General features: G+C 40.6%; 61 protein-coding genes (1 of these 61 only partly in view). 31 read left to right on the plus strand and 30 right to left on the minus strand.

The annotated features are described in order from the left end of the window. Nucleotides 1–19: 19 nt before the first annotated feature. From ABJF57_RS15070 to ABJF57_RS15100, 7 genes are all read right to left on the minus strand, one after another. The gene (locus tag ABJF57_RS15070) at nt 20–412 is read right to left on the minus strand and encodes a VOC family protein (protein WP_462232152.1); all 393 of its coding nucleotides are present in this window, start codon (nt 410–412) and stop codon (nt 20–22) included. 59 nt (nt 413–471) lie between these two features. Continuing rightward, nucleotides 472–1449, minus strand: a complete 978-nt coding sequence (locus ABJF57_RS15075) for an acyl-ACP desaturase (protein WP_462233164.1) — start codon at nt 1447–1449, stop codon at nt 472–474. Nucleotides 1450–1573: 124 nt separating this feature from the next. Then, nucleotides 1574–2029 carry a hypothetical protein gene (locus tag ABJF57_RS15080; protein WP_462236612.1) on the minus strand — a complete coding sequence of 152 codons (456 nt, stop codon included), beginning with the start codon at nt 2027–2029 and terminating at the stop codon, nt 1574–1576. 58 nt (nt 2030–2087) lie between these two features. Then, nucleotides 2088–3035, minus strand: a complete 948-nt coding sequence (locus ABJF57_RS15085) for an ion channel (RefSeq protein WP_462232154.1) — start codon at nt 3033–3035, stop codon at nt 2088–2090. An 8-nt stretch (nt 3036–3043) separates the two neighbouring features. Further along, nucleotides 3044–3868 carry a DUF3179 domain-containing (seleno)protein gene (locus tag ABJF57_RS15090; protein ID WP_462232155.1) on the minus strand — a complete coding sequence of 275 codons (825 nt, stop codon included), beginning with the start codon at nt 3866–3868 and terminating at the stop codon, nt 3044–3046. A gap of 158 nt (nt 3869–4026) precedes the next feature. After that, complete coding sequence (locus ABJF57_RS15095; protein ID WP_462232156.1) at nt 4027–4524, minus strand: nucleoside/nucleotide kinase family protein; 498 nt, start codon at nt 4522–4524, stop codon at nt 4027–4029. Nucleotides 4525–4526: 2 nt separating this feature from the next. Continuing rightward, nucleotides 4527–4910, minus strand: a complete 384-nt coding sequence (locus ABJF57_RS15100) for an endonuclease domain-containing protein (protein WP_462232157.1) — start codon at nt 4908–4910, stop codon at nt 4527–4529. Between the two features lie 570 nt (nt 4911–5480). On the opposite strand from ABJF57_RS15100, the gene ABJF57_RS15105 reads away from it, so the two are divergent. The 13 genes from ABJF57_RS15105 (at nt 5481) to ABJF57_RS15165 (ending at nt 22201) form a co-directional block, all read left to right on the plus strand. Continuing rightward, the gene (locus ABJF57_RS15105; RefSeq protein WP_462232158.1) at nt 5481–8840 is read left to right on the plus strand and encodes a methylmalonyl-CoA mutase family protein; all 3360 of its coding nucleotides are present in this window, start codon (nt 5481–5483) and stop codon (nt 8838–8840) included. Between the two features lie 289 nt (nt 8841–9129). Next, nucleotides 9130–11589, plus strand: a complete 2460-nt coding sequence (locus tag ABJF57_RS15110) for a DUF3857 domain-containing protein (RefSeq protein WP_462232159.1) — start codon at nt 9130–9132, stop codon at nt 11587–11589. Nucleotides 11590–11792: 203 nt separating this feature from the next. Then, nucleotides 11793–12278 (plus strand): hypothetical protein, encoded by a 486-nt coding sequence (locus ABJF57_RS15115; protein WP_462232160.1) that lies wholly within the window; start codon nt 11793–11795, stop codon nt 12276–12278. Between the two features lie 65 nt (nt 12279–12343). Beyond that, nucleotides 12344–12826 carry a Rab family GTPase gene (locus ABJF57_RS15120; protein ID WP_462232161.1) on the plus strand — a complete coding sequence of 161 codons (483 nt, stop codon included), beginning with the start codon at nt 12344–12346 and terminating at the stop codon, nt 12824–12826. An 11-nt stretch (nt 12827–12837) separates the two neighbouring features. Continuing rightward, nucleotides 12838–13608: a LytR/AlgR family response regulator transcription factor gene (locus tag ABJF57_RS15125; protein WP_462232162.1), complete on the plus strand. Its 771-nt coding sequence runs from the start codon at nt 12838–12840 to the stop codon at nt 13606–13608. A gap of 33 nt (nt 13609–13641) precedes the next feature. Further along, complete coding sequence (locus ABJF57_RS15130; protein WP_462232163.1) at nt 13642–14037, plus strand: hypothetical protein; 396 nt, start codon at nt 13642–13644, stop codon at nt 14035–14037. Nucleotides 14038–14043: 6 nt separating this feature from the next. Continuing rightward, nucleotides 14044–14853 (plus strand): hypothetical protein, encoded by an 810-nt coding sequence (locus tag ABJF57_RS15135; RefSeq protein ID WP_462232164.1) that lies wholly within the window; start codon nt 14044–14046, stop codon nt 14851–14853. A 5-nt stretch (nt 14854–14858) separates the two neighbouring features. Beyond that, nucleotides 14859–15491, plus strand: a complete 633-nt coding sequence (locus ABJF57_RS15140; RefSeq protein ID WP_462232165.1) for a peptidoglycan-binding protein — start codon at nt 14859–14861, stop codon at nt 15489–15491. A gap of 117 nt (nt 15492–15608) precedes the next feature. Beyond that, complete coding sequence (locus tag ABJF57_RS15145; protein ID WP_462232166.1) at nt 15609–15788, plus strand: hypothetical protein; 180 nt, start codon at nt 15609–15611, stop codon at nt 15786–15788. Nucleotides 15789–16137: 349 nt separating this feature from the next. Beyond that, nucleotides 16138–17025, plus strand: coding sequence for an ABC transporter ATP-binding protein (locus tag ABJF57_RS15150; RefSeq protein ID WP_462232167.1), 888 nt, complete (start codon nt 16138–16140; stop codon nt 17023–17025). A 10-nt stretch (nt 17026–17035) separates the two neighbouring features. Beyond that, nucleotides 17036–20707, plus strand: a complete 3672-nt coding sequence (locus ABJF57_RS15155) for a M1 family aminopeptidase (protein ID WP_462232168.1) — start codon at nt 17036–17038, stop codon at nt 20705–20707. 108 nt (nt 20708–20815) lie between these two features. Further along, nucleotides 20816–21607 (plus strand): hypothetical protein, encoded by a 792-nt coding sequence (locus ABJF57_RS15160; RefSeq protein ID WP_462232169.1) that lies wholly within the window; start codon nt 20816–20818, stop codon nt 21605–21607. 9 nt (nt 21608–21616) lie between these two features. Continuing rightward, the gene (locus ABJF57_RS15165; protein ID WP_462232170.1) at nt 21617–22201 is read left to right on the plus strand and encodes a hypothetical protein; all 585 of its coding nucleotides are present in this window, start codon (nt 21617–21619) and stop codon (nt 22199–22201) included. A 3-nt stretch (nt 22202–22204) separates the two neighbouring features. Here the strand turns inward: ABJF57_RS15165 and ABJF57_RS15170 are convergent, their stop codons facing one another. Continuing rightward, entirely contained in the window at nt 22205–22972 is a 768-nt protein-coding gene (locus ABJF57_RS15170; RefSeq protein ID WP_462232171.1) for a class I SAM-dependent methyltransferase, read from the minus strand. Nucleotides 22973–23057: 85 nt separating this feature from the next. On the opposite strand from ABJF57_RS15170, the gene ABJF57_RS15175 reads away from it, so the two are divergent. Then, nucleotides 23058–23468 (plus strand): hypothetical protein, encoded by a 411-nt coding sequence (locus tag ABJF57_RS15175; protein WP_462232172.1) that lies wholly within the window; start codon nt 23058–23060, stop codon nt 23466–23468. A gap of 68 nt (nt 23469–23536) precedes the next feature. Then, nucleotides 23537–24121 carry an acyl-CoA thioesterase gene (locus tag ABJF57_RS15180; RefSeq protein ID WP_462232173.1) on the plus strand — a complete coding sequence of 195 codons (585 nt, stop codon included), beginning with the start codon at nt 23537–23539 and terminating at the stop codon, nt 24119–24121. On the opposite strand, the gene ABJF57_RS15185 is transcribed toward ABJF57_RS15180, so the two are convergent. The 4 genes from ABJF57_RS15185 to ABJF57_RS15200 all read right to left on the minus strand — a co-directional run bounded on the left by ABJF57_RS15185 (nt 24096) and on the right by ABJF57_RS15200 (nt 26945). Further along, on the minus strand, nt 24096–24503 hold the full coding sequence (locus ABJF57_RS15185; protein WP_462232174.1) for a DUF3052 domain-containing protein: 408 nt from the start codon (nt 24501–24503) through the stop codon (nt 24096–24098). The genes ABJF57_RS15180 and ABJF57_RS15185 overlap by 26 nt on opposite strands. After that, a complete protein-coding gene (locus ABJF57_RS15190) occupies nt 24503–25687 on the minus strand; it encodes a J domain-containing protein (RefSeq protein ID WP_462232175.1) in 1185 nt (394 codons plus the stop codon). The genes ABJF57_RS15185 and ABJF57_RS15190 overlap by 1 nt, the downstream gene beginning before the upstream one ends. Before the next feature lie 311 nt (nt 25688–25998). Further along, nucleotides 25999–26370: a fluoride efflux transporter FluC gene (locus ABJF57_RS15195; RefSeq protein ID WP_462232176.1), complete on the minus strand. Its 372-nt coding sequence runs from the start codon at nt 26368–26370 to the stop codon at nt 25999–26001. Further along, on the minus strand, nt 26367–26945 hold the full coding sequence (locus ABJF57_RS15200; RefSeq protein ID WP_462232177.1) for an acyl carrier protein phosphodiesterase: 579 nt from the start codon (nt 26943–26945) through the stop codon (nt 26367–26369). Before ABJF57_RS15200 ends, ABJF57_RS15195 begins: the two co-directional genes overlap by 4 nt. A 150-nt stretch (nt 26946–27095) precedes the next feature. Here ABJF57_RS15200 and ABJF57_RS15205 point away from each other — a divergent pair, with 150 nt between their 5' ends. The 6 genes from ABJF57_RS15205 to ABJF57_RS15230 all read left to right on the plus strand — a co-directional run bounded on the left by ABJF57_RS15205 (nt 27096) and on the right by ABJF57_RS15230 (nt 32661). Then, nucleotides 27096–27470, plus strand: coding sequence for a tellurite resistance TerB family protein (locus ABJF57_RS15205; RefSeq protein WP_462232178.1), 375 nt, complete (start codon nt 27096–27098; stop codon nt 27468–27470). Then, on the plus strand, nt 27467–27895 hold the full coding sequence (locus ABJF57_RS15210; protein ID WP_462232179.1) for a YybH family protein: 429 nt from the start codon (nt 27467–27469) through the stop codon (nt 27893–27895). Before ABJF57_RS15205 ends, ABJF57_RS15210 begins: the two co-directional genes overlap by 4 nt. An 80-nt stretch (nt 27896–27975) precedes the next feature. Then, nucleotides 27976–28431, plus strand: a complete 456-nt coding sequence (locus ABJF57_RS15215; protein WP_462235959.1) for a CBS domain-containing protein — start codon at nt 27976–27978, stop codon at nt 28429–28431. Between the two features lie 96 nt (nt 28432–28527). After that, complete coding sequence (locus ABJF57_RS15220; protein WP_462232181.1) at nt 28528–30735, plus strand: PAS domain S-box protein; 2208 nt, start codon at nt 28528–28530, stop codon at nt 30733–30735. Between the two features lie 19 nt (nt 30736–30754). After that, nucleotides 30755–31135 carry a response regulator gene (locus ABJF57_RS15225; protein ID WP_462232182.1) on the plus strand — a complete coding sequence of 127 codons (381 nt, stop codon included), beginning with the start codon at nt 30755–30757 and terminating at the stop codon, nt 31133–31135. Nucleotides 31136–31137: 2 nt separating this feature from the next. Beyond that, nucleotides 31138–32661, plus strand: coding sequence for a serine hydrolase (locus ABJF57_RS15230; protein ID WP_462232183.1), 1524 nt, complete (start codon nt 31138–31140; stop codon nt 32659–32661). Here the strand turns inward: ABJF57_RS15230 and ABJF57_RS15235 are convergent, their stop codons facing one another. From ABJF57_RS15235 to ABJF57_RS15250, 4 genes are all read right to left on the minus strand, one after another. Next, nucleotides 32662–33237: a YdeI/OmpD-associated family protein gene (locus ABJF57_RS15235; protein WP_462232184.1), complete on the minus strand. Its 576-nt coding sequence runs from the start codon at nt 33235–33237 to the stop codon at nt 32662–32664. A 2-nt stretch (nt 33238–33239) separates the two neighbouring features. Then, a complete protein-coding gene (locus ABJF57_RS15240; protein WP_462232185.1) occupies nt 33240–33656 on the minus strand; it encodes a hypothetical protein in 417 nt (138 codons plus the stop codon). A gap of 70 nt (nt 33657–33726) precedes the next feature. Further along, the gene (locus tag ABJF57_RS15245) at nt 33727–34113 is read right to left on the minus strand and encodes a response regulator (protein WP_462232186.1); all 387 of its coding nucleotides are present in this window, start codon (nt 34111–34113) and stop codon (nt 33727–33729) included. Nucleotides 34114–34217: 104 nt separating this feature from the next. Next, on the minus strand, nt 34218–37370 hold the full coding sequence (locus ABJF57_RS15250) for a sensor histidine kinase (RefSeq protein WP_462232187.1): 3153 nt from the start codon (nt 37368–37370) through the stop codon (nt 34218–34220). A gap of 228 nt (nt 37371–37598) precedes the next feature. On the opposite strand from ABJF57_RS15250, the gene ABJF57_RS15255 reads away from it, so the two are divergent. After that, entirely contained in the window at nt 37599–37946 is a 348-nt protein-coding gene (locus ABJF57_RS15255) for a PadR family transcriptional regulator (protein ID WP_462232188.1), read from the plus strand. Further along, nucleotides 37943–38554 carry a hypothetical protein gene (locus ABJF57_RS15260; RefSeq protein ID WP_462232189.1) on the plus strand — a complete coding sequence of 204 codons (612 nt, stop codon included), beginning with the start codon at nt 37943–37945 and terminating at the stop codon, nt 38552–38554. Before ABJF57_RS15255 ends, ABJF57_RS15260 begins: the two co-directional genes overlap by 4 nt. Before the next feature lie 214 nt (nt 38555–38768). Here the strand turns inward: ABJF57_RS15260 and ABJF57_RS15265 are convergent, their stop codons facing one another. The 4 genes from ABJF57_RS15265 to ABJF57_RS15280 form a co-directional block, all read right to left on the minus strand. After that, a complete protein-coding gene (locus tag ABJF57_RS15265; RefSeq protein WP_462232190.1) occupies nt 38769–38960 on the minus strand; it encodes a hypothetical protein in 192 nt (63 codons plus the stop codon). A gap of 193 nt (nt 38961–39153) precedes the next feature. Continuing rightward, a complete protein-coding gene (locus ABJF57_RS15270; protein ID WP_462232191.1) occupies nt 39154–39789 on the minus strand; it encodes a flavin reductase family protein in 636 nt (211 codons plus the stop codon). 77 nt (nt 39790–39866) lie between these two features. Continuing rightward, nucleotides 39867–40028, minus strand: a complete 162-nt coding sequence (locus tag ABJF57_RS15275) for a Lacal_2735 family protein (protein WP_462232192.1) — start codon at nt 40026–40028, stop codon at nt 39867–39869. Between the two features lie 34 nt (nt 40029–40062). Next, entirely contained in the window at nt 40063–41073 is a 1011-nt protein-coding gene (locus ABJF57_RS15280; protein ID WP_462232193.1) for a helix-turn-helix domain-containing protein, read from the minus strand. Nucleotides 41074–41225: 152 nt separating this feature from the next. Here ABJF57_RS15280 and ABJF57_RS15285 point away from each other — a divergent pair, with 152 nt between their 5' ends. Next, a complete protein-coding gene (locus tag ABJF57_RS15285; RefSeq protein ID WP_462232194.1) occupies nt 41226–41732 on the plus strand; it encodes a hypothetical protein in 507 nt (168 codons plus the stop codon). A 40-nt stretch (nt 41733–41772) separates the two neighbouring features. Here ABJF57_RS15285 and ABJF57_RS15290 read toward each other — a convergent pair whose 3' ends face one another. Further along, nucleotides 41773–42408, minus strand: a complete 636-nt coding sequence (locus ABJF57_RS15290; protein WP_462232195.1) for a hypothetical protein — start codon at nt 42406–42408, stop codon at nt 41773–41775. 128 nt (nt 42409–42536) lie between these two features. Here ABJF57_RS15290 and ABJF57_RS15295 point away from each other — a divergent pair, with 128 nt between their 5' ends. Then, entirely contained in the window at nt 42537–43253 is a 717-nt protein-coding gene (locus ABJF57_RS15295) for a DUF6090 family protein (protein ID WP_462232196.1), read from the plus strand. Here the strand turns inward: ABJF57_RS15295 and ABJF57_RS15300 are convergent. After that, nucleotides 43198–44046, minus strand: coding sequence for a TolB family protein (locus ABJF57_RS15300; protein ID WP_462232197.1), 849 nt, complete (start codon nt 44044–44046; stop codon nt 43198–43200). The two genes, ABJF57_RS15295 and ABJF57_RS15300, sit on opposite strands and share 56 nt — an antisense overlap. A 100-nt stretch (nt 44047–44146) precedes the next feature. Between ABJF57_RS15300 and ABJF57_RS15305 the strand changes: the two genes are divergently transcribed. After that, nucleotides 44147–45769: an amidase gene (locus tag ABJF57_RS15305; RefSeq protein WP_462232198.1), complete on the plus strand. Its 1623-nt coding sequence runs from the start codon at nt 44147–44149 to the stop codon at nt 45767–45769. Further along, a complete protein-coding gene (locus ABJF57_RS15310; RefSeq protein WP_462232199.1) occupies nt 45766–46422 on the plus strand; it encodes a hypothetical protein in 657 nt (218 codons plus the stop codon). The genes ABJF57_RS15305 and ABJF57_RS15310 overlap by 4 nt, the downstream gene beginning before the upstream one ends. Here the strand turns inward: ABJF57_RS15310 and ABJF57_RS15315 are convergent. Together ABJF57_RS15315 and ABJF57_RS15320 are read right to left on the minus strand one after the other, a co-directional pair. Further along, on the minus strand, nt 46419–47060 hold the full coding sequence (locus ABJF57_RS15315; protein ID WP_462232200.1) for a hypothetical protein: 642 nt from the start codon (nt 47058–47060) through the stop codon (nt 46419–46421). The genes ABJF57_RS15310 and ABJF57_RS15315 overlap by 4 nt on opposite strands. Further along, on the minus strand, nt 47057–48283 hold the full coding sequence (locus ABJF57_RS15320; protein WP_462232201.1) for a 3-phosphoshikimate 1-carboxyvinyltransferase: 1227 nt from the start codon (nt 48281–48283) through the stop codon (nt 47057–47059). Before ABJF57_RS15320 ends, ABJF57_RS15315 begins: the two co-directional genes overlap by 4 nt. Nucleotides 48284–48352: 69 nt before the next feature. Here ABJF57_RS15320 and ABJF57_RS15325 point away from each other — a divergent pair, with 69 nt between their 5' ends. Then, entirely contained in the window at nt 48353–48508 is a 156-nt protein-coding gene (locus tag ABJF57_RS15325; protein WP_462232202.1) for a hypothetical protein, read from the plus strand. Here the strand turns inward: ABJF57_RS15325 and aroB are convergent. Continuing rightward, the gene (gene aroB / locus ABJF57_RS15330; RefSeq protein ID WP_462232203.1) at nt 48501–49523 is read right to left on the minus strand and encodes a 3-dehydroquinate synthase; all 1023 of its coding nucleotides are present in this window, start codon (nt 49521–49523) and stop codon (nt 48501–48503) included. The genes ABJF57_RS15325 and aroB overlap by 8 nt on opposite strands. A 61-nt stretch (nt 49524–49584) precedes the next feature. On the opposite strand from aroB, the gene ABJF57_RS15335 reads away from it, so the two are divergent. Together ABJF57_RS15335 and lysS are read left to right on the plus strand one after the other, a co-directional pair. Further along, nucleotides 49585–50763: a proline dehydrogenase family protein gene (locus tag ABJF57_RS15335; protein ID WP_462232204.1), complete on the plus strand. Its 1179-nt coding sequence runs from the start codon at nt 49585–49587 to the stop codon at nt 50761–50763. A 40-nt stretch (nt 50764–50803) separates the two neighbouring features. Beyond that, nucleotides 50804–52522: a lysine--tRNA ligase gene (gene lysS, locus ABJF57_RS15340; protein ID WP_462232205.1), complete on the plus strand. Its 1719-nt coding sequence runs from the start codon at nt 50804–50806 to the stop codon at nt 52520–52522. Between the two features lie 67 nt (nt 52523–52589). On the opposite strand, the gene ABJF57_RS15345 is transcribed toward lysS, so the two are convergent. From ABJF57_RS15345 to ABJF57_RS15360, 4 genes are all read right to left on the minus strand, one after another. Next, nucleotides 52590–52922: a hypothetical protein gene (locus tag ABJF57_RS15345; RefSeq protein WP_462232206.1), complete on the minus strand. Its 333-nt coding sequence runs from the start codon at nt 52920–52922 to the stop codon at nt 52590–52592. Between the two features lie 253 nt (nt 52923–53175). Beyond that, the gene (locus tag ABJF57_RS15350) at nt 53176–53682 is read right to left on the minus strand and encodes a ClbS/DfsB family four-helix bundle protein (protein ID WP_462232207.1); all 507 of its coding nucleotides are present in this window, start codon (nt 53680–53682) and stop codon (nt 53176–53178) included. Nucleotides 53683–53764: 82 nt separating this feature from the next. Next, the gene (locus ABJF57_RS15355) at nt 53765–54559 is read right to left on the minus strand and encodes an alpha/beta fold hydrolase (protein WP_462232208.1); all 795 of its coding nucleotides are present in this window, start codon (nt 54557–54559) and stop codon (nt 53765–53767) included. 189 nt (nt 54560–54748) lie between these two features. Further along, the gene (locus tag ABJF57_RS15360) at nt 54749–55651 is read right to left on the minus strand and encodes a LysR family transcriptional regulator (protein ID WP_462232209.1); all 903 of its coding nucleotides are present in this window, start codon (nt 55649–55651) and stop codon (nt 54749–54751) included. A 98-nt stretch (nt 55652–55749) separates the two neighbouring features. Here ABJF57_RS15360 and ABJF57_RS15365 point away from each other — a divergent pair, with 98 nt between their 5' ends. Next, nucleotides 55750–56475, plus strand: a complete 726-nt coding sequence (locus tag ABJF57_RS15365; RefSeq protein ID WP_462232210.1) for an SDR family oxidoreductase — start codon at nt 55750–55752, stop codon at nt 56473–56475. A 320-nt stretch (nt 56476–56795) separates the two neighbouring features. Here the strand turns inward: ABJF57_RS15365 and ABJF57_RS15370 are convergent, their stop codons facing one another. After that, on the minus strand, nt 56796–57671 hold the 3' portion of the coding sequence (locus ABJF57_RS15370) for a hypothetical protein (protein ID WP_462232211.1). It continues 144 nt past the right edge of the window; the window shows 876 of its 1020 coding nt (coding positions 145–1020); its start codon lies beyond the right edge, outside the window; the stop codon is at nt 56796–56798.

A 57671-nucleotide genomic window follows, 5' to 3' on the forward strand; every position in this document is an offset into this window, starting at 1 on the left:
TACTTTGAAAGTAGTTCGTTTACGTTTTAGGAGGTTCTATCAGGTCCCACAAGTTTCCATAGAGATCAGCGAAAACCAAAACTTTTCCAAAAGACTCCTCAGATGGTTCTCTCACGATTTCTACTCCACCCGCTTTGAGTTGGGCATAGTATCCATCCAGGTCATCCGTGTACATGAAAAGAAAAACACGGCCACCTGTCTGATTGCCTATGGACTTTTGTTGTTCTTCGCTGGCAGCTTTGCCAAAAAGTAAAGACATACGAGAGCCAGGAGGCGAGACCCTTACCCATCGCTTGCTTTCACTGAGTACGGTATCCTCCAGTAGCTCGAAACCCAGCTTTTCGGTATAAAAGCTGATGGCTTCATCATACTCTCGCACGACAAGTGTGAGTTGGAAGATTTCGTTTTTCATTGGTCCAAAAAAATCTCTTCAAGTAGTTTGGATAACGTCTTTGCAACTTTAGAAGAAAGCTAGCCAGCAATCCATTTGAATTGAAATTGCTTTTCAGGTATTTTCACTCGCTCAGATAGCCTTTCGAGTCTTTGAGGAAGAGCCATCAGGTAATCTCTGGCTTCTTCCGCTTTTTCATTAATACCACCGATATTCTCAATGTTCCACTCTTTGATCAGTGAATGCAGAATGTCAATGTAATCATGAGTAGTGTATACCATGGTGCGTTGAGCAGCATCAGAAAAGTGCTTAAAGAGATCGCCAATCTTTCCGCCCGATTCTCTTAGGAAATGAGCTGGCATCACAATCTTTTTCCGCATCATATCTTCGAAGGCAATCATCACCTCACTTGGATCAATTTCAAAAATGCTTTTGATAAAGCTTTTATATGCATTGGCATGTCTCGCCTCATCAGAGGCAATGATGCCACACATTTTGGCCAGCAGATTGTTTCCTGCTTTTTTGGCCAAACTGGCTACTCTTCTATGCGATATGTTAGTTGCCAACTCCTGAAAGCTTGTGTAAATAAAGCTGCGATATGGGTCTCTGGAAGTCTGAATATCAAATCCGTCATTGAGTAAATGATGAGTGGACACCTCCATTTCCCGCATGTTTACTCTGCCGGATAAGTATAGGTATTTACTCAATAAATCTCCGTGGCGGTTCTCTTCAGCCGTCCATGCCCTTACCCACTGAGTCCATCCATTTCGGTTTTCTTGATTCACACCGTCCATGTCCATTAACCAGGCTTCATAAGTTGGAAGGGCTTCTTCAGTAATGGTATCTCCAATAAGTACGGCAAAAAGATCATAGTCCATCTCCGCCGAATGACCTTGAAGGTCACGAATTTCTTCTGTGAAATCAGGTGAACTAGAATCCGGAAGTATGTCTGATGGCTGCCATATTTCTTCAATTGGTTTCAGGTATTTACCGAGTAACTCATCCATCGATTTTTCGAGGGTCTGCATCACTTCTTTGCGGATGTTGTTCAAGTTCATCATACGAAGGTATTTCTATGAACTCGATTGTAACCCTATTTTGAGAATTAATACGGTGTGAAAATTGAAAAATTATTTAAACCCAATTAGGAGGTGTTAAACGGCTAAAAAAATAGGCGTTATCTCAAAAAGCACATCCGGTAGGCAGTGGGTCAATGAGGTCCAGCCCTTCACCAAGGTTATCAGGAAATTCTGCGGAGATAAACCCACTTTTTACTGAGCCCTTCATGACTTTACCGCCATATCCAGAGTTGTTCATATGTGCGCGAACCCATACAACTTGTTCTTGAGCAATGGATACGGCCCCTCCACTTCGAGTGAACGGCTGTTCGTTGACATGGCTATGCAGTAGAATCCTTCTATAGATTAAGTCACCCGATTCAGAGAGAACCTCCCACCAGTCTGCATATTGTTCGCATCCCGTATCTGGACTCTCAAGCGTAACGAAAAAAGTATAACTGTTTTCTGAACCGGAAGTAGACACCTTGGTTACATCAGCCTGCCCTTTTTGGGCGATAGCATTGGTATCCGAACTTGAGCATGAGACGAATAGGATGAGTTGTAGTAGGACTATTTTCAATGGGATCATGTAGCAAAGGAAGTAAATTCAATTTGAAGTCTTACGCAACTTCACGACACTATGCCTTCTTTGTATCACTGATCTTGTCAAGTAGAACAGTTGTGGAGGTCTCATAGCTCGTATCAAACATAGGCTCAAAATCAGCATTGAATAGCACCTCATTTGCCCGGTAAGAGTTGATCTGATGTACGTATTGATTGAAGGTGTCATCATACCCTTTCAGGATGATGATAAACTCTGTTTGTTCTCGCTCAAGATCAGCTTGGCTTTTGCCTTTCAATGGACTGTTTTCGTCCAGTGGATGTACGATTGTCCAGGGCAGAGGAAACATGTCGATGAAGCTAATCTCCAAATCCAAGGGTGTGTACCTTCGTTTGGAGATTCCTTCGACAAATTCAAGATGTGAATAAAGCACACGCACTTTGAGTTCTATGATTTGGCTTTTTCTGGGATTAGCTATCCTAAATTTCAGTCCTCTGATGCCTTGATAGGGACTCACCACCATGTTTTTGCTGAACAAGATTCGTGATTTAGCTTTAGAAAAACGACCATAGAGTACACTGGTAGCCAACGCGAATCCAAGTAAACCTAACATTGCTTCGAAGGCAGCTATCATGCTGCTGGTACCTTTTACAGGACTGATGAATCCGTACCCGACGGTTGTCAACGTTTGAGTTGAAAAATAGAAGCAGTGCATGAATAAATCAGCTGCAGTCCGCTGTTCTAATCCACCAGTCAGTTGTTCCGGTCCAGCTATGTAGTAACAGCAGGCAAAGAGTAGGTTCACGATGAAATATCCAATAATTCCATAGAGTAAAAGACGTATCCAGTGGAGATTGAGCAGCCAATAGTAGAAGCTGAACCCCTTGAACCCTGCACCTTTTTTGGTCACATTGAACGAGCCATCTTCCAGAATCAGTCGGTCGATATCACTGAAGCTCTTGCTGCCAAACCCTGTTTCTTCCAATGCAGCTTTTATGTTTCTTTTGATGCGATTTTGGGCCATTCTCTACCTCACCTTGATTGTCCTTTGCCAGGAGCAGATTGATAAGTTTCAACAATCTCGCTTACATCCGTCAATGCAGGCCATGCATTAGGTCGTTCAAAATCTTGCCCTGATTGCATCACCTGTGCACTCGGATATTTTTCCTTCACTGTTGCCCAATCGGTATCCTTCCAATACTGTTTGTCCATTTCAAGAAGTTGGACACCCTTCAGCGGTCCTGAAACAGCTCTCCCGATCAATGGCCACCAAAGACTTTCAGTTTCACGATCCCAGAACACAAATCCGTCCAATCCATCCCATACGTTTTCATCAAAATAGGTATAGCCGCTCAAGGCAAAGGTCAGGGTCTTATCACCATATTGGCGATCATAAATAGCTCCTAAATCAGCTAGTATGCAGTAAGCAGCCATGATTGGCTTTCCATTCAGGCTATCATTGACCACTTCATGCCTGGTGAGATCAGGGACTGCATACGCTTTCACTTCATCACCAGCATAGGCAACCAGAAAACGTGTAGTATCATGCCATTGACTATCAGCTGCTGAAACAGTGATAAATTCAGGATCTAAAAGTGCGGGGAATACCTCACGACCGATACCGTAATGGAACTGCTCATCCTTTAACTCATTGTTGGTAATGTCAAAATGCTGGGCACTGTCTTGACCGCCATAAAGCATCTTTTGGCTACCTGCGGTAAATATTTTTCCATTGTCGACCGCTATTGGTCGTTGCTTTTTTTCAGGCTGTTGCTTTTCTTGCGAGGCTTCTTGCGAAACATTGCCCGAGCAACTTGCCAAGACGATTACAAATAAGATGAGTATTAGGTATTTCATTTTAAGAAGTTTAGCGCTTAAAGATAAGTATATCCGAAGGCGAAAAACTACAAGGGTGTTGAGGAAGGACAGGTTATCAAGTGCTATTTGATCAATTGAGTGAGGTTACAGGAACAAGGTCAATCATATGAATGAATAGCAGGCCACTCGCAATCCAGTCAACACCTTTCTAAAATTTCGGATATAACAGGCATTGAGGTTGGGGCTTTGCCTGAAAGGACAAAATCAGCTTCAGGAAACTGACCATGGCGTAGGTATGATTTCCACACATGCTCAAGGAACCACTCAGGCTCGTCTCCCCATCGAGTCTCCAGTCTTCTTCGGGCGAGAAAGGTGTCTTTCGAAATTTCTACATGAATAGTGGTATCAAATAGCTTTCTCAAGGTTTCATTGGCAAATATCAGAATTCCTTCCACCACAATCGTGTCATAGTCTTTGCTATCCTTAATGGCTTGGATCAACCGTTCAAAATCAACAGACTCGGGCCGTTCCCAGTCCGTTCGATCCCTGATCTTAGGAATCTCTGATGCTGGATGTACAAAAGCATCCATGTCTAGCAGTAAGACTCGCTTATCAGCTAGCTTTTCTTTGATGTGATGCGCAAGACTGGATTTTCCAGACCTGCTGCATCCACCGATTCCAATGATTTTAGGCATGGTTAACCATTCAAATTATTCTCTTCCCAATCTTCAATAAGATGATAAATCTCACCTAAGACAAAAGCCATATTTTTCTTTACATCAAGATCATCAAATCGTAAAAAAATAAGACCCATAGCTTCAAGAATTTTCTGACGTGCCTCATCTCGCAATCTAGCGTCTTCGTGATAGTGACTACTTCCATCTACCTCTATGACTAGTTTTAGTTTTTTGCAATAGAAGTCAACAATGTAATTATCCAGAGGCTTTTGTCTATTGAACTTATACCCTTTGATTGATCCTGCCCTAAGTTCTCTCCATAGGATGACTTCTCCAAGAGTGCTGTTGTTTCGGAGGTCACGCGAGAACTGCTTCAGGTTCTTATTATAGGGTAGATAGTACACGGGTCAAAACTATAGATAGTGTGTCGAATCCCCCGACTCAATTTTTAAATTGAGCCACCCCCTTGTAAAGAGGGATTGAATATCCTAATTAATCCCAACATGCTAAAGAAGGATTCCCCCTTTGAGAAAGGGGAAGTGAGTTTATGACGGGAATAGTAATTTGATTATCTCGTAGAATCTGTGCGATTCTATAAAATAGACCCTTCATAAAGAGGGTGAACATTCTAATTAATCCCAACATACCAAGAAGGATTCCCCCTTTGAGAAAGGGGGTAAGGGGGATTGGACGTAAATAATCTCACCAAAATACTTGACTGAATTTTCCAGACCTGCTACATCCGCCGATTCCAATGATTTAGGCATGGTTATCTATTCGAATTGTTCTCTCCCCAATCTTTAATAAGATGAAAAATCTTAGACCAATAGTTCTGTTGTTTGCCAAAAAATGCAAAGAAGTATTAGTTTTTTCATTTAAAACCCAATGAACCTTTTTCAAATGCGTGGGTTATCCAAAGACATTCGAATCATCTTCATTTTCAGTATCTTTACCCTCTCAAAAATTGAAGCGACATGACCCCAGAAGTTGAGATTTACAAGCCCAAGAATCACATTCGCATTGTTACAGCTGCATCCCTTTTCGATGGGCACGATGCAGCGATCAACATCATGCGACGGATCATCCAGTCTACAGGCTGTGAGGTAATCCACCTCGGGCACAACCGCTCCGTGCAGGAGATCGTGGACTGTGCGATACAAGAAGATGCACAAGCCATAGCCATCACATCTTATCAAGGTGGTCATGTGGAGTATTTCAAATATATGTACGACTTGCTCAAGGAGCGGGGAGCAGATATCAAACTCTTTGGAGGAGGAGGTGGTACCATCCTTCCAGAGGAAATCAAAGAATTGCACGACCATGGCATTACGCGTATTTATTCGCCAGATGATGGACGTGCCATGGGGCTTCAGGGAATGATTAATGACCTGGTGAAGCAAAGTGATTTTGCTGTTGGAGAAAATTTGAATGGTCAGGTCAAGAAAATCAATACAAAAGATCACGCAGCAATTGCGCGCGTCATATCAGCAGCGGAAAACTATCCGGATCAAAACCGAGAAGAGATGGAGGCGCTCCGTAAGGAAGCAGCAAATACCCCCGTTTTGGGAATAACAGGAACAGGGGGAGCTGGTAAATCGTCATTGGTAGACGAACTGGTGCGTCGTTTCTTAGTAGACTTCAAGGACAAAAACATTGCAGTAATCTCCGTTGACCCATCCAAGCGAAAAACAGGTGGGGCATTGCTCGGTGATCGTATTCGCATGAATGCGATATTCAATGAACGCGTATACATGCGTTCACTGGCTACACGTCAGTCCAATTTGGCGCTTTCTAAGTATGTACAGGATGCAATTGACATTGTGAAGTCTGCGGGCTTTGACCTGATCATCCTGGAAACTTCAGGTATTGGTCAGTCGGATACGGAAATTACCGACCACTCGGATGCTTCGCTGTACGTGATGACTCCAGAGTATGGGGCAGCCACGCAGCTGGAAAAAATAGATATGCTGGATTTTGCGGACATCATCGCGCTCAATAAATTTGACAAGCGCGGTGCATTGGATGCACTAAGAGATGTGAAAAAGCAATATCAGCGCAATCACCAGCTTTGGAATGCCAAGGCAGAAGATTTACCAGTTTTCGGAACCATTGCCTCGCAATTCAATGACCCAGGCATGAATCAGCTGTATTTATCACTGATGAACCTGATAGCTGAAAAGACCGATACAGACTTAAAGTCATCCTTTGCCAGTACAGAGGAGATGAGTGAAAAGGTATTCATCATCCCACCCAAAAGAACGCGATACCTTTCTGAAATTACAGAGACCATAAGAGCTTACAATGACAAGGCTATTGAGCAGCGTGAAGTAGCACAAAAGCTTTACAGCTTGGGTAAATCCGGTGAGATTCTAAAAGATCAGAAGGATGCTTTAGCCGCAATTGATAAGGCCAAAGAAGAATTGAAACTTGATCTCGATCCTCACAACTTAAAGATCATCGAAGGGTGGGAAGCTAAAAAAGCAAACTATGAAGGTGATGAGTACACCTATGAGGTACGGGGCAAAGAAATCAAAGTAGAGACAACGACAGCCACGCTTTCTCAGACTAAAGTGCCAAAAGTATCACTTCCAAAATACGAAGGCTGGGGGGATGTTTTACACTGGAGTTTGCAGGAAAACGTTCCAGGTGAATTCCCATTCACTGCAGGCGTTTTTCCATTTAAGCGTAAAGGAGAAGACCCAACGCGGATGTTTGCAGGAGAAGGCGGACCCGAGCGAACGAATAAACGTTTTCACTACGTATCTCAGGGGCTACCAGCAGCAAGACTTTCTACCGCTTTTGATTCAGTGACGCTCTACGGTGAAGATCCAGACCATCGTCCAGATATTTATGGAAAAATCGGAAATTCAGGTGTGAGCATTTGTTGCCTTGACGATGCAAAAAAGCTGTATTCTGGTTTCGATCTATGCGATCCCACGACTTCCGTGTCGATGACTATCAATGGTCCGGCAGCCACAATTTGTGCATTCTTTATGAATGCCGCCATTGATCAGCAATGCGAGAAGTACATCATGGAAAATGGCTTGCAGAAGGAAGTGGATGCTAAAATTGAGAAGATATATAAAGAAAAGGGAGTTGCACGACCCGTCTATCATGGTGATTTACCAGAAGGTAATGATGGGCTAGGTTTAATGCTTCTCGGAGTGACAGGAGACCAGGTGCTTCCAGCGGATGTCTATCAGGAGATGAAAGTGAAAGCGCTTTCATCGGTTCGTGGAACCGTGCAGGCAGACATTCTGAAAGAAGATCAGGCGCAGAATACTTGTATTTTCTCAACGGAGTTTTCATTGAGACTCATGGGGGATGTCCAGCAATATTTCATTGACAACATGGTGCGAAATTTCTACTCCGTTTCGATCTCAGGTTATCACATTGCAGAAGCCGGAGCAAATCCAATAACACAGCTGGCATTCACATTAGCAAATGGGTTCACCTTTGTTGAGTACTACCTATCCAGAGGAATGGACATCAACGCCTTTGCGCCGAATCTTTCATTCTTTTTCTCCAATGGAGTAGACGCAGAGTATGCAGTGATTGGGCGTGTAGCCAGGCGCATCTGGTCGAAGGCAATGAAGCTGAAGTATGGGGCGAACGAGCGTGCACAAAAGCTGAAATATCACATACAGACTTCCGGACGTTCCTTGCATGCCCAAGAGATTGATTTCAATGATATTCGAACTACGTTGCAGGCACTTTATGCGATTTATGACAACTGTAATTCATTACACACCAATGCATACGATGAAGCCATCACCACTCCTACAGAAGGATCCGTTAGACGTGCGATGGCCATCCAGCTGATCATCAATAAGGAGCTGGGCTTGGCTAAGAATGAGAATCCGATGCAGGGGTCATTCATTACAGAAGAACTTACCGATTTGGTAGAGGAGGCAGTCATGATTGAGTTTGACCGAATCACTGAAAGAGGAGGTGTGCTTGGAGCCATGGAAAGCATGTATCAGCGAGGTAAGATTCAGGAAGAGTCCCTCTATTATGAGATGAAGAAGCATACAGGAGAATTGCCAATCATAGGAGTGAACACCTTCCTTTCTTCTAAAGGGTCTCCAACGATTATCCCCGATGAGGTGATACGAGCTACTCAGGAAGAAAAAGAGCAGCAAATCACCAATCTGAATGCCTTGAAGGATGGCAATAAGAGTAAGACAGAGGAAATTTTAGGCCAGTTGCAAGAAACCGCACTTCACAATGAAAATACGTTTGCCACATTGATGGAGGCGAGCAAGTATTGCTCATTGGGACAAATCACGCATGCCATGTTTGAGGTTGGAGGACAATATAGGCGTAATATGTAGCTGAACCTATCCGCCACAATCCCTTGGAAATAAGGGATCTAGGACACTACAGTAGAATATGTAAACCATTGTTCTGAAACCCTGAACGAAATGAAGAATCTATTCCAATGTAGAAGGAACATGTAAGGCTGAAGGATAATATTCAGCTAAAATAGTTGCGGAAGTGGTAAGATGAATTCCGTTTTCTTCTGGTAGGATGATAGGCATAGATAAAAAATCGTATCTACATAACTTACGCAATTCTAGTGTTAGGCTATATTAGCTGATTTACGAAATGAAGCCACCATCTATGAGGTTAATTGTTTTCCTATTCATGCTGCCAATTGCGCTCTTGGCACAAGACGTTACTATCTCTCAGCCATCTTCCTGGATAAAAGAAAAAGATTTACGAAGTGTTACTCACGAAACAAGCGGAGCAATTCATTATTTACTCATTGAATATCAGGATAACATTGCTATCGAAGAATCATTTTCTCACATAGCTTATAAAGTCCTAAATGATGAAGGAGTTCAATCGTACTCCAATATCAGTATTGATTTTGATCCATCATTCCAAACTCTCACATTTCATCAGATAGTCATTAGGAGAAATGATGAGGTAATAGATAAACTGCATCTTCAAGACATCAATTCAATTCAGCGAGAAAGCGACATGAATAGACATCTGTATGATGGGAGTATTACATCATACATAAATTTAACGGATGTTCGGGCAGGGGATATCATAGAATACTCATATACTTTAAAAGGCTATAATCCCATATTTGAAGGAAACTATTCAGCATCTTATTATCAGGATTATACTATTGAAGTTGATCGACTTTTTGTAAGAATACTCTCCGATAAAGCACTTTATTCAAAGGGCATCAATGATGCTAAAGAGCTAAAAAAATTGGGAAATGAATACATATTAGATATTAACCCCGAACTCATCCAATACGAATCTAATACTCCGCAATGGTATAATGCAGGAAGATTCTTAAACGTTTCAACATATAGAGATTGGGAGCAGGTTGCAAATTGGGCAATTCCGCTATATCAATTAGGTGAGAGAGAGGTGGAGAATATATCGAATTCCGTAAGTGATAAATTTAATTCGGAGAATGATACTGAGGAAAATATCGTAGCTGCTATAAGATTCGTGCAAGATGAAATCAGGTATCTTGGATTTGAATCAGGTATTCAAGGGTATAAACCACATGATCCAAGCGTGGTGTTAGATAGGAGATTTGGAGATTGTAAGGATAAATCGACATTGTTGGTGGCAATCTTAAGGTCACTTGGAGTAGAAGCTTATCCTATGTTAGTGAATACCTATAAAAAAGAATCAATAGATCATGAGCAAGCATCTCCATATGCTTTCAACCATTGTGTTGTGAATTTTCAGTATTCAGATAAGGAATACTATGTCGATCCAACAATCAATAATCAAGGTGGCAATCTTAGCGAAATTCAATTTCCTAATTATGAAAGAGGCTTAATCGTCAGAACAAGTTCAAACGATTTAATACCGACTGGTATAACTCAGTTTAATAAGCAACTTGTAGAGGAAACATTGACTGTTCATGGGCTGGCATTAGATTCCAAGGTGTCAATGAATGTCAAAACCACTTATTACTCAACCAGCGCAGACTATATCCGAAGTTATTTCAAGAACAATAGTTTACCTTCAATTACTAGCGAGTACACCACTTTCTACTCAAACTTGTATCCGAATATTAAATCCGCAAAGGAGGTGAAAATTACTGATTTACTCAGAGAATCTACAAATGAGCTAATTGTAGAGGAAAACTATGAGATAGAAAATTTTTGGTCAGAGTATGGTGAAAGTGGAGTGATAGGTGAAGCATATGGTCTTCTGGTAGAATCCTATTTAAGCCCTAAAGTGCCGAGTGTTCGTACGATGCCTTATTTCCTGGGTGGGCCAAAAGAAATTGAAGAAAGGATCAGTTTTATTATGCCGGAAGAATGGAATGTCACGGAATCAGCAGTGGAGGTTGAAGGGAAGGGATTTCATTACAGGAGCGAAGCTAGCGGGTATGATAGAAGGGTAGACTTGTCATATTCTTTTAAACTAGATTCATCTTTTCTATCCCCGGAAGGTGCAAAAGACTTCCTTGAAAAGAGGGAAAAGATTCAGAATGATTTAAGCTTTAATGTAACGTATGGAGGTCAAGTTAGCGACTCATCAAAAATTAGTTGGTGGTCATTGATACTCACGATTTTGACTTTAATTGCGTCACTTTTTCTTGCTCGAAATGTTTATAATAACTACAGCCCCGTTGTAGCGTATGATGATGATAGACCGCTAGGTGGTTGGTTAATAGTACTTGCAATAGGACTAACCCTAAACCCGTTTGTGATGGCTTACGGATATGTTGACCTTTCTGAATACTGGTTGACATCCAACTGGCAGAATTTGAAACTTGCGTACCCGGATAATTATGTTACTCTATCAGCTTTAATAATAGGTGAGTTGGTTCTCAATACCGTTTTTCTTGTATTTGTGCTTTTGGTCGTGGTTGTATTCTATCAACGGCGTACTTCTGCCCCGATGTTGATATCGGTTTTTCTTATATCTCACACTGTATTTGTTATTTTAGATTCACTTGCATTAGGTGAAATCTTACAGGATGATTCATTCAAAGAATCAATTTCAGAAATAGTCCGGTCAGTTATTTACACGTCTATATGGGTAAGCTATTTGCACAACTCCAGCAGAGTGAAATTTACATTTACTAATCGTTAAGCGAAGGTAAATCCTCTTTATAGAGTGTAATGTTGTGTGCCTGATAAAGCAATCAACACTCTGGTGCTAACAATAGTTTTTAGAAATGTGAACCAAGTGGAGAACAAAAAATGCCTTCCATCAGGGTAATTTGTTCATTCAACGAGCAGATCATGCGTGTCACCAAAAATCGAATTTTTTAGAAGTTTTCTAATCAAACTTTATTGTCAAATAAACGAGCACATATGTTGAGTGAAGAGAGATATATAGAAACAGTAAATACTGGAAACAGGATGGGGAATTTCAAGATTATTGAAATTAAGAAAGGGAGTTCTCTATCACTTGATAGCGTCAATGCAATAGTGAAAATCGAATGGGAAGGACATGTAAATCTGGAAACGGCACAATTTCTTTTAACAAGAGCGGCGGATGAGATTGAGAAAGGCATAGCGACTAAGATTTTGCTAAACAGGAAGAGCCTTGAGCAATTCGCGAATGATGCTCGAAAATGGATCAAAGATGACTTTTTGCGTGGAAGAGCAAGGACGCTCGTTCATCTGGTTGAAAAAGTGGCGACCGTTAAATCTTCAACCAAGATTGGCGATCTCTTTGCAAGTGTAGTGTCCTCGTCTATCAAATTAGTATTCCCCAGATTGAGGATGAGCCGCTTTGATACCGAAGATGAAGCAACGAAGTGGCTTCTGGTCTGAAATTTTTAATTTATTCTCCTGATGTTTATGCTTATTTGTAGATAAATAGATTCATTAAGATAAATATGGAGATTGTAAAAAAGATCGTATTGGTGGGACACTTTGGTGTCGGTAAATCATCTTTAGTTAAGCGATTTGTCCATCAAAAATTTTCAGATCAGTACCTCACAACCATAGGAGTGAAAATAGATAAAAAGGTAGTAGATGTAAGTGGATCTCAGGTGAAACTGATGCTGTGGGATATAGCTGGAGAGTCTACTGCAATGAAAATCCCTAAAAAATATTTTGCTGGGGCACATGGCATTCTATATGTCTTCGATGTATCTCGAGAAGAAACGTATGCCAATATCCAGAGCGATTTATTTGAAATAAGTAAGGAACTAAATGAAGTCCCAGCAGTGGTACTCGGAAACAAATGCGATTTGGTAGAAGAAGAATTTCTTACGCAATTGAAAGGCGAATTATCATTGGATTTTAAGCCTACAAGCGCGAAGACAGGTGACTTTGTAGAGGAATCCTTTTTATACCTCGCTCAGGAGATTATCTAACAAAAAATATCATGGACTTAGCGGAAATTAGAAACAGAGAAGCACGTAAATCAATTCAGGTTATTCTTTTTGATGAGACGGGTGCTGTTCTTGAGTCTGATGATACCTTGATAAAAATCGATACCTCCAACTTCAATGTTTACAGAGATACCATGTTTTGCGGAATGGAAACAATGCTTGCTGACCTTCCCTATCAGGAATCCATTTCTTTTGACTGTGTAAATACAGACATAGCAGGCAAGACCTCTCATTATGATTTTTTGGTGACCAAGGTAGACGAAGAGACCAACAGGTTTAGTTGGGTAATTCACGACTATGGTAAGCAATACAACAAGATATTTGAGCTACAGCAGGAGCGTAATTTAGCTGAGATAAAAGCTCATAAAGCCGAGCGAGCGACTCTGAAGTTGAAGGAGGAAAAAGAAGCTATCGATAGGCTGTTTCAGGAACTTCAAGGAAATAGCAGCTCTTCACAATACATACTAGTGAAGTCGGACAATCTGCTTGTGAACATTGATCTGAATGAGATTTTGTATTTTGAAGCCTACGGAGATTACATCAAAGTACATACACCAAGTAAGATGTATGTCACCTACAACACGATGAAAAGCGTGGAGGTATCACTACCTGAAAAGCAGTTTTTCAGAATACACCGATCGTACATCATACGGCTAGATAAGATAAAAAACATTGAACAGCTGAGTGTGGAGATAAGTGATAAAACCTTACCAATTGGCAAAAGCTATAAAGCTGAGCTCGTCGAAAAAATTGGACAACTATAAAATAACGAGATATTTTTAGACCTGTTAAACTTAGTGATCAATCTAAGACTCACTACCAATCAATTGAATGAAATGAAAGAAAAGGATTCTGAGGAACAAATTTCAGAAAATAGCAGTGGAGCAAATGACAATCGCTTAGAAGCGGTTAGAGACTTATTGTTCGGACCAAATGATCAAGCATACCGTCAAGAGTTTAAAGAGATTAAAGATCAAGTAGCTAAGAATAAAAGCGATTTCGAAGAAAAGTCGGATGCTCTTAAGGAAGATATTATTGATCGACTCGAGAAACTTGAGAATAAAATCACTGAGAATGTTAATTCGGCTCAGGCTGATCTAAGTAAACAAATCGAGGGATTGAATGCGGGGAAGGTTGATCGAAAACAGCTAGCTCAGATGCTTCAAACATTGGCGAAAGAGTTAGAATCTTAAGTTCAAGTGAGTAATTCAGGTGGCATAACGGCATTGAAAGAAATCCTCTTCGAAGAGGAAAATGAACGCTATCATAAGCTCAGCAAGCAGATAAAAGATACGAGCAAAGAGATAGATGATAAGCTCGCTAATCGTGAAATTCCTGAATCAGAATTTTCCCAAATTCTTGACAGGATAGTTACGGTGATGCCTGAAAAACTAGGCCCAACGATCACCTCAACGTTAAAAACGCAGATAAAGGAATCTCGCGACGATGTAGTACAGGCATTGTTCCCGATCGTTGGTCAAATGATCAAAAAATACATTCAACAGGAAATGCAAGTGCTGACCGAACGTATTGATCGGCAATTTGAACAGGCATTTTCCTTTGATATTCTACTGCTCAGGCTAAAAGCATTAATGACAGGCGTGTCATATAGCGAACTGGCATTGAAAAATGCTAATCAGCCACAGGTTAGGGAAATATTTCTAATTGAAGAAAGCGGAATTCTCATGGCGAGCTACTCAAAATCAAAGTCTTTTGATCAAGACATGATGGCCGGGATGCTTACAGCCATAAAAAGCTTTGTGGAGGATGCGATGGAAACAGAGCAGCAAAACTTAGAAATGATCTCCTATGATCTACACAAAATATACGTTCAAAATTTTCACAAATTTTATATCGCAGTTGTCATCTCTGGAGCCATTGATGAAGCATTTAAGAGCAAACTGAATGATCAAGTACTGAAGTTTGTCAAAGACATAATGCTTAAATCTGAAAACAGGGAAGAAAAGGAACTGACCAAGAAAATCTCTCAATACTTTGAGAAAATATAGACACCATGAAGAAGCTATTACTTATCATACTAATTATTACACTTCCATTAATTGCTTTTTTTCAGTACAAAAACTATCGAAGGTTTCATCCACCGGTAAACTATGAATTCAGTATTTCGAATGAAATTGATCCCCAGTATCATGATCAGGGCTTGCTTGATGAGTACTACACCAAAGCGATTGAAATTGGATCTTTTGCAAGAATTCAGTGGAGAACCAATGGGTTTGATGTGAGGTTTCCCAATGAAAACATTGAAGCGGAAGTGAATGCCAGTCGGTATTATAATCAGCTCGTTGCGAGAGTTAACAATCTCCAAAATAAGTTAATCGCTTCAAGCGAGCTTAAGAATGAGGGCTTAAGCAATGGGGAAATAAGATTAATTGAATCCGGATATGCGAAAAATGAAATCCCGTTGCTAAATAATAAAGATGAAATCATACAGGTTTCATTCGGTGATCAAAGCAGATTTGTCTGGAAAGTCCAAAAGCAGTTGATAGCAAAAGGATACAATCATGCATTGGATGGGCTCTTTGGAATAGACACCCAAAATGCAATAACCACCTTTCAGCAAGACAATCAGCTATACCCTTCAGGTTCCCTCGATGAAGAAACATTCGAATACCTCTTCATGAACTAATGTGGCCAACGAGAAAATCGGTTAGTTGACCCTGTATTTTCTCCGTCCACCTAATATTCAAAAACGCGTTCTTTTTGATAGTCATCTTAGCATCAAATATTAACTGCTATGGATATCATGAAGAAATTATTCTGGAGCGATGATCAATCTTTTGAAATAAGATACGTGGAATCAGCAGGAGAATGGGAAGTTCTGGACAATTCAGGAGTCGTTTACATGGGTACCAAACAAAACTGTCGGACTTTTATTGAAACATGTAAATGGCTGAAAAACATGAGTAAAAATACGAATGAGTGAGTAGTTTCTTTTAAGCCGTCTTGTGGTGAGACGGCTTTCTTTACACTCACCCTCAAACGCACAGACCGAGTGATTACCACTGGTCAATTCCTTTAGCCTGATTGTTGAAGCATTTGGATGGTAAGCCTTATTCATTGGCACTTCTTTAAACTACCACAACTGCACCTAATCCCATTTTTAATCCCAATCCCGTTCGGCGAGTTTTATGACCATTCGGCAGTTCTGAACACTTCCTACCTATCAAGTGTAAGTTTTTAAATTTACCAAGTACTAAACTTACAGATTGGAACCTGCTAAAGCGGTCATATCCAACTGAGAATAAGAGAACCTAACTAAATAAACGAGACACATGAAGCTGACAATTTCTAACCTTTCAAAAACCTATAAAAATGGTGTGAAAGCCATTGATGACGTATCACTGGAGATATCATCAGGAATGTTTGGCCTACTAGGGCCAAATGGTGCCGGTAAATCATCCCTGATGCGAACAATAGCTACGCTTCAAACCCCCGATTCGGGCGAGATATACATGGATGATATGAATATCCATGAAAATCAAATGGAATTCAGGAAGCGACTGGGCTACCTTCCGCAAGAGTTTGGCGTGTATGGCAAGATGTCAGCAGAGGCTTTACTGCAATACTTTGCCACTTTGAAAGGCGTGGCATCAAAATCCGAAAGAGACGCCATCGTAAAAAGTGCGCTGGAAGTAACCAACCTTTATGAAGTTAGAAAGAAAGACGTAGCGAAGTACTCAGGGGGGATGAAGCAGCGATTTGGCATTGCACAACTGCTACTCAACGACCCTAAGTTAATTATCGTGGATGAACCTACCGCAGGTCTCGATCCGACAGAAAGGCAACGATTTTTGAACGTGCTAAGAGAAATAGGCACCAACAATATTGTGATATTCTCGACGCATATCGTGGATGATGTAAAAGAACTCTGTACAGATATGGCCATATTGAATGGCGGTAGAATATTATCACACCAAACACCTAAGGAAGCCGTAAAAACGCTGGAAGGGAAAATATGGAAGAAGGTCATTGAGCGAGATGATTTGGAAGCAGAAGAGGCCAAGTACAAGGTGATATCATCCAATTTTAATGATGACAACACAGTAAATATCCGGGTGGTAAGTGATAGTAACCCTGGAGAAGGATTTCAGTCCGTTGAGGCGAACCTTGAAGATGTTTATTTCACAACATTGAGTCAAGAACAATCCGTAGAAGCTTAAATCATCCAATATGTTTTTGAAAATATTTGCTTTCGAAATAAAATATTGGGTTAAGAATCCACTGTTTTATATCTATCTAGGTTCCCTATTTGCTATCGCTACTTTGGCGATGGCTTCTAGTGCAGGAATCTTCGATTCAGTCACAGTTACCAGAAGTTCAATTGCGTATATCAACTCTGCCAATGCGCTGAATAACTTCATTAATGGATTTTCCATTCTGGCCTTTTTTCTCGTTCCGTCCATTGTAGGAGGCACCATTAATAAGGACTATAGTAGTAATACGAGCAACGTACTTTACTCATATCCCTTCACAAAGACAGATTACCTTTTTGCCAAATTCCTGAGTGGCTTAGTTGTGTCCATCTTTGTCTTGCTTGCTATTGCATTGGGAGCCATAGTCGGTGGGTACTTGCCGGGAACTAATCCAGAACTTTTAGGTGATTTCAACCTGCTAAACTACCTCCAGCCGTACCTGATTTATGTCATTCCAAACTTGATATTCTTCAGTGCAATCATCTTTGGAGTCGTTACTTTTTCCAGAAATATTTCTGCGGGATTCGTTGCTGTAATTGCACTATTTCTGCTTCAGGGAGTAGCAGAGACGATTGTAGGCAACCTTGACAACAAAGAGTTGGGTGCGCTGCTTGATCCATTCGGAGCTTCAGCTAGCTCATATTATACTGAATACTGGACTGTAGCAGAGCAAAACGAAAACCTACTACCATTTGAGGGATACATCATTTACAATCGATTGATTTGGGGAGGGTTAAGTATCATGATTTTCATGAGTGTATTCTGGGTATTCCAATTCTCTCACAATCCGCTTTCATTCAGCTTTAAAAAGCAAAAAGGTGAGCGCGTGACTAAAAATAATTTTGGAAGTATGGTGCGAATAAGCCTACCCAAAGTCTCCTTTGACTATGGCTTCTTTCATAGATTAAAATCTGCATGGTCCCTTTCAAATAACGACTTTCTTTTTGTGGTAAAAAGCTGGCCGTTTATCATTATCTCTTTGATAGGTCTACTGATCTTAACAACTACGCTGGCTGTAGGTCAGCAGATATATGGAACTGCTACGTACCCAGTCACTTGGCAGATGCTTGATATTGCCGGGGCAGTCTTCACACGAATTGCCATTTTGCCAATTACCTACCTCTATGCGGGAATGTTGATTCACAGGCATAGAATTTCAAAAATCAATCAGCTGATAGATGTGGCTCCCATGCCCAATTGGGCCATGCTATTATCTAAGTTTATCGCATTGGTTAAAATTCAGGCAGTGTTGCTGATTTTAATTATGATAAGCGGCATCCTTATTCAATCCTATGCTGGATTTTATGATTATGATATTGGTCTTTATCTAAAAGACTTATATCTCCTAAGAATCTGGAATATTGTTGTTTGGAGCTTGTTGGCCATCCTTATCCATACGTTGATCCCAAATTATCTGATAGGATTTTTTGTCACTCTAGGATTGGGAATAGGCATTAGCTTTCTTGATTCAGCGGGGATAGAGCAGTCCATCTTCAAATACAATGAAGGACCCGGCACATTCTATTCACCAATGAACGGTTACGGGATTTCTATCGGAAGGTATTTTGTGTACAAAATCTATTGGCTGCTATTGGGATGTGCTTTTTACGTGTTTGCTATCGCATTTTGGAGAAGAGGCATGCCTACCACATTTAAGCTAAAATTCAAAGAAGGACTTCACGCCTTTAGTAAACCTTTAAAGATTGCATTTACTCTATTTCTTCTTTCCTTCCTGGGGCTTGGAAGTTATATCTGGTACGTAAACAACGTCGAGAATGTATACGTGTCCTCCAAAGAACGCGAAGAGCAACGGGTAGAGCAAGAGAAACTATATAGTCAGTATGCAAGCATGGCTCAGCCACGAATTACGGATGTTGTGGTTGATATGAATCTATTTCCAGAAACAAGAGATTTTAAGGCAAATGGAACGTTTGTTATCGTAAACAAAACAGACGAGCAGATAGATTCATTGCTTTTGAATCATAACAATTACCCGAGTGAATTTTCCTTTTCTGTTGCCAATGAGTTGATCATGGAGGATACCGTGTACAATTATGATTTGTACCGACTATCTGAACCTATGGATCCGGGTGATTCCATCACGTTTACATTTGCTATATGGAATAAGGAAAACACGGTTTTGCGAAACAACTCGCCAGTAAGGTCGAATGGAACCTTTATGAATAGCAGCATCTTCCCAACATTCGGTTATTCGGAGGGAGGTGAACTGGTAGACAATAAGGTGCGTGAGAAGTATGGCCTACCTGAGAAAGAACGCATGATGTCCCCATTTGACACGACCGCTCTCGGCAATACATACATTTCATCGAGTGCTGACTGGATTAATTTCGAAACAACCGTAAGTACCTCAGAAGATCAAATTGCGATTGCCCCAGGATACCTCCAGAAAGAGTGGGTCGAAAGCGGGCGAAGGTATTTCCATTACAAAATGGATAGTAAGATTCTGAATTTCTATGCTTATCAATCCGCTAATTACGAAGTGGTTAGGGACAAATGGAACGATATAAACATTGAAGTATACTATCATCAAGGACATGAGTATAATTTAGATCGGATGGTGAAAGGGGTGAAAAAATCGCTTGCGTATTACACTGAAAATTTCAGCCCGTATCAGCATAAGCAGGTAAGAATTATCGAGTTTCCTCGCACAAGTGGATCTTTTGCTCAATCATTCGCAAATACCATCCCATTCTCAGAAGCCATCGGTTTCATTGCCGAGGTAGATGATGAAGATCCTGAAGGAGTTGATTATCCCTTTAGTGTGACAGCCCATGAGGTAGCACATCAATGGTGGGCTCATCAGGTCATTGGTGCCAACGTGCAAGGAGCAACATTGATGTCTGAGAGCATGTCAGAATACAGTAGTCTTCGCGTATTGGAAAAAGAGTATGGATCTGAAAAAATGCGCGTCTTCCTCAAGGACGCACTTGATAATTACCTACAGGGTAGAACCTTTGAGCGTTTGAAAGAAAAGCCGTTGGTGTTCAATGAAAATCAGCAGTACATCCATTACAACAAAGGGTCATTGGTGCTGTATGCATTAAGTGATTATTTAGGAGAATCGGTCTTTAACAAAGCGATGAGTCAATACATTGATAGTGTTGCTTTTCAGGAGCCTCCATACACCACCTCCATTGAGTATCTGGGTTTTGTGAAAAGGGCAACACCTGATTCACTTGTCTACTTGGTGGAAGATATGTTGGAAACGATTACACTTTATAACAACAAGGTGACTGAGGCAACTTATAAAGAATTACCAGATGGAAAATACGAAGTGAGATTGGAAGCCTTGGTTTCAAAATATAGAGCTGATGAGAAAGGGGAGCGCATTTTTACAGATGCGAATGGCGATAGCCTCAGCTATCAGGTTGAAGGTAGGCGCAAGCCACTTATTTCATTGCCACTGAATGACTGGGTAGAAGTAGGAGTGTTTATAGAAAAAGAAGTGGACGGAAAAATGAAGGAAGTTCCTCTATACCTGAAAAAACAAAAGTTTAATCAAATCAACAATGAAATCAAGGTGATTGTAGATGAGAAGCCGACATCAGTGGGCATCGATCCATATTACAAATTGATAGATGTCGTCTCCAATGACAATCGATCATCACCCACAGAAGATTCTGAATGATAAATGAAAAGGGGCTTTGTAGCCCCTTTTTTTGTATACAATCTGAATTGCATTAGTTGAAAGTTGACGATTATTTGGTGGGGTAATTATGCTTCCTAATTTTGCGGAATGGATAGTAAGAAAATCTACCTGCCAGCACTCATGATACTTTGTGTTTTCTTATCGAAGGCACAAATTTTAAAAGTAGATAAGGGATCCTTGGCCTCAGATTCATCCAATTATTTCATAGGAGTTATAGACGCCACTTTTGCAATCAATAACCGAAGCTCTACAGTTGACAAACAGAATGTATACATCGGAGTAAACAACAATGTTGATGTTGTGTATATAGCCGAAAAGTCCGCGACTGTTTTTTTGAGTGGACTCAATTATTTCAAAATTGGAAATGGTCCCTTGATTTACAATGGAACAGCTCATTTACGTCAAATATTTAATCGTGCCGCCACCTTGACACCAGAAGTCTATGGACAGATTCAGTTTGATGAATCTAGAAACATGGAGCTGAGGTGGCTGCTAGGAGGAGGCTATCGATGGAATATCTTACAAAAGAAAAACGCGATATATGCAGGGTTTGGAATCTTTCGAGAATATGAAAGATGGAAGGGAGCTGAAATAGAGATCGAAAAAGAACTTTGGAAGATAAACACCTACCTGAGTGCAGATGTCAAACTCTCTTCAACTACTAATTTAAACGCAATCGTTTATTTCCAATCCGGTAGAGATGGGACGATTAACGACTTTCGAAATCGACTAAGTGGACAGCTGGAGTTTAAGAATGCACTCACTGATCAATTTAAAGTAAAGATGACTTCCAATTTCCTCCTGGACGATCGTCCAATCATCCCTCTAAATGAGTTTATATATGAAGTGTATTTTGGGGTTGAATACAGTTTTAATTGATATTTACCTATGAAACTGAAGAAAGTACTCGTTGATATTGTACCCGTTTTAGTGGGTATTCTGCTTGCCTTGTTTATCAATAACTGGCAGCAATCCAGATCAGAAAGAAACTACATCGAAAATTCTGTGGCTTCTATCATAAAAGAAAATGAGGAAAATATTAAAGAATTGAGATACGCCGTAGAGCGCCAGACAGTATTCATGGATACACTTTATAAGTATTTGGATAATGACGAATTTGCGTTAGTTGATGTACTTCGTAGAGCAAAGGGAGTGTATACGCCAGACTTAAAATCAACAACCTGGAAATTCCTCATTCAGGATTCCAAACACACATTAGTCTCCTACGAATTCATTAACCGACTAGCTGAAATAGAAAAATATGAAGTGCTGGTCAGTCGATATAACGTTAAGCTAAGTGACATCATTTTTCAGCCTGCATTCTTTGATGATCCACGTATGAAGGATGTATGTGCAATTCTGTTTGGTGATTTTGGATCCGTCCAAAATGACTTGATTAATGAACTTGAATCCTTTAATGCGTATGCCAGAAAAACATATGCCATCGCAGCGGACTCGACTACCTCTGAGTAAATCCTACTTCACTACTTTGTAAATCACTTCATTGTGCGGGAGAGCAAATCGTGTTTTTTCTTCTGCACTTAATTCGTCAATGAGTCTTTCTTCAATGACTGTGAATCCAGCGCTTGCCAATCGCTTGCCATAATCTTCGCCGTACATCCGTACATGGTCATCTTGTCCAAAAGCCTTTTCCCTTTCCTTAGGATCTGTAATGGCCTTGTCCTCATAAGTAGTTTCGGGAAGTGGGTAGAAGAAAGGCACTTGCAAAATTGCCCAGCCATCAGGCCTCAAAACTCTTTGCATTTCGCTTAATGCTTTCAGGTCATCTTCCACGTGTTCCAGTACGTGATTACAAAAAATGATGTCCACCGAATCATCTTCGAAAGGGATTTCATGAATATCCATCTTTACCTTGGCCAATGGAGACTCTATGTCAGCTGTGATGTATTCGAGGGAATCAAGTGCTTCGAAACGATCCATAAAGCATAGTTCGGGTGCTATGTGAAGCATTTTTGCCTCTTTGGTGAAGAAGTCAGTTTTCCGCTTAAGGTATAGCCAGATCAAACGATGACGTTCCAATGCAAGGCACTTAGGACATAATGCATTGCTTCTTGACGTAAGTCTTCCATAGGGTAAAAACTCTCTGAAACGGGATTCACAAACAGGGCATTCTACGTTGTTTCCACGGTAAAAAATGGCCATTATTCGCATAGCGATATGACTAAATAGCTGTAGATACTTACGGGGAATGTACCTTAGGAAGAAAGAGATAATAAACTTCACGACATGCTTATTTTGCGCCGCAAGTTAATTTATTAGTCTTCCGACCCACAATCATTGGTGAAAATTTCTCTATTTTGGTTATGCAATGAAGCAAGTACTCATTTTAATATCCCTAATAACCTTCAGCTTCAGCTGTCTTGGACAGAAAGAAAGAACAGTTGATGATGAATTGCCTACGGAAAACCTGGAAATGCGCAAAGATTCCAATAAGCGTACGAATCGTCCTAAGCGTAAGAACTATTCGCAGATATATGTACCCAATGCGAATAAAATACTCTATGGAAACCCTTGCGTGCTGGAAGAGACCCATAAGATGGGATTTGAGTATTTGATAGAGCCTCCCAATATATCAGGTAGTAAAACCTGGAAAGGTAAATTTTTGAATAACCTGTTGGTAAAGAGTAAATTAGTAGTGACCCGCTCGCCCTTTTGGAAGATGATCTTAAATAAGAAGATAAAGAAGTGTCGGCAGATGAGCGGCGACCTTGTCGGATGAAGAGCTACTTGATTTTTAGCAAGTCTTTTTCAAAATGACAGTTCAGAGTACGAATAATACCCTTAATCATGGAACCACGCACTGTACAATTTTCCAGAACTAAGCTTACCGAATTGATGATTCCATCTTTCGCCAATTTTGGCGGTAAGGTACATGGGGGTCTTATTTTGTCTCTCATGGATAAAGTGGCGTATGCAGTTGGCAGTAAGCATGCGGGCACATATTGTGTCACCGTCACAGTGGATGGAGTAGAATTTTTGCAACCTGTAGAGGTAGGTGAGTTGTTGACGTTAGATGCAGCGGTACATCATGTTGGCAATAGCTCATTGGTGGTGGGTATCAAGGTTACTTCAGAGAACGTGAAAACCAATCAGGTAAAGCATACCAATAATAGTTACTTCACCATGGTGGCAAAAGGCGATGATGGGAAGCCAACCAAAGTGCCAGAACTTATTCTAGAAGATATGATAGAAATGAGGAGGTTTGTGGATGCAATTAAGCGTACGAAAGTGAAGAAAGAAGCGAATGCAAAAATGAAGAAGGAAGAAGATGAGTTTATTATGGTAGATGATATGGAGTTGCTAAATAATCAACGGTGTAAGGTTATGTTCAATACGGATGACGATTTTAACGATCTTTTTTCCGATACATAAACTTTAATCCTGACCAGTCCTCATCAACCGCACATACTTTCACGTCTACCAACCCTCCATTCAGACCGAATTCGCGCACGACATTTCCATTTAAGTCGGTATCAATTTTAGAGCCTCCCTTTGGCCAGGAGACCCACATGGTTCCATCTTTCTTTAGCGCTTTTTTCCAGGCATTCCAATTTGACGTTAAATCAACCAATTGGGTAACGAAAACGTGTTGGAAATCATAAGGAGAAGCAGTCAATTCATCTGCCCACTCGGTCTCCTTAGGAGTCTCCTCTAAAAGCTCAAAATAGTTTTGAGGTGAGTGGTATAAAAAGCAATTATATCCCTCCTTAATCCCTAGTTTTTTCCAGAGCGGATTTTTAGAATACCCAGCCATTAGTTACAAAATTTTGGTGATTCACCTTTCCAGTTCCGTATTCTTGCGCCCGCAAATTCCAGGCAAGCCTGACTTTTTTGATTCATTGCAATGTACGAATTCGCACTTGTCACATATGAAATGGCACTGTCAGGCCATACGTATTTATTCCAATCAGCCGCTTTAATCGCCATCTCAGGGTCGTCAAGTTCGAGATAAAGTTCAGCAAGCGTTGTATAAAGATGATAATGCGACTCAGGAATGTATTTTTCGTTGATAACCAAGGCGTATCCTTCACCAAAGAAAGTTTTGTATCGCTTGATAGCAAGTCTGTGGGCGGTAAGCAAATTGTCCATTGCTTTTTGCGGATCCTTTAGTTCGTTTCTTTGAATTTTAGCCAGCTCTACGAGCGTTTGAATTACGTCATACTCAGTCAAAAGAAATTCATTCAAAATGGTTATTGCTTTGTCAGGTTGACCTGTAAGCTTGTAAGCTTCGGCCAATTTTTGACGTAACTCGTGAAAAGGGAGGTCTGGAGCAAATTCCTGCACGAGTTCATACAGTGCAATGGCAGCATGAAAATTATTTTGATCATAATGCTTATCGCCCTTTTCAATAATTTTATCCAACATAGAGCTTTTAAAGACTTTCATGTCTCGTTCTTCTGCTCTGAAAAAATCCAATGAAGTCATCATTTCAAAAGCGGTTTTGTAGTCACCGGAATTAAAATGTTTTCTAGCTTCAGCGTAAGTCGTTCTTCTTTCTGCAAGTCGCTCTTCCAGCCTGTGATCATCATAGCTTTGTTTGACCCAAACGCCAGCCATGACCATGAGCGCAATTATAAAAGTGATTCCAAAAGCGTAAGCTGTAGCTATGGCATTTTGCTTGTAGTCTACTTTTCCACTGGCATACTTCGTTCTATTTCTGTTTTTCCAGGCATTGGTTTGTGGAGGTCGATAAGTATAATGCCGAGGCTCATTTTCAGAAAATTGTCTGTACTTGAGTTTAAGATCAAATCTGGCTTTTTCGTATTCATCAGATAGGACTTGGTGAGCTCTGTTGACCTCCTTGAACTTTTCCTCCATCTCAGGTTTCCCTGGATGTTTGTCCGGGTGATACTTCACCGCCAACCGCTTAAAAGCTGCCTTGATTTCAGAAGGAGACGCATCTTCTGAGAGTCCTAGTACATGGTAGTAGTTCGTCATTAGATCAGTGGAGTGTCTTATTAACGATGAAAATCTAAGAAAAGATACTATATAAGTATATAAAAAAACATCCGACCAAAGGACGGATGCTTTAACTAGTTGTTAAGAGGAATTGCCTTAAGTTTCTTACTCAAACAATGCATAGAAGAATGCTATGTGTTTGATCTATTTTATTTTATGATTTGGTATTCTTTGTATGTAGTAGCAATGATATGCTCGACCTTCACGTGACAAAAAAAACACGCGTATACATCTGGTATACAAGGGGAATTAACCTGGCTTACCGATTGTTAAAATGAGAGAAGTTATGGTTATTGATAGAATCTGTTGGTCAGAAAGAACCCCAAAGAGCAGAGTGCCAGTCCACCAATGAGGCTGATGGCTGAGTAGAAGAGGAATTGCATCAATAGGCCCTCTCTTATCAGCTTTAGACCGTCCAACGCGAAAGTTGAAAAGGTGGTGAATCCACCACAAAGTCCAGCTATAAGAAAAAGAGACGATTGGTTATTTAGCTTTATTAATCCACCACTTAATATCCCTATCAGAAGGCATCCGGCTAAATTAACGATGAGTGTTGCTGAGTATGGTTTGTCTGCATAGTTCTTTATGGTCCATAAGTAGACTGCATACCTGGCGGCACTGCCAATAAAGCCACCCAAGCCAACCATGATAAAATCCTTCATGCCTCAAAGTTGTTTACATGGGTCTCTAGTTCCGGGAAGAACTCGTCAAATTCTTTTTGAAAGTCGTTATAGTGCTCTTTTAATGCAATGGAAGCTTCATCCATTCGATTTTCATACTTTGTTCGCTTACTCATTCCGGTCAGCGCCCGATCAATCCCTTCAATAAATTGATAATTGTATAACCAGTTGTCTTTGGACATGAAGCTGAGCATGTGAATCACACCTTTGGGGATAATGCCAAAATATCGATTCATGAGTTGGTAAAAATTTTCAGTGTACTCCTTAAGAGGAATTTTCGAAAATAAAGACCAGTCTTTAGCTAAAAAATGATCATAGTAGACATCTACAATGACGGGAGCATAGTGCCTGAATTTTTCTCTTAAACGTATTTTGCTTTGTAAAACCACTTCATGCGTGTCGGTGAAATGATCAATACTTCTATGCAGCCTTATCCCCTTTTGGATAGCGCCGGGATACTCGCTCATCTGAGATCCTTTCACAAAATCACCTATGAAGTTGCCCACTAAAACTTCCTCATTGTCACCACTTAAATACAGATGTGCTAAAAAATTCATCCTCAGGTAATCAAATCCAGCCTAAATAAAATAGTTTGAGATTAATGTGCATGGGTTTACTTTTGTGAAGTTAGAAGTATAAAACTATAGTAACTTATTTATAAAGTCATCGAGAATAATTTTCCAAATATCGTAAGGTCGCATTTAAACATGCTTGTGCAGTTAGCTCGTGTTGATGGAGTGGTCGTGCAAGAGGAAATAGACCTGATCAAGCAGATAGGAAAGGCCAATGGAATGTCAGCTGAAGAAATCAGCGAATGTTTTGAGGATCCTTCCGTGATTGAGGGTATGGAAACCCTATCCGATGATCAACGATACGATTACCTCTACAACGTTGTTCAGTTAATGAAAATTGATGGACGTATTTACAAGGAGGAAATCAAGTTTTGCGCGCGCATCGCAAGTAAGCTGGGCTACGATGAGGACGTGCTTAGAGAAATGATGCTCAAAATTTATAGTGATCCCCATATTACTACAGATAAAGAGACCTTAAAAGCAAAGATCCAAACCTACTTGCGAAGATGAAGAGGGTATTCTTTCTTCTATCGATTATCTTTTTTTCTTATTCATCCCATGCTCAAATCAATCCTGATGAACAGGCAATAAGAGAAGTGCTTTCGCAGCAACAGTCTTGTTGGAATGAAGGGGATCTTGAATGTTTCATGGAAGGCTATTGGAAGTCCGATCAGTTAATATTTATTGGTAGTGCTGGTATCACCTATGGATGGCAAAAAACACTTGATAATTACAAGAGAAACTATCCGGATAAGAAAGCCATGGGCAAGTTATCCTTTGAGCTGATAATTGTGGAGCCTTTGAGCGATGATTTCTGGACGGTGATAGGTAAATGGAATCTTCAAAGAGAAAATGACAATCCCAAAGGTCATTTCTCACTTCTTTTCAGACGACTCGGAGACGAATGGGTAATAGTTTCTGACCATTCGAGCTAATTTCAGAGCGTACTTAATTTGGTGATTTGATTGTTTTTTGGTAGATTCTATTCTATTTGAAACTTTAAATCCAGCTAAATATGGTAATGAGCTACAGGGGAGCAGAAGCTCCAAAATCCCGAGAACCACAAGCAATAAAAGTTGAGGATTATATGGCTAGAAAGCTGATAACTTTCAAACCTGATCAACCCATGCACGAGGTGGTAGACGCGCTCATGAAGCACAAAATATCGGGCGGGCCTGTAGTAAACGATGATGAAGAGCTCGTGGGGGTTATTTCTGAAGGAGATTGTTTAAAGGAGGTGGTCAAAGGAAAGTACGACAACATGCCCATTTTCACCGGTCTTGTACAGGAGCATATGGCTAAGAATGTCATTACAGTAAGTCCTGACCTCAATATCTTCGAAGCTGCAAAAATGTTTTTAGACAAAAGACTTAGACGATTTCCAGTAATTCATGAAGGAAAGTTGATCGGGCAAATAAGTCAAAAAGATGTAATGAAGGCTGTATTAAAAACAAAAAGCTCAACCTGGTAGCGTAAAATTCAAGCCTTCCGTGTAAATACAATTAACCTATTCTTCTCCCGAGGGTTTATTAATTAAATTTATTCAAAGCCAACCAAAATAAATCTGATGGAGTTTTCGAATGCGGAACTGGAGAATTTTGCCAAGGGTACAGAGGTATTCATGGCCATTTTAGATGAAAATGGAACATTTCAGAAAGCCAATATTCGCTGGGCAGAACGATTTGACTGTACGTTAAATGAACTCATAGGGTCATCCATCTTTGAATTGATTCATGAAATAGAAGTAGGTGAATTTGAATTACTCCTCAATCAAGCAAGGGCGGAAGGGCAAGTTTGTCACCAAATTGCGACAATGATAGGCCCTGAACTAAAGGCTCATTCTTTTCAATTTGATTTAACCTATACAGACAAGCAGATCTATTTAGTGGGCTTTGATGTAACAGATCATGCCAGAGAGCACATGTCTCTGGTAGATATGTCTCGGCTTTCTAAAACCGGAGCTTGGTATTACGACCCAATTCGTGACGAAACCTTCTGGTCAGACGAAGTTTATAGAATACATGAGCTAGAATCAGGCAGTGATATCGATGCAGAGAAAGCTTTACAGTTCTATTCTGAAGACTATAAGGATAAAATTGAGAAGTTAGTGGCCGATCTGTACGATGAGCATAGATCGTATGAATTTGCAGGGGAGATTGTTACCGCGAAAGGGAACAAAAAATGGATTCGGACCATTGCCAAACCGATGATTCAGGATGATAAGATCATATATATATGTGGTGTTACGGTAGATCAAACCAGACTTCATCGCAATCTGGAAAAAATTAAGCATGAATCTGAAACTCGAATGCTTGCATTAAAGGGGATAAAATCAGCCCTTTTCGATTACGATGTAGCGACAGATATGATGTTTATCAATCCAGATTTTCGAGAAGAATTAGGGCTACCTACTGATGTAGATCGACTCAAAGGGACGAAATTAATGACCCTAATACATCCAGATGATTTGCCTCATACCGAAAGAAAAATCAAAGAAGATCTCAAGAAGAAAGAAAACTACCATACCAATCAATACCGATTGAGAATGAAAGACGGTAGCTATGAACATTATGAAGTTTATGGCTGGATGAAAAGAGACTCCAATGGCATGATCACACGCATGGTTGGAAATCTGATCAATGTCAACAAGAAAGTACTTGCCGAGCAAGAAAAGGAGCGAGTCAAAAATTGTCTTGAAGCAATGGTCAACAATGGCTATATCTATAGCATGCTGTTGGATAAGGAAGGACTGATTTTAATGGCAGATCAACAATCTATAGCAATCATAGAGAACGAATATGATGTGAACCTGACACAGAAACAGGTAAAGTACATTGATGTGATGCCAGATATTTTTAAAAAATCTTTTACCGAGGAGTTCAACAAAGCTCTTGCAGGAGAAACAATTCGAAAGGAAGTGGAAAGGCCGTTGCTTGAAGGAGCCATGCAATGGCTGGATGTAATGTATCACCCGATAGCTGACGAAAATGGAGAGGTGATTCAAGTATTAACGAATCTCCTGGATATCACGGAAAGAAAAAGAGCGGAGATATCGATTAGAGATGCAGGCAATCAGGCACAGGCTCTGAGCAGATTGAAATCAGGAATACTGTCAAACCTTAGCCATGAAATGCGGACCCCACTAAATGGTATCATGGGAGTTACCAATCTTTTGATGAAGCAGGGCTTGGATGAAGAGACCAATGAGCTTTTGAAGATGCAGCATGAAAGTGAAGAGAGACTTCTCAAGACACTAAATGATTTGATTACGCTGAGTGATCTGGATTCTATGCGATTGAATATGCGCTTGAAACAGCATTCAATCAATGAGTTGGCCCAAACTTGTTTTGATATGTATCATCACCAGGCGAAGCTTAAGAAACTCGATTTTGTTTTGCAAAAGAGTGAAAATGAGGGCGTCATGTTAGTGGATCATGAAATGATACAGGCAGCATTGGCTGCAATAGTTAACAATGCACTTAAATACACGTCTCAGGGATCAGTAAAAATTGTTTGCTATGTAGATGAACAGGACAATGGAGAAATCAGAATAATGGATACAGGTATAGGTATTGAAGAAGAGAGCAGGGATCGAATTTTTGAAAATTTTGAAGTCGCGAATTTTGGATTAAATCTAAAATATGAAGGAGCGGGTATAGGTCTCTCAATAGCTAAAAAGTTCATCCAATTGAATGGAGGTTCAATTGATCTTCAAAGTACATTAGGTGAGGGATCAGAGTTTATTGTTAGATTACCAGTGATAAGTGATCTTTAAAAATACCACAGAACAATCCATGAAAATACTGATAGTAGAGGACAATGAGATTAATGCCAAACTGCTAAATATCATGCTCAAAGACCTGGAGTTTGATGCCAGTACCACACTTGCTCCTGATGCGAAGAGTGCCTTGAAGGAAAGCGAGGATCAACAGTATGATTTAGTTTTGATGGACATCAATTTAGGTGATGGATTGATGGATGGTACCGAAGTGATGAAGGTTTTGAAAGCTAAAGAGCAATACAAAAAAGTTCCAATATATGCCATCACCTGCTATTCATTGCCGGGTGATAAAGAAAGGTTTCTGGAAGCGGGCTTTGATAAATATTTCTCCAAGCCTGTGGAGCAAAAACCTTTGCTCAGCGCAATTAACGAAGACAAACCATCAACCGAATAATTATGAAAAAGCATTTTTTATCTATGGCTAGTATGATTTTGCTAGCATTCATTTCATATGCACAAGTAGATGTAAAATCCATTGATAAGTATATCGAGAAAGCGCGGAAGGATTGGAATGTACCTGGGATGTCAGTAGCTATCGTGAAGGATGGAGAAATCGTTTTAAGCAAAGGATATGGACTGAAGGAGCTGGGGAAGAAAGGTAAAGTAGATGAGAATACCCAGTTTGCCATTGCTTCAAACTCCAAAGCTTTTGTTGCTTCTTGTATAGCCAGGCTGGTTGAAGAAGGGAAGCTTTCATGGAAGGACAAGGTGAGAGATCACCTTCCGTACTTTTCCTTGTATGGTGATGAGTATGTCTCTTCAATGGTAACGGTAGAGGACTTACTTTGTCACCGAGTAGGTCTGGGCACTTTTAGCGGAGATGTGATATGGTATAAATCCAATAAGTCCCCTGAAGAAATCATCAAAAGAGCAGCATACGTCCCAAAGGCGTTTGAATTTAGAGATGGATATGGCTATTCTAACCTGATGTTCATCACCGCGGGTGAAGTCATTCGAATCGTAACTGGTAATTCATGGGAGGAATACGTGAAAGAAAACTTTCTTACGCCATTGCAAATGAAGAATACAGTGATCAGTATTGGTGATCTTAGCGACAATGCTGCAACCCCTCATAAACCTACGCTAGCAAAGGGTACCGTTCCCGGTGTGTGGGCCAGTTGGGATAATTCAAGCGCTGCAGGAGGAATTATTTCCAGCTCCACAGACATGGCAAAATGGATGATGATGAACCTAAATGGAGGTGAGTGGGACAACGTTCAATACATTGACAAAGAGCAACAAAACTTACTCTGGACTCCTCACAACAATAATAAGCTCAGCGAGCGTTCGAAAGAAGCACTCCCTGGACGACACTTTTCTGGGTATGGATTAGGTTGGGGACTTATGGACTATTATGGAAACCTGGTAGCCAGCCATGGAGGAGGCTATGACGGTATGTATTCGCGCGTCATGATGATTCCAGACTTGAAGCTTGGGATTGTTATTTTGACGAATTCTATGGAAGGAATTTCGACAGCACTGGCCTATTACATTGCTAATCAATATTTAAAGAAAGACATGCGAGACTGGTCTGATGAGTATTTAGAAAGAGCAAGATCAAGAAATGGGCATAAAGATGATGTAGAAGAGCGTCAGGCAAAGCGTATAGATAATACCTCAACGTCTATTGAACCATCACTTTTTGTTGGAACCTATAACGATCCAATGTTTGGTGACATTAAGGTAACCAAAGAGGGAGAAGATCTTAGAATTTCATTCGCAGATGCTCCAACGCTTGGAGCAACACTAGAGCATTGGCACTACGACACCTATGAAATCAAATGGGATGAGGATCATGCCTGGTTTGATTTTGGAACTGTCTCTTTTGAGTTGGACAATAACCTGGAAGTGGAAGGGATTGAATTTGATGTGCCAAATGGCGATATCTTCTTCGATGAGCTCCATCCGAAGAAGAAGTAATCATTTGGCCCATTTCAGAGGGGGTACTTTATCTCTCAGAGCCGAGCATTCAATCAAGGTATTGAGTCGTTTTTCGCGTGTTTCTTCTCTTTTGGCACTCATCACCCACCAAATGGACTGCTTGCGGTATGAAGGTGCCAGCTTTTCGTTGAAGAAAGACCAAGCTTCCTTGTTTGCTTTTAGCTTAGCTTCATAGGCTTTGCTCAGCGTTAAATTCTTTTGTTCAAATGATGCCTTGCCGCTGTTCTCCGGGTTACGCATTTTATAAGAGGCAATACCTGCAGGCATGAGTAGATTTTCCTTTTTTAGGTTCTTAATCTTCCTGATGTTGACATTGCTCCAGTGACTGTTAGGTTTGCGAGGAGTGAAGCGAATCTGATAGGATTCATCGTCCAACCTTTTTCTTATCCCATCAATCCATCCGAAGCAAAGCGCCTGATCAACTGACTCAGGCCAGGTAATGCTGGGTCTGCCTGTAGCTTTTTTGTAATATCCAACCCAAAGCTCACTTTCTTGCTCATGATTTTCTTCCAGCCACTTTCTGAAGTGATCAGGTGTGGAGAAGAAAGTAGCCACGATTAAAACGGCAATAAATCAGGTTCTACATACTCAGCCTTCGCACGCTTGTCAGCAAAGACGTTAAATCCATAATGCTGAGCCAGCAGATCCTTGAAGTTGGTAAGCAATCTTGGAAACTCTCTCATAAGCCCTGGGAAATCAGCAGAAGTGGCCTTTTGCATGAAATGATCCATGGCCTTTACCGAGGCTATTGTCACGGTTTTATTGAATTTATCAAAAACCCCGAGTGATTCAGCATATCCTTTAATCTGATCACACATATTTATCTCAGCCTGTTCGCGCCCATACTTACGGATATGTAAATAGGCAAGTCTGAGGTGTGCTTCGTGAGAAAAAAGGCCGGGTTTTAGCTTGAAGCTTTCAAACTGTCTTTCAAACTCCTCATCGGTATACTGGTAGTGATCTTTGATGCGCATAAAGCAAAATTGATAAAAAATAATGAACGAAAAAGGGATGTCAATAATAAACGGCAATCCCCTCAAATACCTAGTTTAATTGAGGAAGAGAATTCTTAATAGCTTCATCAATTTTTTGCATGTCAAATGGCTTACTAAACCATTGCTGAATTACCTTCTTTTGCAAGGCTTCCTCTATTTCCTTATTACTTTCATACCCGGTGAGGATGAAATAGATTATGTTATTATACAATTCTTTAGCCCTTGTAATAAATTCTACACCATTCATCACGGGCATTCTCATGTCGCTGATAACGACGATTATTTTATCCTCGTTTTCTTTAAGTACTTGCAATGCCTCTGCCCCTGAAGAGGCTGTGAATACAGGATAGTTTGATTCAAAATTAGTTTTGAATAGAAAAAGATTGATGTCTTCGTCATCAACATAAAGTATGGCAATCTCTTTTGTCTGCATCATTGTCTGCCTAGTTGGAGCGATAAAGCAAAATAGACTTCTCTTAAGATAAAAAAAATACATGAAAGAGACTGCATCGTTTTAAAAATAAGCTTCAACGATGTTACTTAATCAATAGGCAATGAGATTTTGAAAGTTGATCCTTTTTGAATTTCTGACGCAACATTAAGGACGCCTTTGTGTTCTTTCACAATTGTTTGAACAATAGCTAATCCCAATCCTGTTCCCTTTCCAGGATCCTTCGTTGTGAAGAACGGATCGAAAATCTTATCAAGATTTTCATTGCTTATTCCTTCTCCTGAGTCAGTAATAATTACATGCAATTCATTTTGGTCTTGGATGGTTTCAATGACAATACTTCCTTTTCCTTCCATGGCCTGTTCAGCATTGTTAATCAGATTAAAGAAGAGCTGATGAAGCTTACCTCCGTTTCCGTTAATGCATAGGTTATTTGTTGCATATTTTCTCTCAATAGCTATTCGACCCTGAAGTTTACTATTAAGCAAAACGATACAGTTGTCAATAATTGATTCAATGTCACATGTTTCGTCGAAGGCTTCTCCTGAACGACTGAAGCTGCTGAGACCTTTTACAATTTGCGAAGCGCGAGCAACTCCTTCATGCATAATACTTGTGAGCATGTTCAGTTTTTTCGAATCACTATTTCCACCGGGGCTAAGCTCCTTTTCTAAGCCTACCAGCGCCTGCTTTATGAAATTCAATGGGTTATTAATCTCATGTCCAACCCCCGCAGAGAGCACCCCAAGAGCAGCCATTTTTTCATTCTGAATGAGTCTTTGTTGGGCTTCTTCTTTTTCTTGCATGGTCTTTTTAAGGTCTTCATTTGCCTGTTGAAGATTCTCCGTACGTTCTCTAACAAGTAGGTTTAGTTTATCTTCTGTCTTTTTTAATCCCCTAATCCTTAAGCCTACAATCAGGGATACGACAGTAGCAATGAAAGCAATAGCCAATGCTTTGAACCATGTAGTCTGCCAATAGGGTTCTGTTATTATAATCACCATTTGAGCTGGTGAAGCATCCCACAACCCGCTATTATTGGAGGATTTAACATTGAATACATATTCACCCGGTAGTAAAGCGGAATAGTTGGCAAAACGCCTGCTTCCAACATAGTTCCAATCGGTTTCCAGACCCTCTAAATAATAGGCATACTGATTTAGCTCTGAAATGGTATGATTGGAAGAGGTAAAGTCAAAACTCAACATGTTTTGTTTATAGTCTAAAACAAGGGTGTCAACATCCATTATTGCACCTGATTTAATACCCAATTCTTCTGGAACTACACGATTGTTTTGTAAGTAGAATCCAGTGATATCTGTTTCAGGCTCAGCATTATTTACCACCAGAGTCGGTTTGAAATAGTTTAATCCCTCAACACCACCAAAGTAAAGCATCCCGTTCTTTGATTTAAAATAGGCACCAGTATTGAATTCATTACTTTGAAGTCCATAGCGAATATCAAGGTTTAAAAACTCTTTCTTTTGATCATCAAGCCTGGCTAATCCAAGGTTGGTACTCATCCATAGAAACCCTTTTTCATCCTGGAGAACTCCATATACAACGTTGCTCGGCAGTCCGTCTCTTTTTGTGTAATGAGCAAGAGAATTATTTGCTCTATCCCACCTAAACAGGCCTTCGGAGGAAGTACCAATCCATAGGATTCCATCTCGGTCTTCTTCAATGCATTTAATGAAGGAATCGCTGAGAGGCTCAAGTAAGGGATTTTCTATTTTATGAATTGCTTGAGTCGAAAATTCTATTTCAAAAAGACCAGAGGTTGTACCTATTATCATTCCTTCCTCAAGCTCATAAATGGAAGTAAACCAATCTGTTGGACCTGATTTTTTTTTCTGATTTTCTGGAATGAAAAGCAGATAATCGTTACTGTTTTCAGGATCGATTCTGCTCAAACCACCGCCTGAGGCAATCCATATCTTTCCATGACGATCTATTTTCATAGATCTTACAGATCCACCTGCTTGTCCCAAGTCTATTTCTTTGATGACTTCTTCCCGATCCATATCAATCAGCAAAATTTGACCATGAGACGCCGCCCATAATTGATGATTTCCCTGAAGTAAGAAATCGATTCTCTTTGGGTATATGTTTTTGACCGTAGATTGATCCTTATTAAAAAGATCAAGACTTGCAGCTGTGCCGATGAAAATTCGATTATCATCTTCGGTGAAAAAAGAAGTGACGTAGCTGCTACCAATTGAAGGGGTGCCGGTGGGCTTGTGATTCAGAAAGCCTAGGTAAAATCGATTTGGGTCATACTTATTCACACCGTAACCAGCAGTACCAATCCACCAGGTTCCATCTATGTCTATTTCAATACTTATTGCTGAATTCCCACTTATTGAGAAATCGCGATTTGGATCGTGATTGTGTCGTTCCAAGAGTGTACCTCTTTGATCAAAAACAAACACCTCTTCATTCGCAATAATTATCTGTCCATTCCGATCCTCTGCAATTTTTGCCAAATAACTAGCCGAAGACGCTGCTTTGGTGATTTTTACAGTTGAAAAATCGGAGCTGATCATTCGTATGTCTGTATATGTGACTATCCAGATATTGTCATTCTCATCAATATGGATGGCTTTTATATCTCCTACCTCCATTTGGAGTGATTCTTTTTCTTTTAGAAAGTGAATAGTTGATCCGTTGACAAGTAGGAGGTCTCCAGATTTTGAGAAAGCAAACTCTTGCGCCTTATCGTAAGAGTCAAACTGTGACATGCGAAAAAAAGATTCCTCAATGGTGTCGAAAAAAAACAGACCTATGGAAGTACCTAATATTAATGTATCGGAATTCCATTGCATTATTTCCTTGACCACCATATTTTCTAGATCGGGGTGCTCATGGCGAACGAAGTATTCTCGAGATCTATCGTACTTATTAATGCCTCCGTAAGTACCCACCCAGATGTCTCCATTTTGAGCTTCAAATAGTTTCCAGATGGTGCTATTGCTTAGGGTATTGCTATCATAAGGATCATGGTGAAAGTTGATAAACTCATAACCATCATACCTACTCAGGCCTTCAAAAGTGCCAAACCAGACATAACCATATTGATCCCTTATAATGTCAACCACGAGAGATTGGACAAGCCCATCGCTTACACTTAGTGATTCGAAATTTCTTATACTGTCTTGAGAAAAAGTGCTGTATGTGTAACAAATCGAGATAAGAAAAAAGAACACCCTCGAATTTTGGATAAGAAATGAATTGACTTTCATTACTAGGTTATTAGTGGTTGATACGACACTACCTTGAGGGTGATCAAAGTATTATCACTGTCCTGAATTTAAATCATTTACCGAGTATTATCAAGTGTAAATCACAAGAGTAGGGATAAGCTTTCGTTTTAAGCCGTAAATGACGGCATTAGTCTGATTTTTGAAATAATACCTCAATTATTGAGGTATTTGTTTTCAATATATCATAATTTGATGTATTGTTGCATTATGTATTCAAAAGAACTATTAAAAGGCACTTTAGAAGTTATTGTTTTGAAGCTTCTTTCGGAACACGGCAAAATGTATGGTTATGAACTTTCGCAGAAAGTAAAAGAAGAAACCGAAGGAAAAATACATTTAAAGGATGGGTCGCTATATCCAGCATTGCACAAGCTTACCAAGGACGGCATATTGACATTCGAGGAAGTGAGCATTGGCAAGCGTGTACGAAAATATTATAAGCTGACGTCAAAAGGGGAGGAGCAAAAAGAGACGCGACTCGATGAGATGAGGGATTTTATCAAAACGATTGAGAAAGTGATTTTTAGTGACCTAAAAACGTCACCAGCGATATGATACCGGAAGAATATGAAGGGCGAATCATTGAGGAAGTAAACAGGAGCTCAATAAAGAATCAGGTTTTAAGGGATGACCTTATTGATCATTTCTGTTGCCTTGTGGAAATAGAAATGGGCAAGGGAATGACTTTTGAAAAAGCACTGGAAAAGGCCCACGCTCAAACAGCACCAAATGGATTAGATGAAATACAAAGGGAAACAATTTTTTTACTCAATTACTCAAAAATTATGATTATGAAACGTTTTACTTACGCGACCGGATACCTGTTTGCATTGGCAAGTATCGTAGGAATTTTCTTCAAGATGATGCATTTACCTGGTGCTACCATTCTCTCTTTTGCTGGAGGAAGCGGATTGGTATTTGTTTTTCTCCCGCTGATGTTGATCAATAAGTATAAGATGTTTGCTCATCAAGTACTTACTGAGAAAATGAAATGGATACTAGGAATACTATCTGGTATGCTCTTTATGCTGGCATCATACATGAAAATCTTCCATTTGCAAGGAGCAGCAGTAATGCTGGGACTAAGCTTCCTTGTTTTTGGTTTTGGATTTTTACCGTTTCTGTTTTTTAGAATGTACAAAAGATCTGTTGATGAACTCTGAGGTTGAGCACTGAAACTCAAAACAAAAAGCTACCTGTTTCAGGTAGCTTTTTTGTGTTTAATTCTCTTCTTCCAGTTCGCGGAAGACTAAATCTACAGAAAAATATAGCACGCGACCAGTACTGCAAGAAGCATTGCTACAAAAACGTAGATGAAGAGATTACTTTCTTGATTGGATTTCTTAGCAGACATTATTAATGGTTCGAAGATACGTGTTAGTTAACTCGTCCCGGGTTTTCTCCCTCTTTATTCTTAATTCCTCTTCGATGCATCCCTTTACCATACGCAACGCCAAAAACGATTCCTAAACTTAGCCATAAAGCCAAGTTATCCGTTGCAACGCCAATTGCGGTACCAATACCGATACCTAGAGCTATTCCCAGGTTTTGAGTTTTATCTTGTTTCATTTGGGAGATAAAAATGATTCAATCCCAAATTACATCAATTAGACAGGCGATTTTCCAAAAATTATGCTAAGCGGTTCTTATTCCGCCTGCGCCGCACGCTACAGTCCTTCACTTCCTCCCACACGTTTTCGACTTCTTTCGCCAGTAAAAAAGCCTTCCACAAACCTGGCAGCTTCTCTGGAAGGTGCTGTTTTTATTTAGAGAAATCCGGAACATCTTCTGGGCGAGCATAAGGGAACGAAGCAATAGGTGCCAGGGAATAGTAAGTGTTGAGCCCACCGATACCTGAAGAATTGAATAAGGAAAGATCGATATACCCCTTCTCATCAACTGCTCGATCGGGTATGATAAGTTCCTGTATTTCACCTACCATCATGATGGTGCCGTTGATTTTGATGGGAATCTCATCGATTAGCTTCATTCCCATTTTGATGTGGCATTCCTTTACAAAGGGCGCATGGAAGTTTACAATATACTCTTCTGTCAAACCGCAGCGATCGAACTCGGAGATCGAACGGTCTACTTTTGCGGAGGTATAATGCGCTCTATTCACAATGACTGAGGGGATGTGATTGATGGTATAAAACCCATTTTCCTTTATGTTTTCATACGTATGACGAGGCACTTCTCCGGTTGGTCGCATGATAAAGCCAATCAAGGCAGGATTACTTCCCAGGTGAATCACACTACTGAAAATAGCTACGTTTGACTCCTCAGCATTGGACTTGGTTCCAATCAAATTCGCTGGCTTTATACCAGTGATTGAATTGATAATATTGAGCCTTTTTTTACGCTCCAGCTTCTGGATTTCTACTTTATTTAGCTGCATAGTATTAAGAGCAGGATGTCTACCGATTATTTGAACAATAGCACAAGAAGTTTATGGATTTTGTCCGTTAGAACGATCTAAACCAGCGCATTGATTTCCTTTAGTACCTCTTCTGCTTCAGCAACTTTTTGATCGCTGGCTTTTCTGTTGCTTCTTGAAAGATCATACGATTCTTTCATCAGCTTCTCATATTTCTTCTGAAGTTTTTCCTTCGGAGATTTTCTACTAAATATTCCCATGCAACACTAACCAGTCAGATGGGAATATGTTGGATCAGGCACTTTTTTGTAGATGATCTTCGCGAAACTCTCCGGGGGATGATCCTACCAACTTTTTGAAATTTTTGTAAAAGGATACTTTATTGCGAAACCCAACTTCTTCACCTATTGCTTCCAATTTTAGGTGACTGGAAGATGCTTGCTTCAATCTAACTTTGGCATCCTCAATTCTGAATTCATTGATTAACTCAGAGAATGATTTCTCGGAAAAGGCATTAAGCGCCTGAGATATGCGATACTTGGGCACACCTAATTTTTCTGCAAATGATGACAGATTGAAATCTGGATCTTGATAGTATTTATTCTGCTCGAGCACAGCATTGATCTTTTGCACGAGGTAATCGCCATCTTCTTTTGTAAGACTGCTGGATGAATATTTTGGCTTGACTTTATCCTTCAAAAAACTAAACTCACTCAGGTAGGTGATGCCATAGGTGAGAATGACAAACCCACCACAGATGATGTAATCAAGCCTGAGTGTATAGAAACCCATAGCTATGGATAGATGATATGCAGCTAATCCAAGGATAAAAGATGCATAGGGTAGGAAGAAAATGGCATTTGCCCTGATATATGCTTTGGATCGAAACAATGCGAAACCATAGGCAATGAAGAGGAGTAGTTCAGAATTGATAACCACAGGGTTCGCTATTTGATAGAATTCACGGGAAAAAGTGAAGCTTTGGATTAAGATCCAGTAGATGGAAAAAGCGCCAGGAACAATCAAATGAAGCCAGAATTTGCTCATTGTGGAATCTTCTTTCATGTAGAAATAGAAGGAGAGCGGCATGAGCCAACTGGATATTACGCAAATCCAAAGCAGGACAGGTGGAAGTTGAAAAGCTTGCGTCCAAAAGTTGACATAATACAAAATGGTAATTGAGAAGAAAAGTAGATAAAGGCCAAGGAACACTTTTCTCAAATTTCGCCTGTCGAGCAGAAATAGTAAGGATACAATGACCCCATTAACCGCAGCTGCTAAGAACAATATGATTTCCCATGACATAAGAATTCGATGTTAGCTTTTAGTAGCTTCAAGATAAAACTGAATTCAGAACGATAGATAAATATTAGCTAATATTTACTCCATGGTTTAAAAAAGGTAGTTTCCAGATAATTACAAGGGTATCATTGAAAATCAATTAAAACGCTAAGACAATGAAATCAACGTTAATTTTAATTTCCCTGACTTTATGCATGACAGCCTATACCCAAGCTCCTCAGCCATCAGCCGAAGATCTTTCAAAGCTCGATTTCTGGGTAGGTAAATGGAATCTTACCTGGGAAGGAGGAAAAGGAACAAACCTGATTGAAAAGAAGCTAGATGGACGGGTAATTCAAGAGAACTTCGAAGCAATTGAAGGAGGCTTCAAAGGTTACTTGGGTACCAGCATCAGTACATTTAATCCGCAAGACGGAAAGTGGCACCAAGCATGGGCAGACAACAATGGAGGCTACATTGATTTAGTAGGTATTATGGATGGAGAGACACGCATTTTTCAAATGACAAGCCCGAGACAGCTGCCAAATGGAACCACTTCCATATCCAGAATGCGCTTTTATAACATTCAGAAAGATTCTTTTGTGTGGGACTGGGAAGCATCTGCTGATGGAGGCGAAAGCTGGCAACTGTCCTGGCGCATCAATTACCAGCGAGCTGAATAGAAGAGCATGCTGAAGAAGGTGACTGGCTAATTTTAACTAGTCACCTAATTTTTATCCATTTTTCAGGATTAAATGAATAGTGTGTAGCTGGATCTCCGCTGACCAGCTTGAAATCAGCACAATCCCCTGAACCCACTGCAGGAATTCCGATGATGTTTTCTGGATCTGATTCAGTCATTAAACCCAGAGCGAAAGAGGCTCCACTCTTTTCCAGTAGTTTACGATTGATGAAGAATTCGGTCTCACCGCCTTTTCCCATAGACACTGTGTTTGCTACCCAACCATGTTTTTCAAGATATTGTCTTCTCTTCTCAATGATCTCGGCCGTCAGGGCTACCTCTCTCACTTCCCACTTAAAAGTGTCTTCGGTGGACCAGGTATCATTGCTTTGAATATATGTTTGATCTCCAAGCGCTGATGAAGCATGCATCACAATCACTTCGTTTTTTTCATTGCAGACACAGAGGCTTGCTACGTATAGCTTTTCAGATTTAATGATCACACGGACAGAGTAGTCTGATGATGTATCAATAAACATACTGCTAGATCCATTTTCGCCTATGAGCCTTAGCTGGCTTTCCTCTTCTTCAGAAATGACCCCATCCAATTGCTCGAGTTGAGCTTGAAGTGAATGAAAAATAAATATGGTGAGTAACAGTAAGACGTATTTTTTCATGGATTATAGCCTCTAACATTGTTTACGTTTAGGATTAGAAGCGGTTTGGGTTTTAGATTTTTGTGTGTAAACATTTCATCGGATAGACTTGCAACCTTACCTACTTCACATTGTCTAATGCTTCGCATATGAAATCAAATTGGAAAGAATACCTGATAGAGCTAGTGATTGTTATCATAGGAATAACCATTGCTTTCTGGCTCAATAATATGGCTGAAGCTGCCAAGGAAGATAAGCTGGAAGCCAAATTTGTAAACGACATTCGGTCAGATCTCATCAGAGATTCTACCAATCTCCATTCGAGTTTTCGATTTAGCAAAACGAAAGGAGAAAAAGTGGAAGGAATCCTGCAATTGCTTATTCAAGATGAGGAAATGAAATATCAGGACAGTCTATTCCAAAGTATAGATATCATTGGTACGTATAATTTCTTTTTTCCTGAAAGCTTCACCATCAATTCATTGTTGCAAAGCGGTGATTTCAAAACATTGAAATCTGATAAGCTAAAAAAGGAACTTTTAAGACTCAGATGGATGTATGAAATGATTGAGCGTGACCAAAACAACTTCACCAAAGCTTTGGATGAAAACTATTACCCAAAAGTATTGACAGAGATAGATATGATTTCAGGAGATGTGCATAACCCATCATTTTTCTATGGCACTCAATTTCGCAATTGGATTGTATATGTACACAACGATACGGCCAACTTACGTGCGCAGTATGGACGAGCTCAAACGCAGATAAGAAAAATATTGGATATTATTGATGCGCTTCAAAATGAGCTAGCTATTCTCCCACTACGACCAGGCGCTTACCATCCGGTGATACCGACAAGCGTGTAATCTGTGTAATTTTTTGAGCTGCTAAATCAGTGACTTGCATCCAGTCGCTGCCTTCTTTCCATACGTAAAGCTTGCTACCCGACCCCATCAATATTTCTTTATTTGGAGTCCAGCAATAATCCTCTGCACCATCGATTACAGCAGTTAGCATCGTTGTTTTTCCAGTTTGTGGATTCATGCTTTTAATCACCCAATCATCAGTCGCCTTGTCCACGTAGCTAAAAGAATCAGACCCAGGAATTTTATGAAGTGACCGCCCGATGTTCTCACCCACCACCCTCGCTTCGTTGTTTGCGGTGTTAATGATTTGCATTGTTGCAGGTTCGCCAAGTACAAAGGCCACGATTTCTTTTGAATTGATCCAGGCATGATACCCAATTTTTAAGTTGGGAACCAATACTTCTCCAGCACCTCTCAATGTATAGGCATAGAGCAATTGTAAACCAGTAGTATCCAGGCGAATACTAGAGATGCGACCATCAGGCATCAGTGTAGGTGAATATTCGCTTCCACCAAAAGTGTTGGTTATGATCAAAGTGTTGCCAGATTCTGGATAATACCTTGCAATTTCAGTTTGCCCTTCTACACTTCGGGCGTACAAAACTGATTCGCTATCAGACCAAAATGATGGCTGATTGTCATACCCTTCATTGCTGGAAATATTAAGCGTATTCTGGATGACGAGCCCATCACTGGATCTTCTCAAATCCATCAAGAAAACTTCAGTATTTGGTTGTGAGAATAGATAAGCACCGGGCGTAATGAAAAGGAAAAGCAAAATGAGTTTCTTCATGATCTGATCTTTGGTTTGAATAGCTGGTTTGATTCGGTCAAACGATAAGTTAAATTTAGTCTTTACTCATATGACTAACGTTCCAAAAAAGAGAATGCTCATGAAGAGAAGAAATTTTATTCAGCTTAGCGCATTGACAAGTGCAATACCCTTTTTAGGGTTGAAAGCTTGTGCATCACCATCATCGGAAATAGCGGCCAATGAAAATTTATCTGGTCAAGACTCTTTTGACTTGGAAGAATGGGAAGTGAGCCAATTGAAGGAAGCGATGGAATCCGACACGTATACCTCCAGGCAAATTTGTGAATTGTATATCGAACGAATCAAAGAGAAAGATCAATCTGAAAATGGCTTGAATAGTGTGATTGAGCTAAATCCTGATGCACTGGATATTGCGGACAGGCTGGATAAGGAACGATCAGAGGGAAAGGTGCGAGGGCCTCTGCACGGTGTCCCCATCATGATCAAGGATAATATAGATACCGGAGATAAGATGATGACCACAGCCGGATCGATGGCTTTGGCAGGTTCATCAGCCCCTGATGATGCATTCATTGTTAAAAAACTGAGAGAAGCCGGAGCGGTACTCCTAGGTAAAACAAATTTGAGCGAGTGGGCAAATTTCAGGTCGTTTCGTTCATCAAGCGGCTGGAGCGGCCGGGGACGACAAACGCGCAATCCCTATGCACTTGATCGCAATCCTTGTGGCTCTAGTGCGGGTTCAGGGGCAGCCGTTTCAGGAAACATGTGTGCGATTACCATTGGTACCGAAACCAATGGATCGATTGTATGCCCATCCTCTGCAAATGGCGTGGTAGGGATCAAGCCAACCGTCGGTCTGTGGAGTAGAGACGGGATTATCCCTATTTCCGAAACTCAGGATACTGCTGGGCCTATGGGAAGAACGGTGGCTGATGCTGCTGCCTTATTAGGCCCTCTTACAGGCATGGACGAATCGGACCCTCGCACCAGAGAAAGTCAAAGCAATTCATACACGGATTACACGCAATTTCTTGATGCAAATGCATTACAAGGTAAGCGCATTGGGATTCTGGATGGAACAATTGGCTATCACGAACGGGTAGATGTAGTAATGGAAAAAGCCTTCGCAACCATGGAGAAACAAGGTGCAACACTTGTCAGAGACGTAAAGGTGAACGAAGATGATGCTTACGGAGATGCTGGATTTGAACTGCTTCTTTATGAATTCAAGGACGGACTCAATAAATATTTTGCTTCTCGACCAAACATCAAAGTGAAATCGTTGGCCGATGTGATTCAATTTAACAAGGATAATGAGGACGTAGAGATGTCCTATTTCCCACAAGGGATCTTAGAGCTGGCTGAAACCAAAGGATCGCTTACCGATAACGAATATAAAGAAGCGTACGATAGAGTGACTACTGTTTCGAGAAAGGGGATAGATAAAGCACTGGAGGAAAACAATCTGGATGCAATAGTTGGTGTAACGGGAGGACCAGCCTGGCCCATTGATGTGATCAATGGAGATCACTTTGGGACGGGTAGTTCTACACCTGCTGCAAGGTCAGGATACCCAAACATTACCGTTCCTGCAGGATATGTTCATGGACTACCTGTTGGCATGTCTATCTTTGGGGGTAAATATCAGGAACCTAAACTTATTGGTATTGCTTATGCATTTGAGCAGGCAACACGCGTTAGAAACGCACCAAAACTACTACCAACACTATCCCTAAAATGATTAAATCCATTCTAAAGTTCATAGGCATTGGATTCACCACACTTTTAATCATCGGTGTACTTGTATACTTATTCATTGATGAGTCTGTTCCCAATGGCACACAAGGACAAGATGCGGAAGAGCTTGCAAATGAAATGCTGGAAGCACTAAATAAGCCAGGTTTCGATTCACTTGCCATGATAAAATTTACTTACCCTGGCGGTCACAATTATGAGTGGAATAGGGAAGAAAATAGGGTAAGAGTTCTGTGGGAGGAAAATGATGTCTTACTCGATTTAAATCAATCGGTAGAAGGTTATAGCTCATTGGAATACCAAGGCTATACCTACTTCCTGAACGATTCATTTTGGCTAATTGCTCCTTTCAAAGTTCGTGACAATGGAGTAGTTCGATCCACAGTGGAGGTAAAGGATGGCAGAGGATTACTTGTTACCTACACCACCGGAGGAGTTACACCTGGTGACAGCTACCTCTGGATTCTTGATGATCGTGGATTCCCCAAAGCTTGGAAATTGTGGACGTCCAATGTGCCTTTAGGAGGATTAGAAATTGGCTGGGGTGGCTGGGTAGAAAAAGAAGGAGTTTGGTTTTCAACTTTTCATCCTAGTAGAATTATTGATTTGGAGATTACAAATTTAGCTGTCAGCTATTAGCTTAATGTTTCTAACAGCTCTTTATAAATCCCAGCATCTCTTGGGTGCGCGCTAGAGGATGCCAATGCCAGCGTGGTATACTCACCACCATAAAAGTGGGCTGTTGCATTTTTATCGGCACCATTTTTCAGCAATAGTTTGATTATTTCTGGTAAGTTTTCTGGTACTTTTTGCCGCCACAACTCTACTCCATTGCTTCCAGCATAGTGAAGCAAAGTAGCCCGATGACCAAAAGCCGATCGCTGATTAATCAATTCCGGCCTTTGCGCAACCAATTCCATCAATTCATCCGCTTTACCTTCGATTAGTGCATCGACAGCCGCTTCGAATTGCTGATCCAAAATCCCACTGATGCTTTCCCACTGATCGAACCCGTAAGCTCGCGCAATGGTGAGCTGGGCATCTTCAAACGTAAGGGCTTGTTTCAAGATATGCTCAGCTTTACCTCCAGCATATTGAGGATGATAATTACTTATTTCAATGGAAGCACCATTTTCTCCTTTGCTGAACGAAGCAAAAAGATTTTCAGCAAGCTCTTTTAGTAGGGGGCCAACATTCTTAAAACTCGATCTTTTTTTTAAAATCGGTTCATGAAGCTCATAGACTTGTCGGACGTGATCATTTTCGTAAACTTTCATATTGTTTCAATTTCTACCCCGAGGCTTTTTACTTCCTTCCAGAATCTGGGATAAGACTTTTCAACGACTAAAGGGTCATCAATGGTTACATCCATGAGTTGGCAGAGTGGGGCGAAAGCCATAGCCATACGGTGATCTTCGTACGTTTTGATGGCTGTTGAGTCTGGTAAATTGCTGCTGGGATAGAGAATCCATTTCCCTGACTCCTCTACCAATGATGCATTTATCTTTTTTAATTCATTTCTCATGGCAGCAATTCGGTCGGTTTCTTTGATCTTCAAGCTTTCTAAGCCTGTCATTGTCAAAGTAATATCAGATGCTGCGGCAATCACCATCACAGTCTGAGCCAGGTCAGGACAATTCCTAAAGTCCAGCGAAAGCTCATTTGAGAACTCCTCGTGTTTTAGAAGCTTAACTTTTTCAGATGCAAAATGAGTAGCAATTCCCATTTTAGACATAATGCCTGCAATCTCCCTGTCTCCTTGTGTAGAATTACTTCTTATTCCAGGAAGATTCAAGGTCCCGCTGAGGGGAGACAGAGCCATGAATCCATACCAGTAGCTCGCACCTGACCAATCCCCTTCAATCGTGTAGTCTGTCGCTTTGTAAGCTTGCGACGCTACGGAGATTTTTTCCCCAACCCACTCGGAGGTCACTCCGAATGCTTCCATGAGATCAAGCGTCATTTGAATGTAAGGACGACTGTATACCTCGGTTGTAAGCGTAACGGTCAACCCATTCTTCAGGCAAGGAGCAATCATGAGCAAGGCACTTATGTATTGACTGCTGATGTTTCCTGGGATAGCGATCTCATTCGCCATTTGATTCTCTATTCGATTGATGCAGAGAGGAGGAAAACCTTCTTTTTCCAGGTACTTAATATCAGCTCCAAGCTGACGAAGTGAATCCACTAACGGGCCGATAGGGCGCTGTTGCATGCGCTCAGTTCCAGTAATCATCGCATCATGTCCCTTGATGGAAAGAAATGCAGTAAGAAATCGCATCGTTGTGCCTGCGTCTTTCACATCATATTCATTGCTTTCATTACTCAATAAACGCAGCATCGTTTGCGTATCTCGAGCGTTGGACAGGTTGTGAATATCTCTCACATTACCACCCGCTAGTGCATTGATGATAAGCGCTCGATTACTTTCACTTTTCGAAGATTCGAGTGCTATGGTACTATTTAATCGTGAATTATGCTTTTTTAATCGATATTTCAATTTTCGGCAGGTTTTTTGATGAACGTTATCCCAACTATTTGCGTTGCTAAGTTGTCAATAAATTATAATATGTCAAGATCAAAAACGATAGGAACAATTTTCGCCTCACTTGCCTTGGGAGCACTTACTTTCTTTTTAAGCACACCAAAAAAATTGGTAAAAAAGAAAGAACAGCAGACTTCTCAAGATGATTCGAAAAGTGAACAAGAAGATTTATTTATTTAAGAACTTCTCTTAGAATAGTATCTTCAACTAGCACATCGTATGTGCACATTCCCGCTTTTTTCAAGAGCGAAAATCTAATTCCTTTCTTATCATTTTTCTTATCCTGCTTCAGGTAGCCTGCCAATACATCATAGCCCGGTAAGATGTCTGGAAATTGATAGATGTGGTTGAGGTAGTCCCTGATCTTCTCAGAAGTTTCTGAGCTGAGTACACCAAGCTTTTGGGCGACTTCATTTTCCAGAATCATTCCCAGCGCTACCGCCTCGCCGTGCAACAGGGGAGCAGATGTTTTTAATAGATGAGTTTCAATGGCATGCCCGATGGTATGTCCATAATTCAAGATTTTTCTTAATCCATGCTCTCGCGGATCTTGATTGACAATTCCATTTTTAATGGCAATTGACTTTGGAATGATTTCATCCCAGCGCAAAGAATCAAAAGATTGAGCAGATAAAAACTCCCATTGAGCTTCATCTTTTATCAGTGCATGTTTGATAACCTCCGCAAATCCGGATTTCAACTCTTTAGAAGGGAGCGTCTTTAGGAATTGTGGATAGATAATAACTTTATTGGGCTCTTGAAAAAGTCCGATATGATTTTTGAGACCATTGAAATCAACGCCCAGTTTACCTCCGATGCTTGCATCTACCTGGGATAGAAGTGTAGTTGGCAGGTTGATAAATGCCATCCCTCGCTTGTAAGTAGCCGCGATGAACCCGCCCATGTCTCCAATCACACCCCCACCTAGATTGATAAGCAGGCTTTTGCGAGTGAATCCGGCTTCTGTTAGCTGACTCCAGATACTTTGACAGGTCGCAAGTGTTTTCTCAGTCTCACCGCTTTTGATCGTAAGAATTAAATAATTCGTCACATTCAACTCGGGCAGACAATAGCGTTTCGTATTTTCGTCTACGAGCACGGCAATTTTGTCCGGATTAATTGCTTGAATTGAAGCACTCAAATCGGCTTGTAAATCCGATGAAATGGTCAGGTAAGAAGGAAGATTTTCAGACATTTTATTAAACAGGTAATGGTGTGAATCTGTTAGCTATCTTTGCACACCGATTTTCAAAAATATGCAATCAGAGCCAATCAATTTTGATGACACTGCTACGGCGTTTGCCTATCGTTCTGACGGAGAACTAAAGAACTCTCACTTTGTGTTTACGACAATGAGTAAACCGTGGATGGTGAAAGCCGGAACAGTCCTGACCAATCTTGCCCTGAAACTGAAATTACCAGTGAAGGGAATCATTAAGAAAACACTGTTCAACCAATTTTGTGGAGGTGAGTCTGTCAAGGATTGCAGTGCAAAGATTAGTCTCCTAGGTGGTCATAATGTGCAAACAATTTTAGATTATTCTGTAGAAGGACTGAAAAACGAAGACGGCTACAACGATACCAAGGAAGAAGCACTGCGTGTGGTTGATTTCGCTTCAACCAATGATCACATCCCTTTTTGTGTATTGAAGTTGTCCGGTTTGGGGTCAACAGAGCTGATGACCAAGGCACAAGCCAAAGAAAAACTAACGGAAATCGAAAAAACTAAGCTCTACAATGCCGAGCAGCGCGTGGATGAGATCGTAAGAAAGGCCAGCGGTAAAGGGCTCATGGTGATGATCGATGCAGAAGAATCCTGGTTTCAGAGTTTTATCGATGGGGTGGCTTATCGCATGATGGAGAAATACAACAAAGATCGTCCTGTGGTATACAATACCTACCAATTGTATCGTCATGATATATTGGATCGATTGAAAAGGGCTCAGATTCAAGCCGAAGTTGACGGATATTATTTGGGAGCGAAACTGGTACGTGGAGCATACATGGAGAAAGAACGAGAAAGAGCAGAGGAGATGGGGTATGCATCACCCATTCATGAAAATAAGGAGGCGGTAGATAAAGACTATGATGAGTCGCTTCGGTTTTGTATGAAATACATCAATAGAATGGGAATATGTGCTGGCACGCACAATGAAGATTCCAGTAAACTATTGACACAGCTCATGACCGAACATGAAATAGCCAATAAGGACAATCGGATATTTTTTGGTCAGTTGCTTGGGATGAGTGACAATATCTCTTTTAAGCTTGCTGACCTGGGTTACAACGTAGCTAAATATGTACCCTATGGTCCGGTGGAAAAAGTGCTTCCGTATCTTTTCAGAAGAGCAGAAGAAAACACTTCCATTGCGGGGCAGAGCGGGAGAGAGTACACATTGGTAAAGAAAGAATTGCGCCGAAGGAAGTCGGCCTGAGAAAATAAATTTTAAGCAAAGAAGAATACGAGCAAAAGACATGCAGTTAAGCGAACAGGAAATATTACGAAGAAAATCTCGACAAGAATTGATGGACATGGGAGTAGATCCATATCCTGCAGAGCCTTTTGATGTGAATGTGACTGCCAAACACATCAAAAAGAATTTTGATAGCAGACCTGGTGACTATACCAATATTTCCCTTGCAGGAAGGTTAATGAGCAGACGTATCATGGGATCTGCTTCATTTGCAGAGATACAGGATTCCAGTGGTCGAATTCAGATCTACATCAGACGGGATGATATCTGTGAAGGTGAGGATAAAACGCTCTACAACGAAATCTTCAAAAAGAAGATGGATATAGGAGATATCATTGGGATCAAAGGATATGTGTTTAAGACTGAGGTGGGAGAAATATCTATCCACGTTACGCATTTGAAGATGCTCACTAAATCCTTGCGCCCTCTTCCGATTGTGAAGGAAACAACGGATGATGAAGGCAATAAGAAGACATATGACGCATTTACAGACCCGGAACAACGGTATCGTCAGCGGTACCTTGATTTGATTGTGAATCCTGAAATACGTGAGACATTCGTGCAGCGTACCAAATTGGTAAACTCCATTCGAGAGTTTTTAGCTGACAAAGGCTACCTGGAAGTAGAAACGCCAATTCTGCAACCGCTATACGGCGGAGCAGCCGCACGACCTTTCAAGACGCATCACAATACGCTGGATATGACGCTTTTTCTGCGTATAGCCAATGAATTGTATCTGAAGCGATTGATTGTAGGAGGGTACGATGGGGTATTTGAGTTTGCCAAAGATTTTAGAAACGAGGGCATGAGTCGATTTCATAATCCCGAGTTTACGCAAGTGGAACTTTATGTAGCGTACAAAGACTACAACTGGATGATGGATACCATGGAAGAGATGATTGAAAAGGTAGCCATTGACCTGCATGGAGATACCAAGGTGCAGGTGGGCGAGCATGTGATCAACTTTCAGCGCCCATGGAAGCGATTTACCATGTTTGAAGCAATCGAGCACTTTACAAAAATCGATATCTCGGAAATGGATGAACAAGAGTTGAGAGCAACAGCCAAAAATCTGGAAGTGCCGCTTGATGATACGATGGCAAAGGGTAAGATCATTGATGAGATCTTCGGTGAAAAATGTGAGCCGCTGTTGATTCAGCCAACCTTCATTACGGATTACCCTGTGGAGATGTCTCCATTGACAAAGAAGCACCGCTCCAAAGAAGGTCTGGTGGAAAGATTCGAAGCGATTTGCAATGGCAAGGAAATCATGAACTCCTATTCTGAGCTCAATGATCCTGTGGATCAGCGGGAACGTTTCGAGGAGCAGCTTGAGCTAGGAAAAAGAGGAGATGATGAAGCGATGACGCTGGATGAGGACTTCCTACGAGCACTTGAGTTTGGTATGCCACCAACCGCAGGTGTTGGTCTGGGGATAGACAGACTGTCCATGATCATGACGAATTCCAGCTCGATCCAGGACGTGCTGTTCTTTCCGCAGATGCGACCAGAGGTAAAATCCAAAGCTGCCGAGTTGAGTGGAGACGAAAAAGGCGTTTTTGAAGTGCTGGAGAAAGAAAGTAGAATGGAATTAGTGGTGCTGAAAGAACAATCCGGTCTATCCAATAAAAAATGGGACAAGGCGATCAAAAAACTGACACAAGGAGGTTTTGCGAAGGTAGAGAAGACGGATGAAGGGTTGTTCGCAGAAGTCGTTTAGGTTCTGAATTACACCAAACAAGAAAGGTTCACTCACGCATTTGCTAGTGAACCTTTTTCTTGGAAGTTCATTCTCTCATACGCAGAAGTGTTCGAACATTCCCAAACGTGCGTACTGGCAACATGACCACACCAATCCACATGGATAGCGTGAGCTTAATAGCAAAGTAGAATACCCACCCAATCAATGGGAGAATCAAGAATATACGCGGCGTGATCTTGCTCAAAGTCAACCAGCCAGCAACCAACCCTGAGTACACATAAAACATGGCTAACTGCAATGAGACTGTAGACGTGCTGCTAAGCTGTGTATTAATGGCGCGACTTTGAGAAAGCAACATTGTTAAGGTAATCCCAAAACCAAATGTTAGGATAAGCTCTTTCCATACTTTGTGTGTCACACTACTCTTGCGTAATGAATTGCATGCGATGCAAATAGGGGTTGAGTGTTGAGATGTGCATGTGTAGCACAGCCCTTTGTTGCAATCCTGGCAGACAGCAACTATTGTCCGATCGTTGTGATAAAAGCAATTCATAAGTGCACTTGTTTTCAAATGATAGTTTGAACTGAAAAGCTAAGTGACACGAATGGTCAACGCTCAATTGCTCATGTGCACAAATGGTGAACTCAGGGTAGATTGAGTTGTGTAGGATTCATTGATACGCTTTTGTAGCCTTCTTGATTAATTTCAAACCCCAATCGTAGTGGCTGGAAGTTGCGGATATGAGGTACGCTCCTAAGGAAGTTGAGCCTGTCCATGAATACCTTTTCTTCTCAAAGAGCTCTTCGTCGGTGTGATGCTGAATGAGTTTTTGAACCTTCATGAAAGATTCGTTAAGGAGCTTTCTGCCTTCTGCCAGACTAACTTTCTGATAATCTTCCCAGATTTTTTTATTCAAATCAGGCATTGTTTTCCAGGTATAACCCTTGGCTGGCATTTCGGGCTTTGCTCCAGCCATTCCTACCTTGTACCAATCCAGCAGCATGAGGTGCCAGTGGTGGATGTGTGTCAGCACATCTCGTATGTTCCTGTTTAGCGTGCCCGGAGGAAAATCAGCACTTTGCTGTTCAGATGTGAGCGAATCAACCAAAGCAAGCAATCGTTCATAATTGGCCTTGCCAAGTATGAGAAGTTCTTCTTTGGTTTTAGGTCTGGGCATACCATGTAAATTTAATTCATCTCTCAGGTAACTGCATGGCTTGAATAATAAATTTGTTCCTATGGAGATTTGGAGAAACGAACTATTTACTCTTCGAAAGAAACCGCTTAGCTTTTGCAATGAACTCGCTTTTGTACGCACCTTCATGTGCACTGTGCGAAACATCCGGTAGAATCCATACATCGGAATTAGGTAAATTCTTCTTTACTCTAGCCACTTCATCAAAGTCCATTCCTTCGTCATCGTCACCCATCACGATCATCACTTCTGCCTGTACTTGTTTGAGTTCTTCATCGCTAATGGAAACAATGTAGTTCTTGAATTGATCCATGATTCCTTTGATTTGTTCATCACTCGCGTGCGAGGTTTCTAACCAGGGGAAGTTGGCCTTATTTTCAAAAGTGAAACCTTCTTGGTATTGAGGAAAATCTTCGACCGTCCAGGTGCCCACGGCACCTATTGTAATCATGGATTCGATGAGCCTAGGATTAAGCATGGCCACTTGAAACAACACGTCGCCTCCGAAACTGAATCCAATGGCTTTGACCTTTTCCAGACCTAAGTGCTGAATGAGGGCATTGACATCTTTGCCTACCGACGGTATAGATAAGTCATCTTTGAAAGGCTCGGATTGGCCATGCCCCGTCAAATCAACGAGATAAAGTGTGTAGTATTTTTCGAAATCTTCTACATACGGTCTCCAGGATTTTGAGGATAAACTGTATCCGTGGAGCATGAGCAACGGGGGACCTTCACCATACTGTTCGTAATAAATTTTCTTTCCATTGACGGAAACGGATGCTGATTTTTTCATTTTTTGTGAGTAGCCGATGGCTGATAAGAGTATCAGCGCAATGGTTATGTTTAGTTTTTTCATAGTGATTATAATGCTGGGCGATTTGACTTTCAGATAAGGGGAGTATCTGGTGCCCTTTAAGAATTTTTGCTAAAGTATCGGATTTTGATTCACATTACAAATACCACGATGGTTTAGAATCTGCCTTTTTCGTCAATTTATATGGAGATTATATAACTGCGAAACGATTTACAATATGACAGTCAAGGTTTAGTTAACAAACCCAAGTTTATTCGCAATTTGATTTTTCAGCAATTCAAAAAAGTTCTTTTGCTTTTTGTGAGCGATCAGGAAATAATTCCTTTCTGGGTATGAGCTTGATGGCCAGATGAGTTTCAGTGATCCACTAGCAAGAAACTCTTTTGCATTTTCCAGTAAGGTGACACAAATCCCATTTGTTTTTGTTAGTTCCTGTAGCATGAAGTATTCATTGGGAATGATGTAGTTCGTGAAAACTTTAGGCCTTCTCTTATTGAAGCAATGCAGCCAGAACAATTTTATGAAAGGGTTAGTAGACATGTGTGAGAACCAGATTTGTTGTTCTAACCAATGCTGAGTTTTGACTAGATCCACATTGCTGATGTGTTTATCAAGTTCAGCGGTATCGACAGTGGGATGTCCAACAATTACCAAAGGAGAACTTAGTATTTTGTATGAGAGGATATCAAAGGTTTCTACCTCTTGGTGAATGATTGCAGCGTCGATTTCTTGTTGATTTACGAGTTCAAATAGTTCCTCATTTCTTTCTTCAAATCGAATGCTTAAATGTTTGAAACCAGTGAGTTTTTCGGAAAGGAAGCTCTTGTACAAATGTTGACTGATTCCCAAAACATACAGTTTTTCTTCCTTCTTGACGCTCCGACTGTACATCGATTCCACTTCTTCTAATGTGTCAAGGGATTCAATGATAAGGTTGTTCAGGAATTTTGCATTCTCAGTTGCTTCTACACCTTTGGATTTTCTTAGGAATAATTTATGACCAACGTAAGCCTCAAGCATACTCATTTGATTGCTAACCGCCGGTTGACTCATGAATAATTCTTCTGCCGCTTTAGAGTAATTCCGATGTTTGTAGACGGCTTTAAAGGTTCTATACCATTCTAGACTGATCATTGATATTAAAATATTTATATCATGAGGTAAAATAAGCTATTTCATTTGATATCACTTAAGCCTTACTCTTGCTTCGTGAAAATTAAAATCATAGTCAAATGAATAGAATCGCATTAGTAACAGGAGCAAACAAAGGGCTAGGCCTTGAAACTGCTCGGCAATTAGCACAGGAAGGTGTAACCGTATTGATGGCTTCCAGAAACAAGGAAAGAGGGATCGAAGCTGTTCAAAAATTGAAAGATGAAGGGTTGGACGTGGAATTGGTGCAATTGGAGGTAACCAATAGCGCTGAAGTTGACGTCTTAGTACAGCGCATTGATTCTACCTATGGTAAGCTTGATATACTGGTCAATAATGCAGGGATCATGCATGGAGGAGAGCCTACAGGTGTTAATTCGGCAGAAATTGTGAAAGCAGAAGTATTAAGGGAAACCTTTGATGTGAACTTCTTTAGTTTGGTGAGTCTTACACAAAAAATGTTACCATTACTAAAGAAAAGTGAATCAGGAAGGATCATCAATGTTTCGAGCATTTTAGGATCGAACACGGTACAAAGCGACGAAAACTCACCTTGGAGCGGTATTAAGCCATTCGCCTACAACGCATCCAAATCTGCGCTCAATTCATTTACCGTACACCTTGCAGCAGCTTTGAAGAACACGAACATCAAAGTGAATTCAGTACATCCTGGGTGGGTACAAACCGAATTAGGAGGTAAGAACGCTCCGTTAGAGGCACCGGAAGGTGCGAAGACTTCAGTGAGTTTAGCGTCAGTTGACTTCACGGGCAAGTTTATTCACGATGGAGAAGAAATAGCTTGGTAGAATTTCCAGGGCCTCTTTAGCTGACCAGCTATGAGAGGCCTTGCTTCAGTGAAGTATAATTACTAGCGACTGTTATGTATCCATTGTTCGTTCGGGTTGACAAGTTCATAAAGAAGATTCCAAAAGTGCTTAAATGTGCGTGGGTTTTCTACGTCACTAAATGAAACATAACGATCAGCTAAAATCCGTAGGCTGGACTTTTTTTAAGTATCCATAAAAGTATCGTGTCATACTTGCCTTTACAAATAGCTCAGCTATCTAGGGATGGTAACAAAAAAAGCCATCTCTCGATGGCCTTTCCCTTATGATTTTAAGTTTGTTTATTTTCCTGATTCGAACGACTCAACTTTTTCTTTAAGCGCATTGATTTCCTTGTTCTGCTCAATGAGATACAGCGTTAGTTCTTCAATCTTCTGAAGGAGCTTAGCGTTCATCTCGCCAAGGTTGATTCCGTTTGCCATGACCTCTACTTCGCTGGGTATTTCAGGAAGATGACCATTTTCGTTGATGTGCTGCTCGACTTCTTCCAGAGATCTTAAGTTGTAGTCTTTTTCAAAAACAAAATCCGACCATCCTGTTGCCTCTACCTTGACTTCTCTTGCTCCGACCGAGCCTTCTACTGCAAGTTTGTGAGAACCAGTTGAAGTAGTTCCAATTCCGAGACTTCCAGAAGAATTTATTCTCATTTTTTCAACTCCGTCATCTTTGAATATCAAAGAGCCACTTGACCCAGCTCTAAATTGCCAGGACTTTCCAGCACTTTGAATTAAGCCTAACTGATTAGCAGAAACATCTGATAGTGTTATAGTTTCTGTTGGTGTGGTAGTCCCAATTCCAACTTTTCCGTTGTTACAATAGAGGACATTATCACAATTAGAGGGTTCCATAATATCAGTAACCTTACTTATGCCTGCATCTCCATTTTGAAAAGGGCCAGTATATGTAATTCTTAATTTGGAGGCTCCATTTAGCTCTATTTCTTGTTCAATAACGCCATTATTGGGAGGAATCAATGCTGGAATAGTTTGGAAGGCTACATCATTGATATCCAATAGCTGAAAATTGACGTCCGAAAACAATGTACTGCCGCCAGAGCCTCCTTCTAATGTGAATCTCACTTTGTTGTAGGACAAATTGGAATAATCTTTAAAGGCATCTTTTGTCCAATGTCCAATGTATATAGTAGTAGCTCTCTG

This window comes from Ekhidna sp. (assembly GCF_039940915.1).
GTDB lineage: Bacteria > Bacteroidota > Bacteroidia > Cytophagales > Cyclobacteriaceae > Ekhidna.

What these genes read in the sequence shown, in the direction of transcription:
- ABJF57_RS15120 (WP_462232161.1), top strand. Translation starts at nt 12,344, where the DNA reads ATGGAGATTGTAAAAAAGATCGTATTGGTGGGACACTTTGGTGTCGGT.
- ABJF57_RS15365 (WP_462232210.1), top strand. Translation starts at nt 55,750, where the DNA reads ATGAATAGAATCGCATTAGTAACAGGAGCAAACAAAGGGCTAGGCCTT.
- aroB (WP_462232203.1), bottom strand. Translation starts at nt 49,523, where the DNA reads ATGTCTGAAAATCTTCCTTCTTACCTGACCATTTCATCGGATTTACAA.
- ABJF57_RS15155 (WP_462232168.1), top strand. Translation starts at nt 17,036, where the DNA reads ATGTTTTTGAAAATATTTGCTTTCGAAATAAAATATTGGGTTAAGAAT.
- ABJF57_RS15070 (WP_462232152.1), bottom strand. Translation starts at nt 412, where the DNA reads ATGAAAAACGAAATCTTCCAACTCACACTTGTCGTGCGAGAGTATGAT.
- ABJF57_RS15145 (WP_462232166.1), top strand. Translation starts at nt 15,609, where the DNA reads ATGAAGAAATTATTCTGGAGCGATGATCAATCTTTTGAAATAAGATAC.
- ABJF57_RS15160 (WP_462232169.1), top strand. Translation starts at nt 20,816, where the DNA reads ATGGATAGTAAGAAAATCTACCTGCCAGCACTCATGATACTTTGTGTT.
- lysS (WP_462232205.1), top strand. Translation starts at nt 50,804, where the DNA reads ATGCAGTTAAGCGAACAGGAAATATTACGAAGAAAATCTCGACAAGAA.
- ABJF57_RS15190 (WP_462232175.1), bottom strand. Translation starts at nt 25,687, where the DNA reads ATGACGAACTACTACCATGTACTAGGACTCTCAGAAGATGCGTCTCCT.
- ABJF57_RS15165 (WP_462232170.1), top strand. Translation starts at nt 21,617, where the DNA reads ATGAAACTGAAGAAAGTACTCGTTGATATTGTACCCGTTTTAGTGGGT.
- ABJF57_RS15150 (WP_462232167.1), top strand. Translation starts at nt 16,138, where the DNA reads ATGAAGCTGACAATTTCTAACCTTTCAAAAACCTATAAAAATGGTGTG.
- ABJF57_RS15245 (WP_462232186.1), bottom strand. Translation starts at nt 34,113, where the DNA reads ATGATGCAGACAAAAGAGATTGCCATACTTTATGTTGATGACGAAGAC.
- ABJF57_RS15280 (WP_462232193.1), bottom strand. Translation starts at nt 41,073, where the DNA reads ATGTCATGGGAAATCATATTGTTCTTAGCAGCTGCGGTTAATGGGGTC.
- ABJF57_RS15350 (WP_462232207.1), bottom strand. Translation starts at nt 53,682, where the DNA reads ATGCCCAGACCTAAAACCAAAGAAGAACTTCTCATACTTGGCAAGGCC.
- ABJF57_RS15315 (WP_462232200.1), bottom strand. Translation starts at nt 47,060, where the DNA reads ATGAAAGTTTACGAAAATGATCACGTCCGACAAGTCTATGAGCTTCAT.
- ABJF57_RS15255 (WP_462232188.1), top strand. Translation starts at nt 37,599, where the DNA reads ATGTATTCAAAAGAACTATTAAAAGGCACTTTAGAAGTTATTGTTTTG.
- ABJF57_RS15075 (WP_462233164.1), bottom strand. Translation starts at nt 1,449, where the DNA reads ATGAACTTGAACAACATCCGCAAAGAAGTGATGCAGACCCTCGAAAAA.
- ABJF57_RS15285 (WP_462232194.1), top strand. Translation starts at nt 41,226, where the DNA reads ATGAAATCAACGTTAATTTTAATTTCCCTGACTTTATGCATGACAGCC.
- ABJF57_RS15105 (WP_462232158.1), top strand. Translation starts at nt 5,481, where the DNA reads ATGACCCCAGAAGTTGAGATTTACAAGCCCAAGAATCACATTCGCATT.
- ABJF57_RS15200 (WP_462232177.1), bottom strand. Translation starts at nt 26,945, where the DNA reads ATGAATTTTTTAGCACATCTGTATTTAAGTGGTGACAATGAGGAAGTT.
- ABJF57_RS15240 (WP_462232185.1), bottom strand. Translation starts at nt 33,656, where the DNA reads ATGCGCATCAAAGATCACTACCAGTATACCGATGAGGAGTTTGAAAGA.
- ABJF57_RS15360 (WP_462232209.1), bottom strand. Translation starts at nt 55,651, where the DNA reads ATGATCAGTCTAGAATGGTATAGAACCTTTAAAGCCGTCTACAAACAT.
- ABJF57_RS15355 (WP_462232208.1), bottom strand. Translation starts at nt 54,559, where the DNA reads ATGAAAAAACTAAACATAACCATTGCGCTGATACTCTTATCAGCCATC.
- ABJF57_RS15140 (WP_462232165.1), top strand. Translation starts at nt 14,859, where the DNA reads ATGAAGAAGCTATTACTTATCATACTAATTATTACACTTCCATTAATT.
- ABJF57_RS15175 (WP_462232172.1), top strand. Translation starts at nt 23,058, where the DNA reads ATGAAGCAAGTACTCATTTTAATATCCCTAATAACCTTCAGCTTCAGC.
- ABJF57_RS15295 (WP_462232196.1), top strand. Translation starts at nt 42,537, where the DNA reads ATGAAATCAAATTGGAAAGAATACCTGATAGAGCTAGTGATTGTTATC.
- ABJF57_RS15195 (WP_462232176.1), bottom strand. Translation starts at nt 26,370, where the DNA reads ATGAAGGATTTTATCATGGTTGGCTTGGGTGGCTTTATTGGCAGTGCC.
- ABJF57_RS15110 (WP_462232159.1), top strand. Translation starts at nt 9,130, where the DNA reads ATGAGGTTAATTGTTTTCCTATTCATGCTGCCAATTGCGCTCTTGGCA.
- ABJF57_RS15225 (WP_462232182.1), top strand. Translation starts at nt 30,755, where the DNA reads ATGAAAATACTGATAGTAGAGGACAATGAGATTAATGCCAAACTGCTA.
- ABJF57_RS15275 (WP_462232192.1), bottom strand. Translation starts at nt 40,028, where the DNA reads ATGGGAATATTTAGTAGAAAATCTCCGAAGGAAAAACTTCAGAAGAAA.
- ABJF57_RS15220 (WP_462232181.1), top strand. Translation starts at nt 28,528, where the DNA reads ATGGAGTTTTCGAATGCGGAACTGGAGAATTTTGCCAAGGGTACAGAG.
- ABJF57_RS15305 (WP_462232198.1), top strand. Translation starts at nt 44,147, where the DNA reads ATGAAGAGAAGAAATTTTATTCAGCTTAGCGCATTGACAAGTGCAATA.
- ABJF57_RS15090 (WP_462232155.1), bottom strand. Translation starts at nt 3,868, where the DNA reads ATGAAATACCTAATACTCATCTTATTTGTAATCGTCTTGGCAAGTTGC.
- ABJF57_RS15205 (WP_462232178.1), top strand. Translation starts at nt 27,096, where the DNA reads ATGCTTGTGCAGTTAGCTCGTGTTGATGGAGTGGTCGTGCAAGAGGAA.
- ABJF57_RS15270 (WP_462232191.1), bottom strand. Translation starts at nt 39,789, where the DNA reads ATGCAGCTAAATAAAGTAGAAATCCAGAAGCTGGAGCGTAAAAAAAGG.
- ABJF57_RS15250 (WP_462232187.1), bottom strand. Translation starts at nt 37,370, where the DNA reads ATGAAAGTCAATTCATTTCTTATCCAAAATTCGAGGGTGTTCTTTTTT.
- ABJF57_RS15085 (WP_462232154.1), bottom strand. Translation starts at nt 3,035, where the DNA reads ATGGCCCAAAATCGCATCAAAAGAAACATAAAAGCTGCATTGGAAGAA.
- ABJF57_RS15265 (WP_462232190.1), bottom strand. Translation starts at nt 38,960, where the DNA reads ATGAAACAAGATAAAACTCAAAACCTGGGAATAGCTCTAGGTATCGGT.
- ABJF57_RS15300 (WP_462232197.1), bottom strand. Translation starts at nt 44,046, where the DNA reads ATGAAGAAACTCATTTTGCTTTTCCTTTTCATTACGCCCGGTGCTTAT.
- ABJF57_RS15215 (WP_462235959.1), top strand. Translation starts at nt 27,976, where the DNA reads ATGGTAATGAGCTACAGGGGAGCAGAAGCTCCAAAATCCCGAGAACCA.
- ABJF57_RS15185 (WP_462232174.1), bottom strand. Translation starts at nt 24,503, where the DNA reads ATGGCTGGGTATTCTAAAAATCCGCTCTGGAAAAAACTAGGGATTAAG.
- ABJF57_RS15230 (WP_462232183.1), top strand. Translation starts at nt 31,138, where the DNA reads ATGAAAAAGCATTTTTTATCTATGGCTAGTATGATTTTGCTAGCATTC.
- ABJF57_RS15260 (WP_462232189.1), top strand. Translation starts at nt 37,943, where the DNA reads ATGATACCGGAAGAATATGAAGGGCGAATCATTGAGGAAGTAAACAGG.
- ABJF57_RS15290 (WP_462232195.1), bottom strand. Translation starts at nt 42,408, where the DNA reads ATGAAAAAATACGTCTTACTGTTACTCACCATATTTATTTTTCATTCA.
- ABJF57_RS15310 (WP_462232199.1), top strand. Translation starts at nt 45,766, where the DNA reads ATGATTAAATCCATTCTAAAGTTCATAGGCATTGGATTCACCACACTT.
- ABJF57_RS15180 (WP_462232173.1), top strand. Translation starts at nt 23,537, where the DNA reads ATGGAACCACGCACTGTACAATTTTCCAGAACTAAGCTTACCGAATTG.
- ABJF57_RS15335 (WP_462232204.1), top strand. Translation starts at nt 49,585, where the DNA reads ATGCAATCAGAGCCAATCAATTTTGATGACACTGCTACGGCGTTTGCC.
- ABJF57_RS15210 (WP_462232179.1), top strand. Translation starts at nt 27,467, where the DNA reads ATGAAGAGGGTATTCTTTCTTCTATCGATTATCTTTTTTTCTTATTCA.
- ABJF57_RS15325 (WP_462232202.1), top strand. Translation starts at nt 48,353, where the DNA reads ATGTCAAGATCAAAAACGATAGGAACAATTTTCGCCTCACTTGCCTTG.
- ABJF57_RS15125 (WP_462232162.1), top strand. Translation starts at nt 12,838, where the DNA reads ATGGACTTAGCGGAAATTAGAAACAGAGAAGCACGTAAATCAATTCAG.
- ABJF57_RS15095 (WP_462232156.1), bottom strand. Translation starts at nt 4,524, where the DNA reads ATGCCTAAAATCATTGGAATCGGTGGATGCAGCAGGTCTGGAAAATCC.